A 52,872-nucleotide genomic window follows, 5' to 3' on the forward strand; every position below is an offset into this window, starting at 1 on the left:
GCAAAAATTACGATTCAGGCAGGACAAGCACTCTTTCGGGAGGGTGATGAAGGTAATCAGATGTACGTCCTCGAAACTGGCACCGCTGAGGTCATTGTCCAGAACCGTGTCGTCGAAACGCTGGAGCATGGCAGCATCGTCGGTGAGATGGGTTTGGTGTCGCCCGGACCGCATTCGGCCAGCGTCATTGCCAAGACAGATTGTCAGTTCGTCGCTGTCGACGAAAAGCGCTTTCAGTTCCTGGTACAACAAACGCCGTATTTCGCCATTCAGGTGATGCGACTGATGGCGGAGCGACTGCGGGCCACCAACAAGTTGCTGGCGGTTGCCGCAATCTAGGTGCCGTTATGCTGCAGGGAGCGCAAGAGAGATACTCCGCCACTTAGTGGCGGGCAGCTTTCTCGAGCAACCCCTTCTTGATGGCAATCGAGGTTGGTCCGTTAAACCTAGATGGTAGTTGCTTGGCCGTAAACCAACGGAAGTCGCTGTGTTCGCGATTGAGGCGCGGTGAAAACTCCCTGTCGGCTTTAATCACGAAGTAATGCATATCCCGCTCATCCTGCCCTGAGCGAAGCCTTCGGGTGAGTGTATGAAGTTTTGCTAGATGGTGCGGCTTGATACTCAATCCAGCCTCTTCACCCAACTCACGGACAAGCGCTTCTCTCGGGCGTTCGCCGTTGTCGATACGACCACCGAACAGGTTCCATGCCCCGCCTTTGTGAACCTTCGCGGAGCGTTTCCCCATCAGATATTTGCCAGTGGCTGCGCAGTAAATAACGGCCCAGGCTCCCGGTTGGCTGTATCCATTGTCCATGTCAGAAACTGGTGGCAGTAGTTGGAATTGAGTTGTTCTGAATAATGTAAACGGTTTATACCGTTACATTATTTCCGTTCAATGACAACATTTTGAATTTGGCACGACCACGCCGGCGGTCGTTCATTCCTGGCCGTACTACCCCCTACCTTCTCCGGCCAACGCGTACTTCGTGCCCGTTGTCGACAGTCACGTTCGTCGATCTAAGATACCCGAATGTAGTATGTTCGATCAGTCAGTTCCGAGGATTTTGATAGGATTCTTGAGCCTATCTCGTCTTGATTTCGAGGCGGCCGTACGTGGATTTTTCCCGACTATGAAATGGAAGGCACCGACAACATGCAGAGTATTCCTGAAGAAGCTTCCGATTTATTAGCCGAAAATCGCCGGCTTGCCACCGAGCTTGATTCCGTTCGGAAAGAGCTTCATCTATATCGGAGCGGTATTTCTACAGTCACTCTTTTGGGCTCTTATGTGACATATGGACCTAGCCTGACAAAAGCACTAGAACGATGGGACCAAGCTTACTCGGAGTCAACTAGGCGCCTCTTTTGGCATCGAATTCCTCACAACGAGACTCTTCAAGTAATAGCAGCTTACCTTAGACGTCGAACCTTTGCGGGTCTGTTCTTTATGGCGATGGCTACAATACCAAGTGCAATAACTTTATATCTCCTTTGGCTGCAGAATGGAAAGATTGATCAACAGATCTACTTGACCGCATCATCGCAAGCTGCACAACTTCAAGGAAGCCTTGCCGAATCACTCGCTGACCTCTATGCACATCCGAAACAACTCTGCCTAATCGAAACACCTTCGGTAAAGAGAGCTGCGAAGCTGTACTTTAAGGACGATGGCGGAATTGAGAAAAATCGCTGCTGGAATGAGGTCCGCAAGAAGGACAATTCCATCACAAACAATTGGCTAATGCTTTTCTATCGCTCGGGCGAGCCCTTCGAGTTACTGACCAGCCTTCCAGATCCAATCAAAATTACCAAAGAGAATGGCGGGCTACACGAAGATGAGTTCTCATTTAATAGCCTCCAACCAATGGATGATCTACTTGCAAAGGTCACAAGTCTTAGTAATGCACTGCGCCCATATCGAGCCCTTGTTGACAATGAAAATATAGATCGACCAAATGTCACTCCTGTCATATCAGGAAGTGCTGTTAGCCCTGAACGAGCCATGTTGATGAAAGCATTTGTCGACAGCAGGCTGTCCCCGAGCAAATTGAATTTCTCCAAGGCATGGGCACCAGATCTTGATCTAGCCGGCATCACTTGGGAGGGGGTAGACTTGAGCGGGGCTATGTTGGAATGTAGCGAACTGCAAGGAAACTATAAGAACGTTAATTTCGCCCAAGCTCGCGCGGCCGGAGCATCTTTCCATAGGAGCGATCTGAGAGGGGTAAAAACTCTTGATGGAGCAGACTTTCGATACGCCATGTTCAATGGCGCCGTGTTGCCAATTCCCGAGGTATTTAGCCGCGCCAATATAGAGAGGGCAGACTTTGACGAAGCAATCGTCCCAACAACTGATTGGCTAAGACTCGTCGTCGGCGATAGAAAACTTGAAATTGAAAAGTACAACTATGAACCTGTGATGTTTGAAGAGACACCTAAGGATCGTCCAGAAAGAAAGTATTGGAGAATGCGAGCTGCGAAATCTCGTAGTTCCATGCAGAGCATGGTTAGCGATGCTGCCAAAATATTCTGTTCAGAACGGCGAGTGAAAAATTTCCAGTAAGGTGAAGTGCAGTATTTCGAATCCCAAATGACCACCATCAGTCGCACAGGGTGAAGGTTTGCTGCTCTTCAAGTCTCCGGGCAGTTCGATAGCTGCGTGCCCAGTGCGGCCAGCCACGAGATCAGCCTCTTAACGGCTGGTATTGATGTCGGTACCGTAGTCGGGCGACTCTCCATGCATAATTAAAAGGCGGTTGCGCTTCGGCATATTGCTCCAGTGCAGTTGTCTGGCATATTGATGTTGTTATACTGATAGCCAACATTTCAAGTGACTGAAAATCATGGGCTTAAGGCAGCAACTCCAGCGTAAACAATATCAATTGTGATACGCCCCCCTGTGTCCGTATAAACACTGTTAGGACTCATGGACAAACCATGTGTAATTTGTTGAAGCGGTTCCGCCCGGAAGACCCTAGGCGACTTCAGGCATTCAAGGCACGGATTCAGGTCCTAGATTGGGGGGCGCAAGATGTCGTCAATTCACTGTCCGTTCTTTTCAATGCCGTCGACGATCTCGCGGAGGCAGAGGTTCAGTATTACTATAGAAGGCGGGGAACGAGGGCGTGGATATCTGGGCTAGCCCGATTTGCGGCTTGGCTGTTTGGTTCCGTAGGGCTACTACTTCCATTGCTTGCTGGAGCGGATTCGGCCTTGTTCAAAGGGTGGAGCCAGTACGGCTATTCGTTCCTCGCTGCCGCAGCGAGTTGCCTTGCGGCCAACTCGCTGTTCGGTGGAACCGATGGGCACATTAGGTTTGTCTCTACGCAACTCAATCTTGAAAAGCTGGTTACTGCGTCAAGAGTCCGGTGGTGTCAATACTTGAGCGAACCTCATACGACCCAAGAGGAAATCGACAAGGGATTCAACATTGTGCTTACATATGCCACCGAACTTCACACCACCACAATTGTAGAAACTGGGCGTTGGGGTGAAGGTTTGCTCGCTGAACTGGCCAAATATCGGCAATTAATCGAAGCACGCTCAGTATCTGGCGAAGGTGGGAAGTGACGATGTCGTGTCTGAACCCTATATTTCCTTCCAGCGGACTGCCTTCGTCAGCCCTGAAGTAAGGCGTTCCTGAACGTCCGCTTTCCCCAAGCGGCGATTTCCGCTTCGGGTCGGGGGCTGTCCTACGCCAATGACGAAAGCGGCCATTCAGGCCCGCACACAGCAGAGCGTCAGCTATCCGGTGCATTGTGGCCCAAGTCAGGCCGCAGGCTGAAAGTCGGCTTTGGCCGACGACCTTCCGTAGGGCGTCCGGCAGGTTACGGAGCGCAGCGGTCGGCCAAACGGCTCGTGTCGAAAATTGGCGAACGGCAGGAGTTGGCCGGAAGTGGCTGTCTGATTGCCTAGTGGGTCATTTCAAAGTTGTTGACCTAGGTCATTTTAACTGTGTTGCCAACAGGCTTCGATGGACTGCGATCCTGGCCCCCAAACGGATACCCCGCCTTAGCCTTAATGCACTCGCCTCTCCAGTTTCCATAAGGCTTACGGGGCTACGAGCACCGGCCGAAGCGTGGACTGAGACACTGGATGAACAGCCGGGCCCTGCGGGCCAGTGAGTCATTATTACCCTCGGACATCTAGTCATTGTCCCCGTGATTCATCCCCCTTGGGAGTCACTTATCCCCGGGAGTCACTGCCGAGACGGTAGGAGATACCCCTGGAGGCTGCCCATGTGTTTGGGGATGTGCCGAGCTATATCCGCAGCCTGCAGATGCCCGATCCAGCTATGATTAAGGCTACTTCCGACAATGCCGAACCATGCTAGATCAGATCTCTGACTTGCTCGCTACCCTGCTTGAGGGCCGCGCCCAACCTAGCCGCCGGGATGCGGCCTGGGAAGTCTCGGTGCGTCAGTTACGGACGGCTGTTCGGCATCAGGTGGCCCTCAATCCTGGGTTGGCAAACTTGCTCGACGATCCCGACTGGTGCGCAGAAATTTGGGCGGATGCCATCGCCCTGGCAGCTGATGAAACGGGATTAGGGACACTCCCGGATGCTTGCCCTTGGAGCATGCATCACGTGCTAAACGGGTAGGACTCCCCGCCCGACCCGGCACACCCTCCTCCACGCCCCGGCTCGGTACCCTAGGCGGCTACTTTTTCGTGGTCAAGCGCCTGTTCCACTTCCGGCCGCATCGGCCCGATGCAATCCAGATCTCTGTGACGTACAGCTGCTGGTATTACAGCGACGTTTGTACGCGGTGGATTTGAGGCGAGCGGAGCAACGCAGGGCGCCAAGATGGCGTCTTTTGCACTTCTTGCACCACGGTTCCGCCCGGAGCATCATCGCTCCATGTGCAACCGATACGTTTCCCCCGACCAAACCGCGATCGAGCGCGCCTGGACCATCGGCCGACGCACACCTAACCCCTGGCAGCGCGAACTTGTGCCCCGCAGGCAAGGCCCGTTTCTACGCGCGACCGAGCCAGGCCCGCTGGAGGTCGTGGTCGGTCAGTCGGCGCTGATTCCGCACTGGGCCGACTCGCCAATCCTAAAATACGCCACCAACAACGCACGGGGCGAGGAGCTTTCGGCCAAGCCGACCTATCGGGATGCCTGGCGAAACGGTCAGCGTTGCATCATCCCGGTGGCGTCGTTCGATGAGCTCAACTGGGAGACCGGGAAAAACGTGTGGTGGCGATTCGGGCGGGCTGATGGCGAGCTTTGGGGCTTGGCCGGATTGTGGAACGCATGGCCAGATCGAAAGACCGGCGAAATCCATGAGAGCTACACGATGCTGACATTCAACGCCGATGATCACCCGCTCATGAGCAGGATGCACAAGCCGGACCCCAAGCTGGGTCCAGATCAGCAAGACAAACGAAGTGTGGTGGCGATCGAGCGGGCGGACGTGGAGCAGTGGCTGCTCGGCAACGCGGTCGAGGCGAAACGGTTGATCTGGGCGCCGGCAATGGAGTTGATTGAGGCTGGGCCGGTTTGAGGCACCGGATCAGGTGCGTGCGTGGCACCATCCTTTCCAGGGTGGCTTGGTAATGTGAGCCGAATTGGTATAGTGGCCATTGCATCTTTCGTCTACGCAAAATCGACGATTAGCCCGCAGTAAGCACTTACATCAAGCTATTAAAGTGAGGCTTATTGGTACGGTCATGTGAGATAGTTTGGTAACGGCCACGTCAGCGCGGCCTGTGGATATCTGGCAATGTGAGCCCGATTGGTAAGCCAACTACCCTCACATCAACGGCCAAATTACCTCACAAGACTGGCCAAACAGGCTCACATCACTTGCTAACCTGTTGATTTTCCAACGTCGCTGTGCGCTCTGCTAATGCTGGTTCTTTGATTTTGTATTTAGATTCTAAAAACCAGCTAGCAAAAACGGATGTTAACGAGTGCCCGCTCTTAAATGTGAGCCTTTTTGGTACTACATGCTGCGCTAAGCCCCCTACCAAACATTCTCACATCGTCAAAGGGTGCGCCTTAACGTTAAATGTGAGCTGATTTGTTTTGACAACTCACGCAAAAAGGTGAAAATCCTCGCAAACACAGGATATCGAGGGCGCCATGCACCAAATCGTCTCACAACAACAAGACACGACACAGCAACAGCTGGCGTTCGATATCTTCGCGAGCCTGGATGCGACGGACACGAGTATCGTCGAGTCGGGAACGGATTTCCATCTTCGCAAATCCTCGCTCCTCGTTGATGTGTCCGAGCTTGGCTTGCTGGCCCGGCGTGTGATTAACGGTGTGTATTTCCTGGCCCAGGCCAACCCCGATGCCGAAGTACACACGTACGATCTCCGTTACGTCAAATGGCTGATCAACTACGCCAACTCCAACAACAATACGCACCTCAAAAAGGTGATCCGCGAAGCCCAAAAATCGAGCGTGCAAGTCAACGTTATCGATGCACTCAATCCCGACGACGATAACTGGATCAGTGTGCCGATGCTGGGCGCAGCCGGTATCCGCAAGGGGCAATTCGTATTCAAAATTCCGTCCGAGCTCCGGTCCCAGTTACGCGACCCCGCTCGGCACGCCCTCCTTTCAATGCGAATTCTCGCCGGGTTTTCATCGGTCTATGCCCTGGAGCTCTATGAGCGGCTATCGATCTACAAAGATGCAGGCCTATCCCCTGTTTGGACCCTCGACGAGTTTAGGTCAATGATCCGCGTGGACGGCCTCAAATCAGCCAATGATTTTCGCTACTTCCGGCGCGACATCCTGGATCCGGCTATTGAGCAGATCAATAAGGACTCGGACATCGAGTTGGAGCTCAAGTTACAACGTACTGGCCGCTCGTATTCGCATATCGCCTTTGCGATCAAACCCACGAAATCGCTCGACGGGACCTCGTCGATCGCGGCTGCGAAACAGCTGTACAGCACTCTGACGGACGAATTTGGATTGTCCGATGCGGAACTGGACGAAATCAGTGCAAACCGCGAAACATGGACTGACGACCGGCTCCAGGCCGCAATCGAATTTGTGCGGCACCGGTGCACTGTTTCGTCCGTCCAATACCCAGCTAAGTATCTGATGAGCGCATTGCGCGATGGCTACCGGGTCGGGTCCCTGGAAAAGCAAGCAACAGAGAAAAAGGTATCAAAGGCAAAGGCTACGGCTAAAACAGCCGCAGATTATGAGGCCAGGCTCAAAGAAACACCGCTTAAATCCGTAGAAATCCCAACTGGCGAGGCGCTCGCAGCAGCATGGGCCACGTTCCGGCAGAGTCCCCATGCAAAGCTGTTTAAGGTCCTCGCGGATAACTACGAAAGCGCCGAGATCCGCCAGCGCAAAGCCTTTGAGGGGTTTTTGCAGGCGCAGTAGTGCATAGCTCACTAATGCACTTGGCAATTTACAGAAATGTTGATAGTGTTTACTGGTTGTACTGTAAATTACTAAGGCCATGACTGCAAAAACCATCGCATTCTCGAATCACAAGGGCGGCGTAGCGAAGACCTCCTTGTCCGTAAACATCGCCGATGCCCTTGCACGCGACGGATACAGCGTTCTTTTTGTGGATCTCGATCCGCAAGGAAACGGCACCCAACTGGTCTATGGCTATGACGAGACGCCCGCCATCACGGTCGAGCAAGTCCTTGCCGGCAAAGAGTCCATCGCAGCAGCGATCGTGGACAAGACCCAGATCCCCGGCGTATCGCTGATCGGCGCAACACTCAAGCTCGCCCGCCTGGAGCGAGATCTCCAGCTGACCCCATTCGCTTCGACATCGATCCTGCTGACCAAATTGCAAAGCGTCCGGGATGTGTTCGATGTGATCATTCTGGATACCCCCCCTGCCCTCTCTTTCCTGACTGCCAATGCCTTGGCAGCGGCTGATTGTGTGTTTGTGCCGGTGGAGTCCGGTTCCAAGCTCGCCCTGGTCGGGACGGACGACATGCTGGAGTTCGTGTCGCAGGCCAAAACGGTTAATCCTCGCCTCAAACTCGGCGGCGCCGTACTCACGAAACACGATGGCCGCAAAAAGCTTTGTAAGATTACTCAAGCGGTCATCGGGGACTATTTTGACACCGTCCTGGGCCACGTTCTGCCGCAGTCAGCTGACATCGGCAAGAGCCAGGCAGTCGGGCAAACCGTACTGCAATACGACCGGGAGTGCACCGCATCCCGCGAAGTTGTTGAGATCGCGCGCGAAATTGCAACGATCGCCGGCTTGACTAAGGAGGCCGCTGAATGAGCTCGAAAGATAAATCGCTCGAATCCGGAATGGGCCGCCGCCGTCCGGCCTCTGTTGTGCAGGCCGAAGTGGCGGAGAGCATCATCGGGGAAATGGTGCCGCCCACTACCCTCGAAGTGCCACTGGATGTGCTCTATCGGTCGCCGTTCCAGTGCCGGGCACCCGCGAGCGAAGAGGACCTTAACTCGCTGGCCGAGAGCATGCAGGCCGAAAGCCTGATTTCGCCCATTGTGATCCGGCCCGTCACAAACCCGAATCCAGATTTACATTGTAAATCTTCGATTGGTGCCGCCCCGCTGGCTCAGTTGGAGGGACGCTGCTACGAACTGATTACCGGCCATCATCGAGTCCAAGCGTCGCTGTTGTTGGGCTGGACCGTAATCCCCGCTGTAATCAAGCATCTGACCGACGCTCAGGCCGCCCGCGCTTTGGCTGCCGACAATGGCGTTAAAACCGATCTCACGGATTACGACCGCTACCTGACGATCCAAGTCCTGGAGCAAACAGGCGCGTGCAAAACAGGCCGCGAACTCGCGGCGACACTTGGCGTATCAACTGCTCAGATCTCCAATTTGCGCGCTTTCGGCAAGCTGCCGGCGAACCTGATCGCAATTGTGGATCAGTCGCGCGAGGCCTTTGGCTATCGGATGATCTACGAGATCGCAAATGACGAAACGCTCCTGCGCCACCCTGCCCTACTCCAGGAGGCTTTCGCGAGTCTCGTATCAGGCAAGGTCAAGCAACAAAATCAGGTTATCCCGTGGGTTCGCCAGCAAATCGCAAAGACAAGCCTAGCGCCCCGTGCGCCGCGTCGGTCTTATGATTTTTCGGCCAAAGGCCAGGACATCAAAATCACAGTAACTGACAACAAAGCAACAATCGATGCCAGTGGACTGGATTGCGACAAGCTCGCGGCGCTGATCGAGGCCAATATCGGCAAGCTGTTGCGCTAGACATTTACAATGTAAATGTTGCTCGCTCGGACCAAGTGCCGGGCGAGCAAATTCCTTTGAGTTCAGAACCAAATCAGCTCACATCACGCTTGTGGCATGGATAGCGTGAGCGTAGCGTGGTAAAGTCATCACATCAATTCGGCCCCCCTGGCCCCCTCCCCTCCTCAGTTATCCCAACCCTGCACTCCAGTAACGGGTGCTCTTTACCCACTGAGGACAACTCCATGACTACACTTGATCAGGCGACTCTCGACTTTTTCGCCGACATCACGAACCAACTCAACCTGCTCGACGAACAACGAGCCCTACGCCAAACCGCCATCAACTGCCTTGAGCTCGGGGCAACCACCCTTGCCGAAGCGGCCTTAGAAACCGCGCTGGATCTCGGGATCTATCCGGATGACGGGCACACGACAACGAACGAACAGGCCCTGAGGCTGATCAACCAGGGCGAGATTGAAACGGCCAAGGCGCTCCTGGAAGCGGCAGTCGAAAGGCCGCGAGTGGCGCACTAACGGCAAGCACGGGCCACAGCATCGAGCGTGGCCTGGAAACCTCTCACATCCGGCGCTCGCCCCTGATACCCACCCGGCAACGTCAGTATCAAATGCGCAGGCACACTCTCGGCATACCCGGCACTCACCGCTAACAACCGATCAATCTCCCCTTCCGCAACCGCCGCATCAATCCCGGCATACACGCCAAGCTGCACCAAGCGATCGCGTAGGTCCGGCGGGGTATCCCCCGAGTCAGCATACGGCCGGTAGCCGCTGCTGGTTGTGCCACCGATGCCGGCGCAGGGGAGCGCGCTGAGTAGATCGTGATTGTCTCGGCCGCGATAGGCCCGCATCGGTGCGGGGTCATAGATCGGCGACAGCTGCACCTGGTCATCGCGTGCCAGCAGTGACACGTTTTCGGAGTGCATGTCCCCGTTGCCCGTCAGTATCGCCAACACGTACCGCCCGTACCACTCCAGCACCGGTAGCCCATACTCCCGAAACGTATCGGCCATCAGCTCCATGCTGCCATCGGTATTGCAGCGAATCTGGCTCGGGTACTCAGTGGCCCAAACCGAATACATGCTTTCGACCGCCACCGCGCGCCCATGCGCCAACCGGCGATCAAACCGGCGCGAGGCCAGCACCGGTACACCATCAATCGCCAGCAACCGTGTCTCCGGCACCTCAAACCCGGCACGGCTATGGATCTCGTACGCCAGGTCTTCAAGCGCCAGCAACCCCGGGTAAGCCGAGCTCTCAAACTTGTACAGCCACTCGCGACCCAACCACTTGGGCATCGCACCCGGCACACCGGCCACCGGGCCCTGCGCCAGGATCAGCTCGGTGTCGGCAGGCGAGGCTTGCCCGCGTTGCATCCGGATCAGCGCCGGCAGCAGTTCGCTCTCGGAGGGTTCGGGGCGGTCGGGCTCGCCGTAATAGCGCTCGGCCTCCGCGTCGCTCTCGAACACGTCCAGCGCCCCGATGCCGTCACGCCCGCAATACAGCAGCGTGAGCCAGTCCTGCTCAAGTGCAGGCCGGCCGCGCAGTTCGATACCGGCGCGATCCATCAGGGTCGATACGATCCGGCGCTGTGAGTTGCGCGGGTCTCGTGGTGGAATCAAGGCGGCCAGTTGAGGCGGCAGGCCGGGGGTTGGGGCAGGGGAGGGCGAGTCAGGGAGGGCGGTAAGCCCGAGGGAGCCGGACACATGCGCTTTGCCTGCGATCAGGGAGATCGTGGCGATGCGGTGCGGGTGCGGAGTGGGCGTCCAAACGACGGCGGTGGTGTCCATGCCACGGAGGTTAGCAACCGGGGCAGGGGGCCGCAAGGCTGCGCAGGGAATGCGGGGTTTGTCGAGCGGGAGGGGAGGGGAAAAGAAAGGAGCAACCTAGTTATAGGTTGCCCCTGGTGTGATCAGTAGGCGAGGTACCGGCCGATGCACTCAACGTGCTTGGCGCCGGCCATCGTGTAGTTGGTGCACGTTTGGCGCACATTGTGAGTGGAGGGCTTGACCTGGTGCTGGACGGTTGAGCAGCCGGTAACGGCGGTGGCGATGATCAGAGAGATGAGCAGAGAGGCGCGTTGCATGGTGAGGCTCCAGTGTGTTTTGGCATGCCTCCGTATATCGTCAGCAGTGCTCAAAAACCGGGCCGATTCCGACTCTCCCTCTGGGTGGCACCACTCGACAAAGTGGCCCTTTAATGTGCAGCCTTGCGCCGGCCCTCAGAGTTGATAGGCTTCCCCTATGCGCCGCCTAATCCCCAAACCCCTCCCGCTCTCTCCTCTCCCCGACACCGCCCCGGCGGATCTCGATTACATCATCAGGATCGCCACCGCAGCCGGCTACGCACTTACCCGCCTCGATGCCGAAACCATCTGGGGCAGGCACTGCGCTGACACCCTCTGCATCACGTGGATACGCCCGGCCACCGACACCGAAGTCATGACCGCCCTCGAGCAGCAGGGGCAGGTACTCGAGCTGCCGGATCCGCCGGAGGGCTACGCATCATGGTTGGATTACGCCGTGGCGACGATGGACACGCGGTCAGTGGATATAGCGCGGGTGTTGGACGACGTGGCGCCGGCAGTGACGCGCGAACAGATGCGTGAGGCGGTGCAGCTGGAGTACCAAAGTTTGCTCAAGCGCGCAGGGCAGGGGTGAGCACCATGGCGAGCAAAGTCTTGTACCTCGATTTTGACGGCGTACTGCATCCGGACGGCACCGAAGCCATCGACGACCGCGGCCGCTTGATCGCTAACCCGGCTCTTTTTTCCTGGCTCCCGGTCCTGGTCGAGCTGCTCAAACCATTCCCGGAAGTGCGGATTATCGTCAGTTCCGACTGGCGCCGGCTGTTCGACGATGCAGCGCTCATTCGCCTGCTCGGCCCGCTCGGTAATCGCTTCGCCGGCGTTGTCGAACGCATCGCTCCGCCGCGCGCGCAAGAGATCCTGCACGATGCTCAAACCCGTGGCCTATCGGACTGGATTGCACTGGACGATCACCGGAGCGTGCATCAAGCCGCGCGGATGGACCCCCGGTTTATTGCGTGTGAGCCGGTGCTGGGTGTAACCAGCGACCAGGTGCAACTGGCGGTGCGAATGTGGCTGGCGCGAGGGTAAATGCAAAGTGGCAACCAGTATTCGGCTGCCCCTTTGATTGCACCTGGCGTTAGCCGCCGATCTCCACATTCGCGCACCGCATTTCGGACACATTGATCATCTTTTTCGCCGCCATATCGAGCGCATCGTCAAAAAAGTGTTGTCGGGCCGGACACCTTGCTTGCCGAGCCCAAATGCCGGCCTTCTGGCCCTTAATCCGCACCCAGCTATCCCTTTCTAGTCCAACACCCTCCCGCGCCCATCCCGGTTCCCGTCGCCCGCATGCCCACTGCGCTGCGCGCCCGGCATACTCCCCTCCGGTATCCGCTGGGGCGCTGCCACCAGGGTAATCCATCCCCTCAGCACCCCGGAATAGCCCCCTCATCGGGGCAACCGCATCACCAGCACCAGGCAGAGCATGTTCCGGATAATGGCGAGCAGGTTGAGGCAGGGGGAGAGCGATCAACCAGGAGTGAACTGGAGCAGGGCAGGGTGATATCGGGGGCAGCCGGGGTGGAGGGGCATACGGGATCACCTGCTGCGGTGGCGGGATAGGAGCGGAATAGCCAGCAGAAGCGGGAGGGCAGCAGGTAATAGGGGTAGGGGCGTGTGAGGGGAGAGAAGGGGATCGTGGCGGAGCGAGGGCAGGTGAGAGTGATCGGTACGGTTCAGGGGGAGGAGGGGTGATAGTAGGGACGCAATAAGGACCGCAGCGATCCGTAAAAACGCCTTGGAATTACAGGCGCATGCGCTGATTTTGGCAGTTTTCGAAAGTGATAGCACTTTTGATAGCACAAATTCGAAAATCCCTGTGCTGAAAGGGTTTTCGCGTGATAGCACAGTGATAGCATCGGTGCGATTTTGAGGGGAAATGGCGCACCGGGGCGGGGATAGTAATGGCCATCCAGGGGAGAGGGCGGGAGATCGTTGGCGCTCCCAAATCGTCTCACATCAGAGCTTTGGGTTCGTGCCGACCCGGGCCGGTGATCCCATCCTCGGTTGCTTAGGCCGGGGCAGGCGAGGGCAGCGAAGGGGAGTGGAGCAAGGTCATCAGATGCGAGCCGGCTTGGAGAGGCCCATCGAGGCCGGGGAGCGATGTTTCTCGTGCATCGCCCTCTGGGTGGCCATGCCAGTTCGCACCCATGATTACTTTCGCGATACGCTAAGTTACGACTGGTCATCTTTATAACTTTGCGTATCCGAATAGTTACGCCGAGGTACAATTAGACCGTGATCACCCTGCAATCTGCCCCGGCTCACAACCCGGAAGGGCGCCCAAAATGAACCTCGCTGAACTCGGTTTAGCTTTCCGCACCGCGCGAATCGAGCGCCGCCTGACGCAGCAAGATCTGGTGTCAATGACCGGCATAAGTGTCACGCTCATCTCAAAACTTGAAGGCGGAATGCTTCCGGATGTCGGCATCGTCCGGCTTATTGCGCTGCTCGAATGTGTCGGCCTAGAACTCCAAGCACGATCCCGAATCCACCGCCGCACGTTGGATGACATTGCCGAGGAGCTCAACGCCGAAGCCCTGAAAGACCCCCGTGCCGTTCCGATCGAGCGGCAGCGCGTCCGCCGCACTCGCGCCGAAAAAGCACCCAAAACCTCGCATTAAGCACGCCGCCGCCGGGGCCCGAGCACGCACTCAACGCACCCTAGCAGGACTGTAAACCGGTGCCAAAATGTCCGATAATGGCCGCATGACAAACAGCGAAGGGCCAATCCAAATGCCTCAACAATTCGTCATTCGTCCGATCCTGTCAGGCCACATGCTCCGCCTCCCGATCCCGCTGCTGCGTAAGCTCGGCGTCCTCGAAAAACGTCAGATTGACATCGATATCGTGGGTAACAAGCTCGTGATTTCCCGCCCGAAGTCACCGCAGGAAAAGCGCATTGAGCGCCTCAAGTCGCGCATTACCGCGCGCCGACTACTCGCCAGCTGACCCCTCAGGCTGCCCCTGGACCTGGCACACATTCCGTACCTGCTCGCGTACTTTTCGCCACGCCAAAAAGTCGTCCCAGCCAGCGTGCCACCACCGCTCACCGCTCCCGGTTACGTGCAATCGCCCGGGCCATTGCGAGGCGATCCTGTTATCAGCCAGGCGCTTCAAAGTCCCCTTGAGGTCCTTTTTTCGGGCCGCATAGCTCAAGCCGCTGATGTCGTAACTGCCCGCCAGCAACCCCCGCTCACACCCTTTTGTCTTCGCGAATTCGTCACTGCCACGGGTATCGAAATAAACAAGATCCAGGGCAAGCGCAAACACCGTTTCCGGGTCAGGTGCCGCGCCTATATCCGCGGAGCTGTCATATTTTCGAGGGATTTGGCTCAAAAAGTGAGGCCACTCAGGAAAGGAGGATGGCATCGTACCGGTCAGCGCCGGAGTTTGTGCGCTTTGAGCGCCTCACTCATCTTGGCTTCGTGGTTATGCACGTACAAGCTGGTCGTTTTGAGATCGCTGTGCCGCATCTGGTCCCGCACGACCTCGAGCGGCACGCCCTCTTCGCACATCGCGCTGGCGGCTGTATGGCGCAGCCAGTGGGTTGAGGCCTGCTCCAGCACCCGGCGCACATGCGGCGCGGCCTCGGCAGCAGCACCCCGGAACAGCCCTTTGATCACGGCATGCAGCGACTTGACCGTGACCGGCCGCTTGCCGTGCACATCAAACACGATCGGCTCCTCCGTGATGCCCGGTGTGGGCATTTCACGCTTGCCCAGGCTGATCCGGTATTCGCGCAGGGCCGCCAGGGCGTCATCGATGAGCACCAGATCGGCCGACTTGTTGCGCTTGCCGACAACGTGGAGACACAGGATGCCGTGTTTGTAGATGATGTTATCCGTGGTGGCATCGGCCATCTCGCTGATTCGCAGGCCCAGCAGGTAGTACCAGGCAAGTAGAAACCGGATGCGGTAATACTGCGCCACCGCCATGTCGGTTTCACGCGGCAGGCGCTCCACATAGCCCTGCAGGTAATCCCAGATCGCCGGCTCCAGGTAGCGCGTGACCGTGGCCACTTGCTGGCTAGCGCCCGGCCCGCGCATGGCGAGGCGCATCAGGTTGGCCCGGACGTAGTTGGCACCCGCCAGATACTCAAACAGGCAGTTGAGACAGCGCCGGGTCATCGCAATGGAGGATGCGGAGAGGCCGCTTAGGAAGGGTCGCCATTCCGGGTTGAGTTGGGTTTTGGCTTTGTCGAGAAACCGGGCGGGCAGCTTGATTGAGCGGGGATCAGTGAGCTGCGGGTCTTGAACAACGCACCAGATGGCGCGGGGTTGCGGGTCGGCGAGCCATACGAGAAAGTCGTCCAGGTCTTCGATCATCAGCGTGTTGAGCGTCAGGCCTTCCTGCTCCATCCACAGGATCAGGCGCTCGGCTTCGCGCCGGTAGTTGTCCTGAGTCGTCTTGGCGTGGTTGCGATAGCGGTTGAGCCAGGCGGCGACGGCTTCACGGTCGTTCTGGGCGCGCAGCTGGTGAGGCCGGTGGCCGGGCGGCAGATCCCGGTCGGCGGGCGCCAGGGCGAATTCTGCGGGCCGGGGCACGTATTGCGGCGCGTAGGTCGTGATTTCGGTGGTCATTTGGGTGGATCTCCCTGTTGTATCAGTGTGATTTGTTGTTTTGTGCGAATGGTGCCGGAAATCGCCCGGTGTGCAACTGCGTTTTGGGGCTTGTTTGATGTTTCACGGAAAAAGAGAGGCCGGTGCGGCTGCGAGCAGAAAGCCTTGAGCGTGAACGGGTTTTATTGTTTTCCGAGGGGGCTTTGGCGTGAAACATTCGGGGATGCGGACCTGGGGCGAGTTTTGGGGCGCTGTTTGTAGTATATGACTGGATACAATAAGAATAATAACTAAACTAAAGAAATTTTGCAAGAAAAACGTATTAAATCGGACGGAATACGTCTAAAAACGGACGGTTTGTGTTATACTGGTTGCAGTGAGCACTGCACGGAAAGACGCGGAAAACGCGCACCGGACTTGCAACCACACGGAGATTTCGAGAATGGCACGAGAAGATTTGACGTACGAACTGATCGCTGAGACCTGTCAGCAGCTGTTTGCCGACGGAAAACACACCAGCTTTGACGCGGTGTATGACCTGATCGGCCGAAAAGGCAGCGCTGCGAAGGTGCGCGACTACATCAAGCAATGGCGCCAGAGTTTGGCGGAATTGCTCAATACCCCGCGGGCGTCGGCCGTGCTGCCGGATGCGTTGGTCGGGTTTGCGGATCAGCTGATCGAACAGATCTGGACGCAGGCGCTCAACCAGGCCGATAGCGCATATGTCGAAAGGCACCAGGCGCTGGAGGCCGAGCGGATTACGTGGGGTGCGCGTATTGATGCCGCTGAAACCTGCGCCGATGACATCAACCGGCAGCTGTTGATCGCACGGGGCGAGATCCAGGCCAAAGAAGCCACCATTGACGGCTTGGCTGTGCAACTGGGTGAGCTCAGGGATAAGCTGGCCACTGCTGTACAAGTGATTGCGAACAAAGAGGCGGACACGATGCGCCAGCATGGCGAGCTCCAGGCGCTGAAGACGACGTTGGCCAGTGAGCGCGAGCGCCATGCCGAGGTGCTGACGGCGGAGCAGGAGCGGCATGCCGCCGAACTGAAGGCTACTACAGAGGCCGCGGAGGGCCTGCGCAAGCACCTGATGACGCAAACTGATGAGGTACGGCAGGCCGCACGTCAGCGGGAACAGGCGCTACAGGCACAACTGGCTGAGCAGAAAGAGTTTGCGGACGGATTTAAACGCCGCGCCACGGCGGCGGAAGATCGCATTGCCGAGGCCCGTGGCGAAGCCAAGGCGCTGCAAAGCCAGATCAACGAGCAAAAGGCACATGCCGACCAACTTGTGGGCCTGCTGGCCGTGGCCAATGCCAACACTGCTGCCTTGCATGCTCAAGTAGCCGAGCTGCTGGGCAACCTGGCAACCGAGAAAGCCAACAACGCCGAGCAAGCGCGCGTCATCAACGTGCTGCAACTCCAGCTGACGGACTTGCAGGCAAGTGCCGGCAAGCGCCTGCAAGGCAGCGCAAGCTAAGATGGTGCCGCTATGAGCCGACTCGCAGAGATCATCCGCAAGCTGTACCACCTGCCCCAATCCCACCGGCAAGCCCTCGCGCTGTCACGGGCCCACGCTGAGCGGGTGCCTGTGTTGCCGGGTGTCGCCATGATTTCGATCACAGCTCCGGAACGATCGCCTGCTCAACTGGACGGCTACGAACATCTGCTGCGGCTCAGTTTTGCGGATGTGGACTTTGCGGAGAAAGGCATCTCGGATCGCGCTAAAGCCAAGCTGCCCGCGGCCATGAGCGTAGGCCAAGCGCAGCAGATTCTGGATTTCGTGTCCACTTTGCCCGCGGACGTCCACACCCTACTCGTCCACTGCGAAGGCGGCTTTTCACGCAGCTGTGGGGTCGTGGTCGCCCTGCGCGAGATCTATGGCTATGCCGTCGAGCCCGAGCGCTTGACTAAAGCCAACCCCAGCGTCACCGCCCTGCTCCACCAAGTTGCCGGCACTTGCCGGCGAGGTAAGGCAACGCGCGGGAAGGTACGGTAACGCATGGCGCAACTGGTCCAGGCATTTGCAGCGGGCTTCCGGCAAGGGGCCCGCTGTTTTTGGTTGCACCTTACCTGGCCGACCAAGATGCTCAGGCGCCTGCGCGCGGATTGAGGGGGCGCGCCATCCGGTGCCTGCAACTGCCGGCACTTGCCGGCAAGGCATGGTAAGGCAGCGCAAGGCGGCGCGAGGCTAGGCCTTTTCGAGCGCTCGATGCTCAGTCACCCGGGCGTTGTAGTCCTCTGCGGTTGGCATGACGACCGCATAAAAGAGCCCGTTGGCTTTGTCTTGGGTGTACAACACGAAACAGTTGTAGCTTGGCAGATAGCCGCGGGAGGCGTAGTAGTGCATCTCCTGCTGGCAAACGCGAACATCCATCTCTTTGCGCGTCCGGCCGAGGGCGCCATCGCCCCGCATGTCTTTTTCCGTCGCTTCGGTATATTGCTGCCGACGTTTGAGAATCTCGTCACCACTATCGGCATGCACAGCACCGGCAACAGCCAGGCTGGCAAGTAGCGCCAGCATCAGCGGGCGCAGTTTGTTGTGTTTGATCATCGATTATCTCCAGTTGTTTTGCGGGCACAGCGCCCCTGCTTCCGTATAGCGGCGGCGATACGAAAATGCCGGGAGGTGTATGTGGGTTTGGGCAACCGGGAGGGGTTGGGCCGGGAACCGGCGGCGTGATTGCACGGTTAATCCGGGAAGGTGCGGATCGAAGCGTCTTGACGGAGGTTGGGGCCGGTTGGCGGGGTGTGGGAGGGATTAACCAGGAGGGGTTTCGCTGCGCTCAACCCCTCCGAGAATTCGGCCGATGACCGCTTGCGGTCATGGCGCTCATTCGCCTCCGGCGTTGGTGCCGGTGTTGATTTATTTTTGGGTAGGTGCCATAGCCGAGCACATGTGCTTGGGTATGTGCCTATAGGGGCCGGGGTGCATAGCAGCACAGGTATGAGCCACCCAGGAAAGGAGAGGTCGGCGCTTGTTGATGCTGACGGGCGTTTTTCCAGGGCGGCCTGGCAGCTTCGGCGCCGCGCCTCACTGCCCAGGGGCGCTGGAGGATGCGAACCTCGACCCAGGCGGATCGAAAAGGCCCAACGAGGCCGAGGTGCCGATTTATCGCGATCCCTCCCTGGCTCGGCAGGACTGCGGCCGGTAGGCCGACTGTGCTGAGACCATGGCTCGTCAACAAACCCAGATATCAGATGTGTGCCAGCTTCGACGCCGGAGGCGAATGATGGCCGGGACGCGAAGCGGCCTGGTCTTCATTACACGGGCGGGTGAGCGTCAGCGAACCCGCCATGAGGGAGGCTAACCGGCTTCGACGCTGTTGAGTTGGCTTATAGAGTTATTAAATAGTAATTAACAAGTAATTAAGAACGCTTGAAACCCAGTAACCGCGCGGGTTGCGGGCTGGAGTTAAGTAGTCATACTACGAATGTTAAGTAGTCAGACTACGGCAGTTAAGTAGTCCTGCTACGCAAAATAAGTAGTCCTACTACGATAAAAGTTGGCAAACAGCATATTTGTTGCTATACTATGTATAACGTTGTTATACAGCGGCGTTATGCCCCAACCACTTCGGGAGACCGCTATGCCCGACACTGCTGATACACCCATCACAACCAAGCCCGCCACCGTACTGGTCGCTGCTCGCTTGCCCCTGCCCCTCCATGACCAACTCGTGGCTGTGAGCGCCGAAGAGGAGCGCAGCCAGTCCCAGATCATTCGTATGGCCTTGACTGCATTCTTCGCTGCGCGGGAGGCCCGCCATGGCTAATCAAGCTCCCACCCTGTCGCTGGCCGAGCTGGAAGCGCAAGCCGCCAAGCTGACCGCCGAGATTGATGCCATGGCTGCGGCTATTGCCGCCATTGGTGACGCCGCTGCACTGGCTTCCGTCAAAACCAAGCTTGAGCGGGACCGGGCCCGAGTGCAGAAGCAAATCAAAAGCAAAGCCGCCCTGCAGTTCCGGGATGTCATCGTACTGGCTGACAACGCATCGGAGGATCAGATTGTGGCCGCTCGCAAGATTGCTGCTACCCAAGTGTATGTCGCTGACGACATGCCGCCTATCGCATCTTTGCCCTTTGGCGATTGCATGCCGAACGCTGCTCTTGGTACGGGGATTTTTTCTGCTCAGGATCGCGCCAGCTTGGCTAAGCACAGCTCCTTTGATGTCGGCCATACAAACAAACTGTTTCCGATCGAGGGGCGCCCGAATGATTACGTACTTTATTCTGGCCCAGTGCTCACGATTGAGGATCGGGATGTGGCGCTGGCTGTAGTGGGCTTTGCCAGCAAAGCGGGCGCACTTGGTGCCGTACCCGATCAAGCCGGAACGGTATCCGGGGTAAATGCCTTGACCCTGAGTGCTCGCCAGATCGCCGAAGCAACCAAACGCAATTACTCCACATCGGCCCGGCGCTTGGTTATCGAGTGCCTGTTGCAGCTTAACTCCGTCAAACTGGCTATTGTTACCTTTGCGCCGGGCCAAGTGCCCCGCGTGGCGGACGCACTTCGAATTGCCAAGTTCACCAACCTCATCCACGTGATCGAGATTAACCAGGACCCCCAGGCGGGCAAGTCGGAGATCAAGCTTTCGGTGCCTCACTCAATTGTGGCCCTGTATGGCTATCAGGACTTCTCGAAAGTTGAGATGCACACGGGCCTGCCTCCGTTGGTGGGCTTCCTGCGGGACTATCTCCGGCCACACCAAGACGGCTACACGCTCAAAGCCAGCAAGATCTACAAGGCGAGCCAGAGTTTTGGCAAATTCGCGCACTTCCAGCGCCGCCTGCATGACGCTTTCGCCTGGTTTGTGGCGAACGGCTACGTGGTCGAAAAGCGTGCGCTGGCTGAGGACCTGGAGGCGCCTGACGAAGAGGCAATCCCAGGCTACCCGGTTGAGCACTTCCAGTTCCGGATTTCCAAGCCGACCGCTAAGCCTGCGGCACGGAATGTTTCGCAAAGCATCAAGCGCAGCGGTCAGTGGTATTCGTACTTCCCTCGGACGCGCCGGACAAAAGCGGAAATGCAGGCGCTGCACTAAGGGCAAGCAGGATAAGTGGTTCTACTACAGGCGCGGGCCGTTTAGGTAGTCCTACTACGCCTGCGCTTTGCCTGTCTGCCCATGTCGGCAACGCAAGGTACCGTAGCCGCCGGGTCAGTTTCCGCTACGCGTGCGCAATCGCGAAGCGGCGGGCGGCGCATTAGGCGCTCAATCATTGCTCTCGCCAACACGCCACCCAACAAGCGCGAGTATCGCGCCGGTTATCCTGCCTTGCCAATGCCCACCCGGGCACCCCCTCAGTCATTCGAGTCAGCTCCAAGCGTGAGTTTTATTCTGCGAGTTTGGCGGTGCGCGACAGCGTGCAAATTGCGCAGCCAAAACAAGTGCCGGTTGCCCCTGTTGCCGGCCGGGCCGGTAAATCGCCCCGCTACGCGCCGGATTCGCGAAGCGGGTGCCGCAACCTTAACGACGGGTTGCACGCAGTCGCCAACCCGTCACCCGAATAGCGCGATACCGCGCGCGACGTTGATTTAGAGGTCAAGATTTCCGGCCATCCCAGGAATCCAAGTAGGCGCCACACCAGGCCCCAGTGCAGCACCAAAGAGAATCAGGCCGCCCAGAGGGAATGTGTGATCGTAGCATCCAGTCAGCGTGTAGCCCGCCCACCAACCCGCACCGAGCCAGTCACCTGCAGCCGGCATCCGTAGGGCAGCTTCGGCGTCGTGCCTCGCTGCCACCAAGCCGGCGAGCCAAACCAGCACGCTCATGGCCATCCCGTCCACGCAAGAACTCAGCAGCCCACATGCACATTCATCCGGCTGCCCCGTACTACAGCAGCACAGATGCCAAACTGGATTCCGTTTTGGATTCCGATTTAGCTGCCGGGGCTATCAAAAAATAGGCCAACGGCACACCAGCAGCAATCGCCTCCTGGACCCAGGCCGGCTTGCGCCCTCGCCCGGACCACTCTGCACCAGTCTTCGGGCAGCGGTACTGTGGCGGCTTGCGTACTTCCATCTTGCGCTTGAGATACAGCTCGTAGGTGGCCAGTAGCTTGCGGGCTTTCTGCACTTCGACCAACTGCTCAGAGCATACGTGATCCGAAAATTGGACTGCATCGGCAACTTCGCGCAGGGCGCGGCGCAAGGGCATCCAGTCGTTTAATTGTTTCGTCATTGCAGCGCAGAAAACTCGGAGTGTCCCGCAACCCGGGGCTTCCTGCAAGTGGGTGCGGGCGGGGTATTTAGGCGGGATGGCCGAGGGAACCGGTGCCGGAAAGGGCCGGGAAGGGGTAGGCGGACGGCGCGGGGCAAAAAGCGAGGGTTGCTGTCGGAGAAGGGGGGCGGACCTCGAGGTGGAAAGCAGAGGTCAGGGGTGGTTCTCCGACGTAAGAGTCATAGTCATGCCGGCCCGGGTGAGGTCTCCGACAGCGGGTGTATCGGGCAAAGGGGGCTGACCTCGATTTTGGCTGGTGGCCTGTTGCCAAAAAAATAGGCAAAAAGAGGCCCGTTTAGGCCGGGAGCGGGGTCATTCAGCGCCGCTTCCTGGTTGGCGGCAGCTGCCGGCAAGTCAAGGCACATGCCTGCGCGGACGGTGCCGATCCGGGCTGGCAGATCGCGGCAGGGCGTAGCCCTCAAAACACCCTCACCCGCACGCTATACGGGGCATGGCGATATTGCCGACAACATCAATGGAGACTCAACCCATGTTTGACCTTATTCCCGCGCTTGCCCTTGCGCTTGTCGCATCCAGCGCGCCGGCGGCGGCACAGGCTGATGAGTACGGCGTCTATGCCGAATCCATCACCCTGGCCGCTGCAACCCATGACGATTTTGCGACGGCATTTGTCGCTTTTGCTACTGACGAGCAGCCGACTTTGGCCGCTCCCAGCTACAGCTTTATCCCCTGATTTCACCACCCTGGCCCTGGATTTGGGGCCTCAAACACCCAATTTTCGATAACAAAAAGAAGGAGATTTACCCATGAAGTTGACCCCGATTGCGGCCGGTTTGGTTGCGATTTTGAGCCTCACGGCGTGCGGAAAAGGCGGTGGAAGTGCCGGCGTAAATGCCTACACCGAGTCCAACTAGGGCCTCAAAATGGACGAAAAAGAGAGCATTGATCGCTCGAAAGACCTCACTGCTGGCCGCTCGGCCAAAGTGTCGTTTGATGCCGATTTTGCCCCCTGTTGAGCCGCGCGCTAACTGACGCGATGCCCGTTACGAGCATCAAGGCCGGTGGGTTTTTTGCTGCCACCTTCCACGGCAAGCACACGCGCCAGCACGTGCTGAGCGGAGTTGATCGCGCCTTGGCCCAACTCGGTTTTGAGGCCCCGGATGGGACGATTTCGGCCGATCAAAAGGCCTTGGCCGCGCGCGAACGTGAGCGCATTGACGCCTTGGTTGGCGCCAATGATGCCCGCGATGCGTGGGCAAAAGCCAAGCTGGCTTGTTTGGATGCGACCATCGCCGGCGACTACGCCAAGGCCCGTGCGTGCTATCAGGAGTACCTGCCGCACATGGCCACGCTGCACCTGTTGCAGGCTGCCCGCGTGCCGCAAAAGGGCCACGTGCTGGACGAGACCAACCTCAGATCGCAAGGCAATCGCCGCACATTCCCGAAGGCCGGCCAACTCGAAACCCTGACGTATGGCTTGGTCAACGTGGCCGAGTTTGCCGCTACGTTCACGCAAAACGACAAGGGCGTGATCGAGAAGGCAAATGGCGCAATCCGGTACGGCGATGGCTATATCAACAACGCCAAGGTCACTATGGATAAGAGCGTCGATGCCAAGATCAGCATCAAGACCAGCACTGGCGGCAGCACCACGGTGGATTCCGGTGTGTCGGACAAAGCCGACGTCAGCGTGGGCAGCAAGTAAGCCAGGTAGGCACAACAAAGTCCCTTCGGGGCTTTTTTCTATGGCTGCGCCTGGTAGTACGCTTCGAGCACGCGCTGGTGCTGTTCTGCCGGGGAATGCTGGGCAATGCGCTGCGCTAGTGTCGTCAACGCTGCCCGCAGCCGGTCCGTATCCTCGAGGCGAAACCACCAAACCCCTTTACTCGCATCGAACCGGCCACCCCACCTGGTCAGCCAGCCGGTCACAAGTGGATCGGCTACAAAGTCCGATGTCATTACGCGCGCCGCAAGCCACTTTTTTCCGGGACGTAAGCTCACGGCGGTTCGGCCAAAGTTGAATTCGTGCTGGCGCCGGACGGGTGGAGCTGGTGGAAGTTCTGCATTGGCGATCGCCTCTGCCGCCAGGCGCTCGACTTCCGGCAGTACGCGCCAGCGACGGTTCTCGTGTGCGTGTAGCACAGCCTGTCTCACGGCGCCCCAGGCATCGGGCCCAGGGTGCTTCGGGAGCCGCAGTGTGATTTCGAGAGTTGGTACACCCAGCTCAAGCAGTTTCGCGAATTTGTCACCGCTCACCGGATTGGTGACTGCGATTTCCACGAACATGGGCCCAAAGGACGCCGCAATCTGCACATCTGGCCGGACGACGACGTGATCAACCTCGGCTTCCGGATCCGTGTAATCCAGCATGCCGGGCGGTCGGATAGCTTTGCCATAGCGCATCGCCCCGTCCTCACCGCGGACCGATCGGCCGATAACAACCACCGGCACAAGGACAGCGCGCGCCTCAAGTAGCACTTGTTTAGCCGCTTGATGCAGCAGCGTCTCAGGCCCACCAGAGCACTCTGCGTTGCCTTGGTGCGCGAAGTACCAGGCGCGGATGTCGCCTTGCTTGGCGATGAGCGCATCCTTACAAATTTGGCATATGCAGCCGCAGGCCAGGCCATTGGCGACATCCGCCACGGCGACTAACTTGCCTTCCGGGTTGATCGCGAAGATTTGGTGCTCGGTGGCCATGACGGACGATTGTAGCTGTTCGGCAGCTACATCTAAGCGGGCGCCACGCTATACGGAGTTGTCCAAACACAAAGGAGATCGACTATGGATGGCAAAGGTGCAATCCTCGGTGTCAGCGTCGCAGTCACAGCTGGCATCATGTTTTACGTCTCGCGCACCGAGGCTTCGGCCTCCTTTTTGTTTGGCTCTGCGCTGGGTGCTGTGCTTGCAAGTGCCGGCATGTGCCGGCAAGGCATGGCACGTGCAGGCAAGTGGTGGCCACCCAGGAGGAGATGGTGGTTCGCGCGAGCCGTGTTCCAGCTAATTTTGGCGCCGGGCCCAGTCGGCGAGCGGTAGTGCTTCCTCAAGCACCCGATCCCGCCAGCCCGCCGGCAAGCCATTTGGCGTCACCAGGTCGATTGGGCAGCCCAGCAAATCCGCCAGGGCGTCATGCAGGGCGCCCTGCGTAAGTAGTGTCGTGCCTGGCACAGGGTCAACCAGTAGATCCAGGTCGCTTCGAATCGTGTCCGTTGCCGTCAGCACAGAGCCAAATACACGCGGATTTGCCGCATGGTGCTCAGCGCAAAGCTGTTCGACTCGATCAAAGTGCCGCAATAGCGCTATGCTTGGCCGAGGCAGGGTTTTGCCTTCCGGAACCGCTTCGCGCAAAATCTTGTTGATCAAAGATTGATAACCTTTGCCCTGCGCTGCCGCTTTGGCTCGTACTGCCGCGAGCACATCGGAATCAAGATAAATCGAAATTCGCTGTTTTTTGTTGTCGCGGCTTACGGCGCCTCGTTGGCCTTCGCTGAAATTGTGGCCGAGAGGGAAGTGCACTGCTTCGTAGTCCTCGATCCGTTGCGCCAGTACCTCAAACCGAACACTTTCTGGCGAGCCCAGCGCCGGTTCGTTCTCAAAGTACGGTGATATCTCCCGCAGCGCAGCCTTGTGCTCGTTCGCTGTTGCAATCGGGGCCGGGCGGAAGTTTCGGAATTCGGTCACAGTGCCGGCCTCGCCGCAGATGCCACAGGTTCCGCTCTGCCAGGCTACGTCGCTCCGTGCCGGCCCGCCGACTTTGATTCCGCAAGCGCAGCAAGCCCAAGCCGGCAGCACACCAGAAGCGGGCGTCTCGGCAGTTGGCAAGATGATCGGCGTCAACGTGCAACCCTTGGGCGCATCATCCGGCCCGGCTGGTACAAACTGGCTTGCCGGCGCTCCGCACGCGAAGCACTTGGAGATTGCGGGGCGATCAGCAGCCGGCACATCCGCAATCTGCTGCGCATTGAGTGCAACATGGACCCGGCCGCAGCGTGTGCATTTGTATTCCGGCAGCCTCATTATGATGCCTCCTTTGCCAGCATTTCGCGGGCGCGCAGAAGCACCCGCACAGCAGCACCGGGCGCCAAGTCCGGGTTCGCCACGAGGAAATCAGCGAGCGACCGCCCGGCGATCAGCGCGTCAAAAAGGCTTGCAACGGCCATGTCAGTGCCCTCGATCACGACGCCCTGCTCTGTGCCACGAACCACCGGCGAATCCGAGGCTCGGTCAGCTCGGGCCATGACTGGGCCAACCTCGGCGAGCAGGTCCAGGATCTCGGCGCGCTTTGTTGCGTGGAGCCGAGCCAGTAGCGCGGGTGTTGCGAAATCCGGGCGGGCATTGAGTATCGTCAGCCGCTCGATCCTAACCTGCGCCAGGCGGGCAAAATCGCACGCTGGGGTGTCGCGTCGGGCCGCGCACTCAGGACAGCGTACATGCCAGTAGCCATCCTTGTTGAGCGTGCCTGGCTGCCCACAAGATTCGCAGATCTGCGCGCTCTGTGCGGACAGGGCATCGAGCGCTGCGGCGAGATCCGATGTGGTGTTGGCCACGTGGATGCGCAGGAGGCCAAACTTTTCCTTTATTTGGCTGATCCGGGGCCAGGCGGTCGCCTCGGCTTCTGGATTAGCGGCGAGCAGCTGAGTTATCGCGGTTTCGATTGCGGTGGCGGCCTTGGCAATCAGCGTGTGCCAACCGTCGCCGGTTTCGATACCCCAAAAATCGAGCGGGCCGGTGTCGGCATCAATCGGGCGCCGGAACGCACGGGGGTACTGCGCGAAGAATTGCTGTTGTTTTGCGAGGTCCATGGTTGGTACGACAAGCGTTAAAAAGGGGTGTCCGGATTTCTATATGTGTAACGACTAGCGGTGCTCCGCCGAACAATTGCCAGCGTGGCGATTGATGGCCGCGATAGCCGCATCCATTTTCAGCCGGGCGGACGAGTTCGCCGAGTGCACGTGGATAATCGGAGGCAACATGCCATGGACTATCACCTGCTCTTCCTGCCACAACAAAACCGTGTAGCCTGTGCCGTGCGCATCGTCGCCCAGATCATGATCGAGCGACAACTCCGTTACCTGCCCAGTATTGAGCAGTGCAATGGCCTCTTCTGGCCAAAATGTCCGCACCCAACCTTCTGGAGTGGCGCGTTCGTCATCCAAAAAAACTTTCACGCTTACCCCTTTGTTTGTGCGTTGTAGCAGTCAAAGCCCACAACAATTTCCGGATACCCGTTAAAAGCAAACGGTATCACCGGGTTAGAGCGAAAAATAGTGGCGAACTAAATGGTGGTTTTGTCGAGTTGGGAGGTGGTTGGATGGCGAGAGGTGGGCCGGGTGTGCGATATGTGTCGTTCGAGGCTACTCTGCTTGGGACTTTCGGCGAGCATGGATGCCGCCGATCATCGCTAGTCCCAGCAGCATCAGGGCCGGCATTGGTGGTTCTGGCACCGGAGAGACTAGAGCCTGGAAATCATTGAGTTCGGACCAACTGGCCACCTGGCCGTACTGGTTGTGCACAAGGGGCAGTGTAGTAAACGTCAGGTGGCGCCCAATCACGGCATCGAATGTCCGTAGGTTACCTTCCTTGGGCAACCTCGGTGACGGGGATGGGCTCGATGGTTCTCCCAGAGCGCTCTGCCATCGAGTTCGTAAGTTCCACGAACCGCTCCAAAATGCGCGATTGGTGACCGTGATTACCATTGCAGTCCAGTATCCACGCCAGAATCTGACTATTCCGTAGCTCATCACGGCCAACGCGGGCTATCTGCCACACATTCGTGAGCAGGCCACGCTGACAGTAAGCCGGGTAGTGAGCTGCAAATGCGTGGGCGAATTCGCTTAAGGCTGTGCTGTCGATGGGAGCTGCGGATTCGACCGGAATTGACAGTCGGTGCCAGTCGGCGAAAAAGGCCTCGGCTTGGGGAAATGTGATTTGATAGTCAGCGGACAACGGCATTGATATGTGCGCTGCGACACCGCAGCAGGGCTCGCATTATGCGCATGTGCTTTGTTGGCCTGCAAGCGAAAAGCCGGCTGACACGAGAGGTGTGCCAGCCGGGAAAGTGCCAAGGGCACTGAGGACACGCATCCGCCGGAGAGGATGCAATCTGTATAGCGCCTTTCCTGCTTTTCCACAAAGTCTCTGGATAACGACGGGATTTCCGGGGATTGAGCTGGTCTCGCAGCGAGGTGTAGCAAGGCCTCGGGGTTGTTTGCCTAAATTTTCGGCGGGCGCGGAGAAGGTGAAGCGGAGGGAGCCGGCTCCATCACGCGTTTGGCCAGGTGTCACAGGCATCCAGCCAAGGCTGGCTAAGGAATAGTCCAAAGCCACTCAAACCCCTTGGTCGCTGAGGGCATCTGCGTAGCGCCTAGCTTGGCGAAGAATGCCGGGTAGCCAGGCAGCGTAGATTGCTTGTACTCCGTGAACAGGATCTCAGTTACGCCTGCATGCTGTTTAACTGCCTGCCCGAAGGAATGCGCAAGACGGCGGGCATAGCTGTAGCCGACGAACTCCGTGGCAACCGCGATATGGTTAATAGTGATGCGGGGGCCTTGCTGGCGCACATCTTCGAGCCAACCCAAAGGCGGTTTGGTTCCCCAAGTGATAGTCATGTGGCCGCCCGGTTCTGCCGGGTTCCAGCGTCCGTTTCGGGTGTAAAGATTCTCAGCGGGCCGAAGCCATGCTTGCGTAAACGCGAGGGCCTGCTGCTCCGCAGGGGTCAGCACAAGCTGCCGAAGATAGGATTTGAGTGACATAACTAGGTCCAAGATTGAGAGACGGTATAGCGATTATCACGGGTATCGGTGCGGGCGAACTTCGACCATCGCTCCCTGGGTGGCCTACTCCAGTCAGATTTCTTTGAAGAAAAATACATCTGTCGTTATGCTGATAGGATTGCTTGCCGATAAGACTCAATACTTAAACTGTGATTCCATTCCCCAACAGCGGGAACCACGATCTCTGCAGTTCTTCATCAATAATTTTGGACTCTATCCGACCCCCTCTGTTCGCTTACAGATTGTCAATGTCAGCCTTCCTGCTCCCCATACCAAATAGCACACGAATTGAAAATCAAACGCTGGACGATGCCGAACTAAATACTTGGCTCGCGATGCGCCTTCAAGATCATCGTACTGTTGCATATGCTCATGCCCATCACCGTTGTCTGGTCTTTGAAGTCGGGACAACAGATGCCTCAGTCCATCCCGCAAACCCTGGAAAAAGCTCGGTTGTACAGCTAAAGCGGATTGCCAGAGCCGGAAGACTGAAACGAATCGAACGATCTATCGAGTCTCTGGAAAGCAACGAATCCCCAGACGCCACTTGGCCGCTGCTCAATGCCACCGTTGAGGACGTCGCCGCCTGGTACAGGCAACGTGAAACGTTATTTGGACAAGGGCGGGGGCAGGCGATCTCTGTACCCACGGCCAATCAGGTCTGGCATGCAGCAGGGGGTCGTTGTATGTATCGAGGGTGTGGCAAGGATGTCGGACGCACTTCCCTGACAACGCAATCGGCCCGCGCAGCCTATCTCGCACACATCGTCGCATCCGATCCGGACGGTCCTCGGGGCAACGGTGATTCTCATGCCCTTTCGAATGATCCGGAAAACATCATGCTGATGTGTGACGAACACCATCGGCTGATCGATCGGATTGCAGAAAGCGAGCACCCGACGCATGTCTTGCTTGAAATGCGTACGGAACATGAGCAGCGCGTGAATCAACTGCTAGCAGGCCTTTCTTACCCACGAACTCAGTTGATAACCTTGCTCGCCAACTTGGCGAACGTACCTACCAATATCGCGACTAGCGAACTTCAAGGCAGCGTGCTCAGCCGCCGACTGGGGCCTTTACCGAATGTCTTGCATGCAATCCGTCGCCTACAGCGGGACGATCGAGCCCGCCCTAACTTCTGGTACCACCTGTTGCACGAACATGAGACCGATATTCTCGACCTCATGCTTAAAACCGGCAATCGGCCATCTACGATCCCGCAGGGGGAACCAGAGGTTCTGGCGATTTTTCCGCTGCATCTGGTTCCCGTTCTGGTACTTGCCGGTCGTATCCTGGGTGAGGCGCGGCCGATTGAGGTTTTTCAATACGACCGCGATCTCAAGTGCTGGCGCTGGAATCCAACGGCAAGGCCATCCCCGGTGGGAACGATTCGGTTGGAAAATACTTCCTCCGGCCCAGCTGACACGGTACTGCTCTCTCTGGAGTTGACTGCACAGATTGATCCACGCACTTTACCCAGCGCACTGGCTGCGGAGGTTGCAGAAAGTCGCATACCCTGGATTCGGATAACACATGCATCTCCGGGGCCGCAATGCATTCGCCACCCGGATGATCTGGCCCAGTTCACGGAATGCGCTCGGCAGGCAGTACGCTTGATCCACGACACGATTCGGCCGCAACGCGTTCATCTGATCGGCGTTTCACCGGCAAGCTCACTTTTCCGGTTCGGCCAGTTGTTGCAGCCGGGACATCACCCGGTTTATCAACTCTATGATCGGCCGGACGGGGCATCGACATTCCTGCCGGCCTTTAAGATTGAAGGGCAGCAAGTCAGTACGACCGGCGAAGACCCTGCCAAAACCATTCCCTTACGCTAAGGATTTTTCATGGCTATGACCAAATATGGTGCTCAGGTTGCGATTGCTCAAGCGAATCGGCAAAAACGTGTGCTGCGAGAGACGTTGGCAGTGCTGTCCGCCGACAGCGCCCTTGATACACAATCTTCCCTCGGCCTCGTGGTGCGCGAACTGGATGCAGTCAATCGACACATCACGGTAGATTCTGTCGAAATTGAAGGGGCCTCGGATGATTACCATAAGCTCGCCGACCACCTCGTCGAACAACTACACTGGCCAAGGGACGCCATTCAGGTCCATCCGCAAGGATCTGCTAGTACCCGCACCCTAATTCGTGCTCCGGATCGCTCAAAATTCGATATCGATGCAGTCTGCCAAGTTGATATTTCCCGCATCGAGGCACGTGACCCGATGCGCTTTTTCGAACAAATTGGTGAAGCTCTTGGGGATTGGGATGCTTGCGCCAAGAAACGTTGCTGGCGGATCGAGTTCGCGAATCGAAGCTACTACATTGAATTCACGCCTTCGGTGCCTCTCGATAAAATTCCGGCTCAGATCGCGAGCCATATCCGCTACCGGACTACCGATCGTTACCGCGAAAGTGCTCTGGCTGTTGTCGATACGCCATCCAAGCAATGGAAGACATCTAACCCCGCCGGCTTCACGCAGTGGGTCGCCGACCAGGCTAAACGACCGCTTCTCGTCTCTGTTCTTCTGGAAAAGCGTGCTGTCCTGGCATCCGACAGCATTATCCCAGTTCCAGAGCAGGAAGTGCCCCTGAGCGATACGCTCCGCGTGGCTATCCGCCTTCTCAAACGGCATCGGGACATGGCAGCTCGCAAGGGCCTGATTGACGGTGACCTGAAACCGATCTCTGTGATCATTGTCACCCTGCTCACCCAATGCTATGAAGGCCTCGCTGATAATGGAAGTCGCTATGCGCATCCAATCAAATTGCTGGCCGACCTCGCCGAATTGATGCCGGGAATGATCGAGATTCGTCAAGATGGCTATTGGATCGCCAACCCCACCGTCGAAGGGGAAAACTTCGCTGAACGCTGGAACGAAAATCCTGAGCGTAAGGCGACCTTTGATGCGTGGTGCGAGCTGTTAATTGACGATCTGAAGGAGATTCTCAACGAAACCGATGAGCGCCTTTTGACCGATAAAATCCGCGCCACCTTCGGAACTACCGGCGCTTCTACTTCGGGCACCAATTCTGGTCTCGGCCTGGCAGTGCAAGCACCGAAACGGGTCTATACCCCACCGGCCACTAAGGGACTTGCCTAGCACAAGGTCTTCGTATTGACAGCTTCTCTCGACAACTACCTTGCCACGCACCCGGCATTGCAGCCGGAAATCGCTGGCGGGCAGTACGGGGCGCGACGCTTTCCTTTAGTTCTGCCTTGCTTGCATAAGGATCGTTCGTTTAACGCGGCCTGGTTAGTACTTCCGCCTGAATTTCCGGTAACAGCGAACGCGCGTATCCAGTTCTCTCCGGACGCCATTCTCAGGATTCCTCATGTCGAATTTGATGGCAGGCTTTGCATCGAAGGAGACCCTGGGCCATTGAGTGGCGCGGAGGCCGCGGATCGAATCGAAGAATTGCTGCAGGCGTTTGACGAAAAATTCCTGCGCCCCTGGTGTACTGGGTTGCTGGACGGAGATTTTGCGAAGGAAGCACTGAATTACTGGTCTATCCAGTGCAAGCGTCATCGCTCCCCCAACGATGCGGTTAAATTCCTCTATACGCTGGATGAGCGCCAGTCCCATCCCCGTATTTACGATGCGCAGCATCTTTCTATCCGTCGTGTAGTGATCGCGGGGGTGAATGCGGCACTGACGCAACGGACGGTTACGGCGCTTCGTCAGGAGAAAGAGCAAGTAACGCGAGTCCTTGTCGCCGACATTCCCATTTCCCATGCGCTGACACCCCACACCTGGCCACAAACGCAACGACAGTTGGAGCGTCTACTTCAGTCACGCTTCGGTCGGCAACATGCCCTACAGTTTCTCTCCGCCACAGGCAGACGCGGCCGGAAGATGCATCGCATTGTATTGCTCCGTGCCCCAACCTGCAGTTTTGGCTTTCTACTCACCGGAGGCCCGCCCACCGTGGTACGCAGAGGAATTACGGTAAGAGCCTACCCGACGCAACGTATGGTGCCGTTGCCGGTTGAACGGATGGACCCTGCCTGGATTTGTGGACGTGACCAACATCCGGAGATCACTCTACGCCAGCGCAAGCGCGTGCTGATTTTAGGTGCCGGAGCCCTGGGCAGTCCGCTGGCAGAGCAGCTGACGAAGGCTGGAGTTGGAGAGCTAACGTTGGTTGATCCCGAGCAATTGGCCACAGCAAACATCGGACGACATGTCTTGGGAGCCAATGCCATTGATTACAGCAAGGCCGGAGCCCTAGGGAGACAGCTGGCTCGCGGTTGGCCTTCCACCGAAATCAAGGTTTTCCCCTATACGGCGCAGACGTGGTTCACAAAAAACCACCTAGACGATATCGATTTGGTCCTCGACCTGACTGGGGAGCCCGCTGTTCGCAGCAGTTGCGAAGCGGCCCGTCGTACTGCATCCTGTCCGCTCCTGGTCGGCTGGATGGAGCCGTATGCGGCAGCGGCCCATGCCTGCCTACTGCCGCTCGGTAGTTCCTGGCTACAGAGCACTATCGATCCGATGCGATCCCTCGAGGCAATCGACTGGCCGGACGCAGTGATTCAGCAGGAACCCGCGTGCAGCAGTACCTTCCAAAGTTACACACCTTCTGCTGCTGCATATGCGGTGGCATTGATTGCAGAAGGCGCGCTCGCGTTACTCGACGACAAAATCAATGTGCCAGTCATCCGCAGCTGGGTGCGTGGCCGTAAATTCCTGGATGACCACTACGTCAACCTTGCATACCGGCCGTGGGCCGAGAAAGCAGCACCTTTTGATGGGGTTTCTCTGCAGCGAGCATGGCATGGATGAGCGGCGATTCATATTGCCGGATAGCCGAGGAGAGATTCTGCTGGAGGCCACTGTGCTTGAACATATCTATCGCTACGCGCAGTGCGGACCTTGGCAGCGGGAGGCTGGCGGACAGTTGTTCAGCCCTACCCCCGAGCAGGCTACGGTTAGAATCTCTCTGGGAACCGGTCCTTACAAGGAAGATCGGAGTACACGCTGCGGTTTTGTACCCAACCTCCGCACGGCCACCCAGGACCGCCACACCCAATTTGCTCTGGGGCGACATGCTGTTGGCCTGTGGCACACCCATCCAGAAGCTTGCCCCATGCCTTCCGAGCAAGACCGAGAGACTGCACAAGCGTATCTCAAGGCCTTCGATGGAGCCATGGAAGGGTTCATTCTGCTCATTCTGGGAAATCGAGGAAATCCTCTGAACATGACACTCTGGATGGCTAGTATCAGGCTGGGACATTCCTGGGTTCAGCTTACCGAGGCATAACGTCCGACATTCAAGGCTCGGTGAATGATCGAGCCCAAATGATTTCCTATTGCGGATTTGGCGTGAGGATTGGATGCCACCGTAGATCGCTCATGAGCCACGGCCTCATATGCTGGCAGTACAATGCGTCCTTAGGACGCATTGTACTGCCAGCAGCAAACGAAATGCAAGATGGCGATTTCAATATTTATTGACTAGCTTATGAATTATAGATTACGATGCGTCCTAAGGACGCATCGTAATCTATAATGAAAATTTCAATATTATCAGAATCCGACATCGGCAAACTTATTGAAGCGCTTGCCGCGACTGGGCTGCCTGTCATTTCTGAGTACGAACTCGGCAAGGTCCTCTTTCTCAAGTTATCTGCGCACGCTGAAAAGCGTAGCGACCTTCTCGATCCTGTTATTGATCATTTGAAAAGACTGAGAATATTTGTTCCGCTTTCTCTGGGTGGAACGGCTACCGCCTATCAACTCATTGGACACTCAACTGCATCAGCTCAGCAAATCGCATGCGCCCTGGATCCATTCGCTTATGTTTCCCATTTGAGCGCGATGGAGTATCACGGTCTTACCGACCGTTTCCCCAAAATTCTATATCTCACGAAACCGCCTGCTGGGGAGTGGAGACGGCAGGCTGAGGAAAAAATGCGGCGCGATCTGGGTGCAAATTACGACGAATACCTGATCAGCCGCTTGCCTAAACTCGTACGCCCCAAGCTTTCGAAGATTGGAGCTATGAGCCTACATTTTCAAGAGCGATCACAACTAGGGGCGTTCAAGCATGTGAGCGGAAGCAACATGCGAGTTGCCACTATCGGGCGGGTATTTCTTGAAATGACTCGCGAGCCGCAGTTGTGCGGCGGGATTCAGCACGTTATCGACATCTTTTCCAATAATGCCAAGCAATATCTTCGTCTGATCACAGATGAATATGAACGACACGGCAAGGCTATTGACAAGGTACGAGCTGGCTATCTACTGACGGAAGTTTGTGGTGTTAAGGACTTGGTTGTAGAAAGCTGGACTAGATTTGCACAGAGGGGGGGATCTCGAAAGCTGGATCCCGAAGTGGAATACGCTCCCGAATATTCTGAACGCTGGAAGCTTTCGATCAACGTTCCTTCGTTAGCAGGCTACGATGAATGATCTGATACAGGAATTGAGCTTGGAGCAATGGGTCGCCACATCCCCGGACGAGCAGCGTGGGTTTCGCGAGGCGGTGCACATTATTCTAACGGCGATTGGCACGTCGTCCGATTTGAGTTCCAGAATGGTCATGAAGGGTGGGTTACTCATGGCTATTCGATATGACAGTACTCGCTTTACCCGGGACATCGATTTTTCAACCCTAGAAAAACATCGCCAAGCTGATGAGGATTCATTGCTGCAAGAGCTTGATGCGCAACTTGTCTGGGCAAATGACCACCTGGCTTATGACACCATGTGTTTACGCCAGAATGCAAAGCTCAATCCCAAGTCGCCCAATCCTAGCTTCCCTACTTTGCAGATCAGCATCGGGTATGCTCCACGAAGCAATGCATCCCATCTCAGGAGACTGCAGGCAAAGCAGTCGAGCACGAAGGTCCAGATCGACTACAGCTTCGACGAAGCTGTATTAGATGTCGAAATTCTGGCTCTTGAGGACGGCGAGCAATTGAAGGCCTACAGTCTCACCAACCTTCTGGCCGAGAAATACCGATCACTATTGCAGCAACCGGTACGTAACCGAACACGTCGTCAGGATGTCTTCGACATCCACATGCTGCTAACTCGCTGCGCCAAGCTTAGTGCCCATGAAAAGACACGTCTGCTTAGACAATTGATTGATTCCTGTAAGGCCCGAGAGATAGCTGCCATGCAAACGTCGATGGCCAACTCGCTAGTACGCGAGATGGCTATGGCGGATTATCACAGCCTTGCCAACGAAATAGATGACGAGTTGCCTGACTTTGATTCGGCATACGCGACGATTCAGGCGTTCTACGAAGGCTTACCTTGGGGTACCGGCATTGTCAGTGAGACAAAGTGATTCGGATCAGTATCGGGCCGATAGGTGAAGGCAAACCCGCCATCGCTTATCGGCGTGAGTTGGCCAACCAGGGTGTCGCAAACATAAACATCGAGACGCATCAAATCCCCTTCACTTTGCGCGCGCGGACTCGCTGGGGCTGTTTGACGGTGACTTGTCGAGGCTGGCCACTCACATCGGAGGCTGCCGATCCTGCATTGAGCTCTTGGGCGACATCGTCGAGCGTCCTGTGCTGCGTGCGGTGATGGGTGCTCAGTTCGAGCCCGACCTGTTCCAGTAGTGCCAGGAGCCGAACGCTCCCCAAATCTGTCAGCATGCCGTTTTCGAATTGGGAGATCGTGGTCACACTCGCGCCCGTTTTGGCCGAGACATCCTTTTATGGCTGGCGGCTTTGCAGTCGGGCTTCCCGAAAGGCTTGGCCCAATTCAACGAGATTCATAACTTTTAGTCCGGCGAAAGTTATCCATTTTCCTACCTCTAACTTATCCTATCAACAAAGTTATGGTTGTGCAATGTAAATATCAGTACGCTAAAAGTATCGTTAATATCACCATATTAATTTGTCTAAACTGAAAGTTTGGCGACAAACATGAATCCTCCTCTATACAATGTTGGGTTTCCCATACAACCGTGTTTCCCCTTGCCATACCCATCGTTATCGTTGTCTGGACGCTCGTTCTGACTCAGCGCCAAAACAACAACGATCACCTCAAGTGCCGCTAAGGACGCAGGGTTCTGTGATTGGTCGAGTAAAATCTCGACCATCGTAAGCTGCCGTTTACTCATGACCATCACCAAAGCTGACCTCGCCGAGACTTTGTCTGAAAAAGTTGGCCTCAATCAGCGTGAATCGAAGGAAATGGTCGAGGCGTTCTTCAAGGAAATCTCAGACTGCCTGGAGTGCGGGGAGGAAGTGAAGCTGGCTGGTTTCGGCGTATTCAACATGCGCAACAAGCCTGAGCGCCCGGGTCGCAACCCCAAGACGGGCGAAGAGATCCCGATTACGGCCCGCCGGGTCGTGACCTTTCATGCCAGTGGTTGTCTGAAAGACGCAGTGGGCTCCAGCCCGAATCTGACCCTGCCGGAATCAAAAGCTGCTTAATCGTCGGCATCTTTGAACCCGGCGGAGGTCGTCAGTACGTTCTTCAGCCGCATGAGCTCGCGGAATTTTGTCACGAAGGCCAGTTGCGCCTTCTCGTCGGCAGTGAGTCGACGCTGTTCACGGTCGGGGCGATCATCATGAGTTCGATCGAGGCCTTGTTGAACTTGGTCACGTACTCCTCGTACGGTTCGACCGGGACGAAAAATTAGATCAATCGGTCGAAAAGAGGAAGTTTTACTCCCAATGGCGTGAAGTAAATTGCCCACAGAAACTTCTGAACGACTTGAATTCGAGAACGCAACCTCTTCCTCTTATGCATAACGTTAATTGTCATATTGTTCTACATTCAGTTCGCCCGACTTCCAGATCGGTGACGAATTGACGGCTGCGCATATTTACACACAGTTTGTCAGTCGAGTGCTGCCTATCGGAGACATCGCTGTCTGAGTCAGCCAGAACACTGAATGACGGCAATGGCCGAGGAGCAAAATTTTCCTCGCTCCTCGGCCTGCATTTAATCGTTCAGCGTTTATGGTGATGACCGGGAAGACGATCGATTCGATAAAGCGACGTGGTATTGGATACCTCATTGGCGATGGCCAGATAGAACTCACCACGATAGTGGAACGCGCTCAATCCCTCGGGGGCGACGTCGCCATCGGTAACGATCATGTCAACGTAGGACGCCTTGTGCGGGACAGTGACGTCAAACACGGCAACCGCGCTTTTCGTCGTGCGCTCCAGACCGACAAACGCATAGGTACGGCCACCGATGTCAAGTAATGCGACACCTTCCGGTTCGACGCCCTTGTCGCGGCTGCGACCGTCATCGTAGATGCCGAGTTCGGCAGCCTTCTTGTCCAGAATGTCGCCACTGTCGTAGACCAGTCGGCCCGTTTCATCGCGAATCGAGAAGGAACGGGCGCCAGCCGCATAGAGTTCGCTGGCCGAGGAGTCGGCGTTGGAAACACGAAGTTTGTCGAGCGGGACAACAGCGCCAAAGGTGCTGGCAGCGGAGCGATCCTTGTCGTCTTCGCGGAAATCGCCTTCGTTGGCCATCACCAGATAGGTCTTGCCCTTCCACTCGTAGGCAGCGATGCCATCCGGCATATAGAGGCCCTTGACCTTGTGCGAACCGAAGGAAATCGTGCCTTCATTGAGCGGATCGATCTGATTGCCCGGCAGGCTGAAGTCCTTGGCGCCAAGCCCGATGACCTGGGTGAATTCATTGGTCCTCAGGTCGAGCACCGCCATGCCATTTGCTTCCTGCAGGGTAACGAAAGCCTTGGTGCCATCTTCATTGACAGCGATGTATTCAGGCTCGAAATCCATGCCGGTCGTTGTGCGCAGATTGGCGCCCGAGGTTGCCACGCCCTTGAAGCCAGCCGTCGCAACGACGCTGCGCGAGGCCACGTCAATGATGCTGACACTGCCCGCCGGGTCGTTGCCCGCAGTGCCATAGACATAGGGAATCGTCGTTCCGATGCGGGCACCATAGACGCTCGGCGTCGCTTCGTTCGCGACCAGCAGGCGCGAACCATCCGGGGTAAAGGTCAGCATGTCGGGCAAGGCGCCAACTTCGAGCGTATTGATGCCGGCGCTCGGCAGACGGGTCCTGGTATCGTAGAAGAGCACGACACCCGGGCTGGTACGGCTTGTCGATTCGACGGCGAAGGCAGCCAGGCCGTGCTTGAGGGCGACGCTGTTAACCGAACCGTGGGTGCTCGTATCGATATGTTCGAGCAGCCTGCCGGTCTTGGCATCAAGCACGTCGACGCCGACCACACCTGCAACCCAGAGCGTATTCGTACGCTTGTCGAAGGCGGGGATTTCCGAAACCTGGCCGGCGGTCACGCCATGCTTGTAAGTCCATTGCTTGCTGAAGCTGATATGCGGGTTATCGGCGAGAAGGGTGGTCGGCAGCAGCGCGGTAACCAAGGCCAGAACAAGTGTGCTTTTCTTCATGTGGAGGAGCCCTTGTAGTGATGGAATAGCGGAATGGGTCAGTCAGCGTACGAAACCTGGATGACATGACCATTGCAGAACAATGACCACATCGAGCCGATGACGCTGAAATTTCCGTGACATGCCGGCGCAATATTTCGCGGCTACGATGCTTCTTGCTAAAGCGACCAAGGCAATAAAAACCAGCCCAAGGTTGCAGCACCGACAGCCCCCAATCCCAACAAGGAGTCCCGTCAATGCACAAGCTTACTCGCAAGGCCATCGTTTCGGCCGTTGCCCTCGCCGTCTCCGCCGGCACCCTGCCCGCCTTCGCCGCCGAACCCGTCGTCCAGGGACCTGAATCGGTCCAGGACTGGTACAAGCAGGGGCATCACTTCATCCGCCACAGCGAGCGGATCGTCGACAACCATCGCCACGCCAAGAACGTCATCCTGTTCGTCGGTGACGGCATGGGCGTTTCGACCGTAACCGCCGCCCGCATTCTGGAAGGCCAGTTGAACGGCAAGCCGGGCGAGGAAAACCGCCTGTCCTTCGAAAACTTCCCGAATCTGGCTCTCTCCAAGACCTACTCCTGGGACCAGCAGACTTCCGACTCCGCCCCGACGATGACCGCCATGGTCACCGGCTACAAGGCGCGTGAAGGCATGCTCTCGGTCAACCACCTGACCGCCCGCGGCGAATGCGATGCCGCCAAGATCGCCGCCAACAGCCTGCCGACCATCCTCGAACAGGCCGCTGCCGCCGGCAAGGCGACCGGTGTCGTTTCCACCGCCCGCATCACGCATGCCACCCCTGCTGCCACCTACGCCCACACCGCCGTGCGCGACTGGGAACACAATGGCCAGGTTGCCGCTGCCTGTGCCGGCGTCGCCAAGCCGGTCAAGGACATTGCCCGTCAGTTGATCGAAGTATCGCCGACCGTTGCCAAGAGCCTGAAAGTCGCGCTGGGCGGTGGCCGTGAATATTTCCGCCCGAACACCCAGTTCGATCCGGAAGACACCACCAAGAAGGGCCTGCGGACCGATGGCCGCGACTTGACGGCCGAATGGGTGAGCACCCGTGGCGCCAACGCCAAGTTCGTCTTCGACCAGGCCGGCTTCGATGCCACCACCCCGGCCAATACCAGCCACCTGCTCGGCCTGTTCGAGCGTTCGCACATGGAGTACGAGGCCGACCGTGCCAACGACACCGCCAAGGAGCCGTCGCTGACCGAGATGACCGCCAAGGCCATCGACATGCTCGACAGCAACAAGCGCGGCTTCTTCCTGCACGTCGAGGCTGGCCGTATCGACCACGCCCACCACGCCGGAAATGCCAAGCGCGCCCTGCTCGACACCGTCGAGTTCGCCAAGGCAATCAAGAAGGCCTACGAGATGACCGATCCGCGCGAGACGCTGATCATCGTCACCGCCGACCACAGCCACGTGTTCACCATCGCCGGCTACCCGCATCGCGGCAACGACATCCTCGGCCTGAGCAAGGAAGTGCCGGCCGTCGATGGCAATGCCCCGACGCCGACCAAGGCTGGTGACGGCATGCCTTACACCACGTTGGGTTACCAGAATGGCCCGGGCGCTGCCGGCAATCCGCGCAGCAACGACCTGAGCAGCGTCGATACAACGGCCCTGAACTACCTGCAGCAAGCCGTCGTGCCGATGGGCTCGGAAACCCATGCCGGTGAAGATGTCGCCATCTACGCCACCGGTCCGAAGTCCTATCTGGTCCGCGGCAGCATGGAACAGAACTGGATCTACCACGTGATGAAGGAAGCCTTCGGCTTCTGATCACAACCCCGGGCGGCTGTCAGCCGGCTGCCCGGGGCTTGAAACATGAGCGCCCTGCGGGGCGCTCGCTGCATTTAAAGAGGAAGCTGCGGTGAACCTGAAAAAAACAGTGATTTTGGGCTGCCTGAGCCTTATGGCCAGCGCCCATGCCCACGAAGCGCATCACGAACATCAACCGGCGGTCAGCGCCTCATCCGCCGTCAGCCAGCCGCTCAAGCCGCTGGCCGCCCGCTTCGATCTGAGCAACAACAAGCTGCGTACCGAGTGGTATCTGTGGCGCGATGCCGATGCGGTCGAGACCGCCGACCTGGCCACCGGCCAGAACAATATCTGGGAGCGCCAGGGCAAGGACGATTACAGCTACCGTCGCGTCTTCCACCGCGATCAGCGTGTCGTCGAATACACACCGGGCGAGATTCGCACGCGCAATGCCCAGCCTGACTGGGTCAAGCTGGCTTCAGTCGTTTCGCCCGAATTGCTCGAATCGCTGAAGCGCGGCCCGAGCAAGGTGCAATTCGGCCAGAAGGCCGTGCGCTACAGCGGCACGCTGAATGGCCAGAAGATCGAATTGTGGTGGCTGGAACAGGCCCGCTTGCCGGCCCGCCTGCAGATCGTCGGGCCGCAGCAACGCATGGAACTCAGCCTGAAGGAAATCCACACCGAGGCCCCGGCCGCCTGGCCGCGTGCCACCGATGAACGCATCGCCAGCTACGGCAAGATCGATGCATCCGACTTTGGCGACATGGAAAGCGATCCCTTCGTCGCCCGTGTCATGCAACAAGATGGTCATCACCACGCGCACTGAGACGTCGATTCGGGTTGGCTGACCGCCACCAATGAAAACAGGCCCTGTGGCGATAACGCCCCAGGGCCTGTTGCTTTCCGGTGAACCAAATCAGGCGACCTGGTCGACCGACATCTCCGCCCTGGCCTTGCTGGCTTTGGCAGCCTTGACGGTGCTCTCGGACAAAGCGACCAGCTTTGCCTGGGTCGATTCGGCGGCTTGCTTGACGACATTCTGCACCGAATCCATCGCCTCGCTGGCGGTGCTCAGCGCGCTCTTGACCGCTTCCACGACCGGCTCGGCGCCCTGCGGCACGTTCTTCATCGTTGCTTCGACCGCGGCGACGAACTGCTTTTGCGCGTCAGCCATCTGCGTCTCGATCAGTTCGCCGAACTCGTTGCCCAGACCAACGGCGATTCCGAACAGGCCGTGGTTGTAGGCGGCCGCCTTTTCGGCCAGGTCCTGCAGGGCGTTGTTGTGCAGCTTCGACAACTCCTTGACGTCCTTGCTGCTGAGCAGCGAGTGGGCATGCTCGTGATGGTGCTCCAGGGAGTTCTTCGAGGTTTCCAGATTCAACAGGGCAATCTTCTCGACAGTGACCAGCGCTTTGCTGGTCATCTCGTGCAATGCAGACAGCTGGGCCTTGTGGGCCGCAATCACTTTTTCGGCATTCATCATGCTGGTTCTCCGCTAGGTGGGTTGATCCAGCAAACACCTTAGTCATCCTGCATTACACGGCTATTGCAAGATAACGCCGGGCCTAGAGCATGCCAGTCGGCAAGACCTGTTTTTCCCGAAGCGGCAGATAGATGAAGACAACCTGCCCGGCTGTCACCGTTTCCACCGCGTATATCCCGCCGATCAGATCGCCCGCCTTGATGACCAGATGCCGCCCCTGATGGTTGATGAAAACACGCTGCTCGCTATCCTCATGCAACTGCCCGAGGTACTGGAAAGGCAGTGGCGGTGCCGTGGGCTTGGGAGGCGGAGGTGGAGGCGGCGCGACATACCAGCTCTTGCGCCGGAAGGGATCGATGACAGCCTCTGTTTCCTCGCTGGCCATGCCCTCCGGTTTTGGTGCTTGGGCCAGGGGTTCAAGCGTTGGCGGGTACGCCACCGACGCCACTTCGAGCGGATGATGCTGGGCTGCCGCCTCGATGGCAGGAACGGCCCCTTCTTCGTCCTCAACCAGTAGTGCGGCCGCCACCGTCACGACGAGCAGAGCGCCGAGGATGGCCCAGCGCTGGCGCGGCTTCACAGCACTTCCGCCCGACGGATGAAGATGACCAGGCGCAGTTGTGCCTCAATTTCACCGGCACCAATGCTGTCGCGACGCAGGCTGACATCCTCGATGGCCAGGTTCGGAAACTCGTCCCGCAAGGTCAGCAGGAACTGGCGTATTTCCCGGTAGTCACCGAGCACCGGCAGGCTCACCACATAGCGGTCAAGCAGCTTTTCCTTGCCCGCAACCAGGCGATATTCGCCGGCGCTGAATTGCAAGCCGCCACTTTCGGCCAGATTGAGCAGCCGACCCAGTTCGCCCGGCAGGCGGCTCTCGTCGGGAAAGCGTTGGAGCAGCTGCGGACGCCCTTGCTCCGGGGCGGATTGATGCTCGATCTGCAGGCGCCGGGTGTTGCGCTCAAGCTGAGCCAAACGGCGTTCACCGGCGGCGATGGCGGCTTCCCGCCCGGGCAGCAGAAGCAGATGGGTCGTGGCGGCCAGCAGGACAAGCAGGCTGCCGGCCAGCAGCAGCCAATTCGGATTGACCAGGGCAAAGCGGGCACGGGCCAGGAGCGTATTCAAAGCGGAAGCTTCCATGTTGCGCTAATTTCGAAGACGACGGGGCGCTGCCCGTCTTCGGTCTTGATCTTGTGGGACAACAGCGTGGCCTGGGCCAGCGGTGGACGGCGCAGGGCTTCGACAAAGGCCAGGGTGGCCGGCAGGTTGCGCGCCTCGCCGGTAATCTGCAGCGATTTGCCAGCCGCATTGGGCACGATGGCGAGCAAGGCTACATCTTCCTGGGTGGCCTGGTCGATATGGCGATAGAGCGCTTCCCAGTCAATCGCGATGGCTGCTGCAGCTTGCCGTAGCGCCTTGTCCTGCTCGGCGTTCAGGGCCGGCCCATCAGCTGTCTTGCCATCGCGTGCCAAGCGGTCGGCCCGCCGCTGCGCCTGGCGCAACTGCGCCTCGATTTCTTCTTGCTGCTGGCTAAGACGATGGGCATCGAGCCACGCATCGGCAGCGAGCAAGGCACCAGCCAGCAGCAGGACTAGCGGCAACAATCCGGCGCGGCGCGGCTGAAAGTCCAGGCCCAGGTCACGCATGCGCCGCCCGATTGATCAGCGGCAGGCGACATTCGACCTGCCAGTCGCCCAGCGTCTGCGGCCATTGCTGCTGGCTGAAGACCTGCAGTTTTCTGACCTCAACGGCCGACGACTCGGCCGCCAGCAGGCCCGGCAGTTCATCGCTGGCTGGCCCGGCGGAGCGATGGTTGCGCAGCAGGCAGGGACTCCCCTGCCGGACGCCGAGCAGGGTCAGCCAGCCTTCATCCGGCAGCACGATATAGCCATCGTTCAGGGTCGCCCGACCGGCTGCCAGTTCGGCATTGAGGCGCGGCTGGATACTGCTCAGGCGCAATTTGGCGGCCTGGGCGGCCTGGCGCAAAGCCAGCAGCAATTCTTGCGGCAGCCCTGCCGCCACCCCGTTGCGGCCGAAGACGCCACGGTCGAGCGCGATGTCGAGGCGGTCGGCCGCTTCACTCAGCGTATGACGCAACAAGGCACGCGCCATCGCCAGCCGGGCACCTTGGCCCATGATCGTTTCGCTCCACGGCAACACCGCGTAGCGCACGAACTGGTCGGCAAGCACTACGCGCAGGCTGTTTCCCGGGCGAGCGTGGCTGGCCAGTAGCGCCTGTGCCCCGGCCACCGCCGGCTGCCATGAAGGCTGTTCGGCGCTCGGCAGCGGAACCGGCATCGCGTGCGTTTCGCTCGCCCCGCGCCAGGCCCGGCGCTCAAGCGTCACGCCGGCCGGATGGATGAACAGGGTCAGGTTTTCAAGCCACGAAGGTGACACGGTTCGCCTCCTCCAGGCTGGTCACCCCGGCCCTCACCAGATCCAGCGCCGATTCACGCAGCGAACGGGTGCCGCCGCGCCGGGCCGCTTCCTTCAACTGGCGGATCGGGGCCCGGGCGAGAATCAGTTCGCGGATTTCGTCATCGAGGGCCAGCAATTCGGCGATCGCCCGCCGTCCGCGATAGCCGGTGCCGCGACAGGCCCCGCAGCCAACGGACTTCCTGAACCGCCAGTCCTCCCCGGGCCGGATGTCGATTTCGGCATCGGCCAACTGCCCGGCTTCCGGTGTGCTCGGCACGGCACAGGCCGGGCACAACACGCGGATCAGGCGCTGCGCGACGACACCATTGAGGGCCGAGACCAGGTTGTAGGGATCGACCTGCATGTGCAGAAAGCGGCCGATCACATCGAAAACATTGTTGGCATGCACCGTGGTGAATACCAGGTGGCCGGTCAGTGCCGCCTGTACGGCGATCTGCGCCGTTTCCGGATCGCGGATTTCGCCGACCATGATCTTGTCCGGGTCGTGGCGCAGGATGGAACGCAGACCGCGCGCGAAACTGAGGCCCTTCTTCTCGTTCACCGGTATCTGTAGCACGCCGGACAACTGGTACTCGACCGGATCCTCGATGGTGATGATCTTGTCTTCGCCCCGGTTGATCTCCGACAACGCGGCATAGAGCGTCGTCGTCTTGCCGCTGCCGGTCGGCCCGGTGACCAGCAGCATGCCGTAGGGCTCGGCCGACAGGCGGCGGATACGGTGCATGGTTTCGCCGTCGAAACCCATGACGTCGAGGCGCAGGCCCTCCAGGCGGTCGCTCAGTGCCTGCTTGTCGAGCACGCGCAGCACGGCATCCTCGCCCCAGATACTGGGCATGATCGAGACCCGGATGTCGATCTCGCGCTCCTGCCAATTGACCTTGAAACGGCCGTCCTGCGGCACGCGACGTTCGGCGATGTCGAGTTCGGAGAGCACCTTGATCCGCGAAATCAGCTGTTCGGCGGTATCGCTGCCATCGATGGCGCTGGCAAAATTGAGCACGCCGTCGATGCGGTACTTGATGCTCAACCCACGCTGGCCGGCCTCGACATGAATGTCGCTGGCGCCCGATTTCAGGCCGTCGTGCAGCGTCGACCGCAGCAGGCGGACGATGGTGCTGCCCTCCTCGGCAATGCTCTGCAACGACAGCTTCTCGCCACCGCCTTCACTGGTCGCGACGACGGAAGCACTGGAGAAACCGGCGTCCAGGGTCCGGACCCTCGCCTCTTCGCGGGCCAGGTAGGCGGTGACGACCGAGTTCGGGGCGAGCCGCCAATCGACCCGACAGGCCAGCGGCAGCAGACCTTCCAGCCAGTCGCGCAGGCTGGCGTCAAAGGGGTTGGCGGTCACCGCAAGGCAGCCCTCACCGACCTCGAGGAGCAACACCTGGCGTCGCACGTAGTCGGCAAACGAGGCCAGTGAGAGCGCCAGCGCCTGCTCCGGCAAGTCGCCCAGGCGCACGGCCTGGATGCCAAAGGCGGCGGCGGCCAAATCGGCCGCTGTGCTTTCGTCCATACCATGGTCGGCCTGCAGCCCGCCAAGCACGGCCGGCAATCCTCCGCCCGCTGCCAGTTGCCGGGCCGTGGCGAGCAAGGCATCACGCCGTATCAGGTCGTTGGGCGAATTCATTGGAAATTCCCGGCCAGTTCGAAGATCGGCATGTAGAGCAGCAACACGATGCCGCCAATGACGGCGCCTATGCCAGTCATCAGCAGCGGCTCGAACAGGCGACTGAAGGTATCGACCAGACGACCGATCTCCTCGTCGTAGAAAGCCGCAATCGACTCCAGCATGCTGCCCAGTTGGCCGCTTTTTTCACCGACGGCGATCATCCGCCGGGCGATCGGCGTACTCAAGCCACCGCGTTGCGCCGCATCGGAAAACGCCAGGCCCTGCTCGATATCGCCGACTGTCTGCGTCAGCCCGGCGCGCAGCGCCCCGGGCAGGATGTCGCCGACCATCAACAGACTGGAGCGTAGCGGTATGCCGGCCCGCAACAGCATGCCGACCGTGCGGTAGAAACGGGCCAGGTAAACGATGCGCAGGCGTTCGCCGATGGCGGGCAAACGCCACAGCAAGCGCCCAAATCCGGCGCGAACGGCGGGCAGCGACAGCAGGCCGCTCATCGCCCCGGCCGCCAGCGCACAGCCCAGTAGCAGAGCGGCGGCATGCTGATTGACGAAGCCGCCCCAGATGAACAACAGCGCCGACAACCCTTCCGGTTGCCGGCCACTATCGGCAAAGACCAGCGCGAAGCGGGGCACGACAAAGCCGAGCAGGAAAAAGGTAACCAGGCCGCCGACGATCAGCAGCAGGATGGGATAGATCGCCGCGCCGAGCAGTTTCTTTTTCAGTTCGCGCAACTTTTCATCGAAGGCGATGTAGCGGCGCAAGGCCTCCGGCATGTCCCCCGTCCGTTCGCTGGCCTTGACGGTAGCGATGTAGAGTTCCGGGAAAATCGCTGGATAGTGCTGCAGCGCCTGCGAGAGCGACAAACCCTGGCGCAGCGAAGCGAGCAGGCCGTTCAGCACCTCGCCGAAGGTGCCGCCATGATCCTGTTCGGCCAGCGTTTCCAGCCCCTCGACGACATTCAGCCCGGCCTCAAGCAGGGAGAGCAACTGCCTGGTGAACATCGGCAACTGGAATTTTCCGGCGCGCTGGCCGGCGATCCGGCCAACCGCCACGGAAGAAACGATCACCGCTCCTTGCAGCGCCGGCGCCTGTGGCAAGGCTGCCGCACTGTCGGCCGCCACGCGCAGGCGGCTGAGCTTTTGCCCGGGCAGGACGGCGACCACATCGAATTCCATTCGGCCGCTGCTCACCAGTTGCCGATATCGGCAGCCTCGCCTTCGCCGCCGGGCTTGCCGTCCTTGCCCAGGGAAAAAAGGTCGAACTCGCCGTGCTCGCCGGGCTGCGCATACTGATAGGCGCCGCCCCACGGATCGGCCGGCACTTCCTTGCGCAGATAGGGGCCTTTCCAGCGGCTTTCGCTGGCCGGACGCTTGTTCAAGGCCGCCAGCCCCTGTTCACCGTTTGGATAGCGCCCGACATCGAGACGGTAGTGATCGAGGGCCTTTTCCAGCGCATCGATCTGGGCACGCGCCGCCTTCACTTCGGACTTGCCGATCTGGGCGAAATACTTCGGTCCGACATAGCCGGCCAGCAAGCCGATGATGACCATCACGACGAGCAGTTCGAGTAGCGTGAAACCACGCTGGATAGCAGGAAGTTGCGAACGGAAGGAAAACGCCACGGGTTGTGCTGGAGCATGGACAAGACAAGCGATGCTATGGCGGCCACGTTACAGGGAAGTGACAAAGGCATGTTCAAGAAGCTGTAACACAGCGGCATTAATCTGGCCTTTCCATGCCCACGCCCCATCAGATTCTCCTGCTGCTGTCCCTGCTCGCCCCGCTGTCGGCAACCGCCAACGGAAGCATCTACGGCTACCTGGGCGACGATGGCGTCGAGCGCTTCAGCAACGTACCGGATGATCCGCGCTATCGGCTGTTGCTACGGGATCGTCTGGCCCCGGCGACGGCTGCCCTGCGCGTCCCGCGCGGCGTCTTCGCCCTGCCCTTCGCGCAGCGCCCCTTTCATCAGGAGATCCATGCCGCCAGCCGCAGCAGCGGGGTCGATGCGGCCTTGCTGCATGCCGTCATTTCAGTCGAGTCCGGCTACCGGGAACGCATCGTTTCGCCTAAGGGGGCAACCGGCCTGATGCAGTTGATGCCGGCCACCGCCCGCCGCTACGGCCTGGCCCGGCCCGACGATCCGGCGGGCAACATCCGGGCCGGCGCCCACTACCTGCGTGACCTGCTGGCCATGTTCGACAACAATGTAGAGTTGGCGCTGGCCGCCTACAACGCTGGCGAAAATGCAGTCCTGCGCCACGGTCGCCGGATCCCGCCCTACGGCGAGACACAGCGCTACGTACCGCTCGTGCTCGCCCACTACGACAGGCTCAGCGATCGTTCTCGTCCGCGCTGATCCGGCGCCGGCTGGCCCCGCCCTTGTGCACGAACTGCCAGTCGGCATAGCGGCTGGCGCCCGCAAAATCCGCCTGCCCGGCGGGGAAATCGCCGATCTTGATCGGTGCCTGCAGCGAACGGCTGGCAATACCGACGATACGCCCCTGGCGACTGATCAACTGCCATTGCCCGTCGGAACTCAGCGGGTCGCTGTACAGCCGGCGCAAATGGCGCACCGGCATCGGAAAACGCGGATCGAGGACAAGATCGGCCAAGCGGGCCGGATACTGCGGGTCAGCGGGTGAATTGTCGTAATAGCTGGCGATGGCGCGCCGGTATTCCTCACCGATGAACAGCAATTCCTTCTCCTTGTCGCGCCGGCTTTCCATCTGCCACAAGGCGCCGGTCCCGGCCAGCGCGATGCTGCCGAGGGCAACGGCAAAGAGCAAGCCAAGGTAGGTGACGCCGATTTCATTTTTAGCCATTTTTTGGCGTTCACCCCGGGGCCAGCCCTTGCTTCTATGGTCGTAGCAATCAGCTACCACGTCCGGTACTCGCTGCCATCGCTGCCCTGCCCTTCTGCCCCGCTCTGCACGTCCCAGACCTTACGCTGTCCCGGTTCATCGGGCGGGCTGACGAGCACCCAGCTATCGCTGCGCTCGGTGATCGGGTCCGGCGGCACCCGCCGCAGGTAGCGCCGATTGACCAGATCATCGAGTGTTTCCGGATAGTGGCCGGTATCGGCGCGAAACTTGTCGATGGCGTCGCGCATCACGGCCAGCGACTGGCGCAGGGTCGCCTCCCTGGCCCGGTCGAGGTGCTGGAAATAGCGCGGCACGGCGATGGTCAGCAGGGTGGCGATCACCGCCATCACCACGAGCAGTTCGATCAAGGTGAAACCCCGCCGGCGCATGCTCACCATTCCCGGTAAGGCACGCCGTTGGCGCCGCGCACTTCGGACAAGGAATAGACATCGAAGACGTCCGCCCCTTCGCGCGGCGCTTCGGGCGGGCTGGCGTAACTGCGCTTGCCCCAGGTCTGGGCGGCACTCAGGCCGGCTTCCCGATTGAACGGATCGCGCGGCAGGCGACGCAGGAAGTAGAGTTTTCCCTTGCCGGGATCCTGGCGGTTGTCGACGCCCTGGTACAAGTCCTCCAGCCGGGCCGGATAGCCGCTTTCATCGGCTTTCCGGGCGATTTTTCCATCGTCGGCCGCCTGCCGATAGGCGTCGATGGCGCCGCGAATCTCGCGCAGCGCCGCGCGCAACTCGCTCTCCTGCTGACGCCGCACCGTTGTTTCCAGTAAGGGCGTTGCGGCCAGCGCAAGAACACCAACGATGGCCACGGTGACCACCAGTTCGATCAGGCTAAAGCCGCGCCTGGCCTGCGCGCCCATTACTCCCCTTTCGGCACGGCGTTCGGCTGGCCGACCTGCATGGGCGGATCATCGGCTTCCGGCGGTGCTTCGCTGTCGCTGCCATCCGCCTGCGCCTGGGCAAGCGGCGGAGCGGCTCCGCTACTGCTCCGCCCGCTCATGCTCAAGGCGCGACCGCCCTGGCTGCGCACGGTCAACGGCGGCGCCCCGACAGCCGCCTCGGTACCCGAGGCAATGGTCGGCTGAGCATAGTCCGGACGATGGATGTTGCGGACGATGCGCGGCGTGATGAGCAGGATGATTTCGGTCTTGACCGAGGTGTCCTTGTGGCTGCCGAAAGCACGGCCGAGCACCGGGATCTCGCCAAGGCCGGGCAGATGGTTGGTCGCCTTACGCTCCTCATCGCTGATCAGGCCGGCCAGCACCTGGGTTTCGCCATTCTTCAAGCGCAGGCTGGTGCTGGCGCTACGCGTACCGACCTGGTAGGCCAGCGAATTGGAGGGGCCGGTGATTTCCTTGACGACACTGCTCACTTCCAGCCCGACCTTGATCGACACCTCGTCATCGAGCGTCACATTCGGTTCGACATCGAGCTTGAGGCCGACATCGAGATAATTGACCGAGGCCGAGACGCCGACGTTGGCGGTGGCCGTCGTGGTAAACACCGGCAGTTTGTCGCCGATATGGATCTTGGCCTTTTCGCGGTTCTTGACCCGGATGCGCGGGTTGGCCAGCACGTTGGTGTCCGAGTTCTGCCCCTTCAGGTTCAGCGTCAAGGCAGGATTGGCGACAAAGCTGGTCAAGGCGGAGCGATTGCGCAGATTGACATAGCCGCTGGCCAAGGTACCGCCCGGCGTCACCGTCGTCGTATAGCCGGCGGCCGTCGCCGTGGTGGTGGTCAAAGTGTCCTGCAACAAGCCGTAGCCGACCGAATCCGGCCAATCGACGCCGAATTCGTTGAGCCGGCTGCGGCTGACCTCGAGCACCTCGACTTCCAGCATCACTTCCGGCTCGGCCAGGTCGAGCGAGTCGATCAGTCGTTCGATCAGGCGCATGGCTTCCGGCGTGTCCTTGACGATCAGCAGGTTCAGCTTCTCGTCGGCAAACACGTCCTTGCTTTTGGCGACCGTCTTGACCAGCGTCTGCGCCTGCTTGACGTCGGTATTGGCCAGATAGAAATTGCGCACAACCAGCTCCTGATATTCCCTGGCCTTGGCCGGCGTATTCGGGTAGATCAGGAAACTGTTGTCGTTGAGTTGGCGTTTTTCCAACTGGTTGGTGCCGAGAATCAGGCGCAGGATGTCTTCGAGCGGGCTGTTGCGGACGAAAATGGTGACCTTCAGATCGCCCCTGACGTCCTTGTCGAAAACGAAATTCAGCCCGGAAGAACGGGATAGCACCTCGAAGACCGATTTCAGCGAGGCATCGCGGAATTCCAGCGCGACTGGCTTGCTCAATGCCGCCCGCGTCGCGTCCGAGGCAACGCCGCCGGACTCGTCGGCGCGCCGTTGATCGATGGTTGTCTGCAAACGAATTGCCTCGCCATTGCGTGGGCTTTGCGCCCGCACGGTACGCACCAGGCGCTCGGCACCCAACAAGTCGTTCTTGGCCAGCATCTGTTCGGCCTGGGCCAATAACGAGGCATGGCGGCGGTCGACGGCGATTTGTTCAATGCCCTGAAGGGCGCGCGTATTGCGCCCATCGAGTGCCAGTACACGCCGGTAGATCGCGTCGGCCGTATCGAACTGGCCGCGCGCACGCTGCGCATCGGCCTCGGCCAGATGATCGTTGATGGCGGCCGACTTATTGTTGATCAGGGCTGCCTTGATCTCGGCATCTCGCGGCTTTTCGCGAGCGGCCTGTTCAAGGCGTGCCACCCCCTCATCTCGCCGCCCATCACCGATTGCGGCAATACCATCGAGAAACGATTGATTGGCGCAACCAGTGAACAGGAAAAGCGGTATTACAAGGCTAAAAACAGATGGCAAATAAGTAGCGGCTTGAGATCGCATTCGCGTTTCATGGAAGGCACCAAACAGCCGATACTATGAAAGATGGGTTACAGATCTATTACTTGAGAGCGCTGGCAAACCGCAGGTCATTCGCAGCGACAACGGCCCGGAATACATCAGCGGGACTTTCATCGCTTGGGCGGAACACAGAGGCATCCGGCTGGGTCACATCCAGCCCGGTAACCCGCAGCAGAATGCCTATATCGAACGCTACAGCCGGACGGTCCGCTACGACTGGCTCAGCCACTACCTGTTCGAGTCAATCGACGAGGTTCAGGAATATGCAACCCAGTGGATGTGGATCTACAATCACGAGCGCCCCAACATGGCGCTCGGTGGCATTACTCCGAAACAGAAGTCAGCACTTTTAACCCGCTCTACTTCTGACCGTTGCTCAAAAGGGGGGGGATTACCCGAGCGCTTGTGATAGTGATTTTCGGCCATCCCTAAAGCGGCATCCCACAACGCTGGTGCGCCACGTTCGATCGGCTGCCGGCAGCGCGCCTTGATCTGCTCAAGCGTCACCTCACACTCCACCCATGTGCCGCCGTCGGTCGCGGCGTTGTGCAGCATCGGTTGGAAACGGTCGAGGGCCTTCGCAAATTTTGCATCATCGCTTTTTGCAGCCTCGAACTCGAACCATAGTTCGCGGAACTCGGCTGCCTGCGC

58 protein-coding genes and 1 pseudogene are annotated in these 52,872 nt (G+C 58.8%); 29 read left to right on the plus strand and 30 right to left on the minus strand.

The features are described from left to right. Nucleotides 1-339 (plus strand): cyclic nucleotide-binding domain-containing protein (locus GH663_RS19870; protein ID WP_343029835.1); only part of this gene is annotated, 339 nt, incomplete at its 5' end. Between the two features lie 43 nt (nucleotides 340-382). Here the strand turns inward: GH663_RS19870 and GH663_RS19875 are convergent. Next, a complete protein-coding gene (locus tag GH663_RS19875; protein WP_153133327.1) occupies nucleotides 383-814 on the minus strand; it encodes an NUDIX hydrolase in 432 nt (143 codons plus the stop codon). 321 nt (nucleotides 815-1,135) lie between these two features. Here GH663_RS19875 and GH663_RS19880 point away from each other — a divergent pair, with 321 nt between their 5' ends. From GH663_RS19880 to GH663_RS19915, 8 genes are all read left to right on the plus strand, one after another. Continuing rightward, entirely contained in the window at nucleotides 1,136-2,563 is a 1,428-nt protein-coding gene (locus GH663_RS19880) for a pentapeptide repeat-containing protein (protein WP_153133328.1), read from the plus strand. Between the two features lie 374 nt (nucleotides 2,564-2,937). Then, nucleotides 2,938-3,570: an SLATT domain-containing protein gene (locus GH663_RS19885; RefSeq protein ID WP_153133329.1), complete on the plus strand. Its 633-nt coding sequence runs from the start codon at nucleotides 2,938-2,940 to the stop codon at nucleotides 3,568-3,570. 756 nt (nucleotides 3,571-4,326) lie between these two features. Beyond that, nucleotides 4,327-4,602, plus strand: a complete 276-nt coding sequence (locus GH663_RS21470; RefSeq protein ID WP_153133330.1) for a DUF29 family protein — start codon at nucleotides 4,327-4,329, stop codon at nucleotides 4,600-4,602. A 258-nt stretch (nucleotides 4,603-4,860) separates the two neighbouring features. Continuing rightward, on the plus strand, nucleotides 4,861-5,508 hold the full coding sequence (locus GH663_RS19895) for an SOS response-associated peptidase (protein WP_153133331.1): 648 nt from the start codon (nucleotides 4,861-4,863) through the stop codon (nucleotides 5,506-5,508). Nucleotides 5,509-6,089: 581 nt separating this feature from the next. Continuing rightward, the gene (locus tag GH663_RS19900) at nucleotides 6,090-7,358 is read left to right on the plus strand and encodes a replication initiation protein (protein WP_153133332.1); all 1,269 of its coding nucleotides are present in this window, start codon (nucleotides 6,090-6,092) and stop codon (nucleotides 7,356-7,358) included. 79 nt (nucleotides 7,359-7,437) lie between these two features. Further along, on the plus strand, nucleotides 7,438-8,229 hold the full coding sequence (locus GH663_RS19905; RefSeq protein ID WP_153133333.1) for a ParA family protein: 792 nt from the start codon (nucleotides 7,438-7,440) through the stop codon (nucleotides 8,227-8,229). Further along, nucleotides 8,226-9,182 (plus strand): ParB/RepB/Spo0J family partition protein, encoded by a 957-nt coding sequence (locus GH663_RS19910; protein ID WP_153133334.1) that lies wholly within the window; start codon nucleotides 8,226-8,228, stop codon nucleotides 9,180-9,182. The genes GH663_RS19905 and GH663_RS19910 overlap by 4 nt, the downstream gene beginning before the upstream one ends. A 224-nt stretch (nucleotides 9,183-9,406) precedes the next feature. Then, entirely contained in the window at nucleotides 9,407-9,697 is a 291-nt protein-coding gene (locus GH663_RS19915) for a hypothetical protein (protein ID WP_153133335.1), read from the plus strand. Here the strand turns inward: GH663_RS19915 and GH663_RS19920 are convergent. Both GH663_RS19920 and GH663_RS19925 read right to left on the minus strand, forming a co-directional pair. Continuing rightward, nucleotides 9,694-10,971, minus strand: a complete 1,278-nt coding sequence (locus GH663_RS19920) for a type II toxin-antitoxin system HipA family toxin (protein WP_153133336.1) — start codon at nucleotides 10,969-10,971, stop codon at nucleotides 9,694-9,696. The genes GH663_RS19915 and GH663_RS19920 overlap by 4 nt on opposite strands. Before the next feature lie 122 nt (nucleotides 10,972-11,093). Continuing rightward, nucleotides 11,094-11,267 (minus strand): hypothetical protein, encoded by a 174-nt coding sequence (locus GH663_RS19925; RefSeq protein WP_153133337.1) that lies wholly within the window; start codon nucleotides 11,265-11,267, stop codon nucleotides 11,094-11,096. A 157-nt stretch (nucleotides 11,268-11,424) separates the two neighbouring features. On the opposite strand from GH663_RS19925, the gene GH663_RS19930 reads away from it, so the two are divergent. The 4 genes from GH663_RS19930 to GH663_RS19945 all read left to right on the plus strand — a co-directional run bounded on the left by GH663_RS19930 (nucleotide 11,425) and on the right by GH663_RS19945 (nucleotide 14,222). Then, entirely contained in the window at nucleotides 11,425-11,841 is a 417-nt protein-coding gene (locus tag GH663_RS19930) for a hypothetical protein (RefSeq protein WP_153133338.1), read from the plus strand. Nucleotides 11,842-11,846: 5 nt separating this feature from the next. Then, complete coding sequence (locus GH663_RS19935) at nucleotides 11,847-12,299, plus strand: HAD domain-containing protein (RefSeq protein WP_170291464.1); 453 nt, start codon at nucleotides 11,847-11,849, stop codon at nucleotides 12,297-12,299. 1,259 nt (nucleotides 12,300-13,558) lie between these two features. Next, on the plus strand, nucleotides 13,559-13,894 hold the full coding sequence (locus GH663_RS19940; protein ID WP_153133339.1) for a helix-turn-helix domain-containing protein: 336 nt from the start codon (nucleotides 13,559-13,561) through the stop codon (nucleotides 13,892-13,894). Between the two features lie 67 nt (nucleotides 13,895-13,961). Next, nucleotides 13,962-14,222, plus strand: a complete 261-nt coding sequence (locus GH663_RS19945) for a hypothetical protein (RefSeq protein WP_153133340.1) — start codon at nucleotides 13,962-13,964, stop codon at nucleotides 14,220-14,222. A 428-nt stretch (nucleotides 14,223-14,650) separates the two neighbouring features. On the opposite strand, the gene GH663_RS19950 is transcribed toward GH663_RS19945, so the two are convergent. Continuing rightward, the gene (locus GH663_RS19950) at nucleotides 14,651-15,853 is read right to left on the minus strand and encodes a tyrosine-type recombinase/integrase (RefSeq protein ID WP_153133341.1); all 1,203 of its coding nucleotides are present in this window, start codon (nucleotides 15,851-15,853) and stop codon (nucleotides 14,651-14,653) included. Nucleotides 15,854-16,274: 421 nt separating this feature from the next. Between GH663_RS19950 and GH663_RS19955 the strand changes: the two genes are divergently transcribed. Continuing rightward, nucleotides 16,275-17,318: a DNA-binding protein gene (locus tag GH663_RS19955; protein ID WP_153133342.1), complete on the plus strand. Its 1,044-nt coding sequence runs from the start codon at nucleotides 16,275-16,277 to the stop codon at nucleotides 17,316-17,318. 12 nt (nucleotides 17,319-17,330) lie between these two features. Next, nucleotides 17,331-17,837: a hypothetical protein gene (locus GH663_RS19960; protein ID WP_153133343.1), complete on the plus strand. Its 507-nt coding sequence runs from the start codon at nucleotides 17,331-17,333 to the stop codon at nucleotides 17,835-17,837. Between the two features lie 192 nt (nucleotides 17,838-18,029). Here the strand turns inward: GH663_RS19960 and GH663_RS19965 are convergent, their stop codons facing one another. Beyond that, a complete protein-coding gene (locus GH663_RS19965; protein WP_153133344.1) occupies nucleotides 18,030-18,392 on the minus strand; it encodes a hypothetical protein in 363 nt (120 codons plus the stop codon). Nucleotides 18,393-19,606: 1,214 nt separating this feature from the next. Here GH663_RS19965 and GH663_RS19970 point away from each other — a divergent pair. After that, nucleotides 19,607-20,884, plus strand: coding sequence for a hypothetical protein (locus GH663_RS19970; protein ID WP_153133345.1), 1,278 nt, complete (start codon nucleotides 19,607-19,609; stop codon nucleotides 20,882-20,884). Between the two features lie 789 nt (nucleotides 20,885-21,673). On the opposite strand, the gene GH663_RS19975 is transcribed toward GH663_RS19970, so the two are convergent. Further along, nucleotides 21,674-22,021, minus strand: a complete 348-nt coding sequence (locus GH663_RS19975) for an H-NS histone family protein (protein WP_153133346.1) — start codon at nucleotides 22,019-22,021, stop codon at nucleotides 21,674-21,676. A gap of 529 nt (nucleotides 22,022-22,550) precedes the next feature. Between GH663_RS19975 and GH663_RS19980 the strand changes: the two genes are divergently transcribed. Together GH663_RS19980 and GH663_RS19985 are read left to right on the plus strand one after the other, a co-directional pair. Next, a complete protein-coding gene (locus GH663_RS19980; RefSeq protein WP_153133347.1) occupies nucleotides 22,551-22,754 on the plus strand; it encodes a hypothetical protein in 204 nt (67 codons plus the stop codon). Nucleotides 22,755-23,033: 279 nt separating this feature from the next. Next, entirely contained in the window at nucleotides 23,034-23,726 is a 693-nt protein-coding gene (locus tag GH663_RS19985) for a hypothetical protein (protein ID WP_153133348.1), read from the plus strand. Between the two features lie 38 nt (nucleotides 23,727-23,764). Here the strand turns inward: GH663_RS19985 and GH663_RS19990 are convergent, their stop codons facing one another. From GH663_RS19990 to GH663_RS20020, 7 genes are all read right to left on the minus strand, one after another. Continuing rightward, on the minus strand, nucleotides 23,765-24,718 hold the full coding sequence (locus tag GH663_RS19990; RefSeq protein ID WP_153133349.1) for a competence protein CoiA family protein: 954 nt from the start codon (nucleotides 24,716-24,718) through the stop codon (nucleotides 23,765-23,767). Nucleotides 24,719-25,018: 300 nt separating this feature from the next. Further along, complete coding sequence (locus GH663_RS19995; protein ID WP_153133350.1) at nucleotides 25,019-26,035, minus strand: BrnA antitoxin family protein; 1,017 nt, start codon at nucleotides 26,033-26,035, stop codon at nucleotides 25,019-25,021. Beyond that, complete coding sequence (locus GH663_RS20000) at nucleotides 26,035-26,820, minus strand: hypothetical protein (protein WP_153133351.1); 786 nt, start codon at nucleotides 26,818-26,820, stop codon at nucleotides 26,035-26,037. The genes GH663_RS19995 and GH663_RS20000 overlap by 1 nt, the downstream gene beginning before the upstream one ends. Nucleotides 26,821-26,874: 54 nt before the next feature. Beyond that, nucleotides 26,875-27,186 (minus strand): cyclic-phosphate processing receiver domain-containing protein, encoded by a 312-nt coding sequence (locus GH663_RS20005; RefSeq protein WP_153133352.1) that lies wholly within the window; start codon nucleotides 27,184-27,186, stop codon nucleotides 26,875-26,877. Nucleotides 27,187-27,372: 186 nt separating this feature from the next. Beyond that, nucleotides 27,373-27,570 (minus strand): PEP-CTERM sorting domain-containing protein, encoded by a 198-nt coding sequence (locus GH663_RS21475; RefSeq protein ID WP_369334275.1) that lies wholly within the window; start codon nucleotides 27,568-27,570, stop codon nucleotides 27,373-27,375. A gap of 19 nt (nucleotides 27,571-27,589) precedes the next feature. Beyond that, nucleotides 27,590-27,970, minus strand: coding sequence for a PD-(D/E)XK nuclease family protein (locus tag GH663_RS21480; protein ID WP_153133354.1), 381 nt, complete (start codon nucleotides 27,968-27,970; stop codon nucleotides 27,590-27,592). 353 nt (nucleotides 27,971-28,323) lie between these two features. Next, nucleotides 28,324-28,770, minus strand: coding sequence for a hypothetical protein (locus GH663_RS20020; RefSeq protein WP_153133355.1), 447 nt, complete (start codon nucleotides 28,768-28,770; stop codon nucleotides 28,324-28,326). Nucleotides 28,771-29,039: 269 nt separating this feature from the next. On the opposite strand from GH663_RS20020, the gene GH663_RS20025 reads away from it, so the two are divergent. From GH663_RS20025 to GH663_RS20050, 6 genes are all read left to right on the plus strand, one after another. After that, entirely contained in the window at nucleotides 29,040-30,629 is a 1,590-nt protein-coding gene (locus GH663_RS20025; protein ID WP_153133356.1) for an SAVED domain-containing protein, read from the plus strand. Between the two features lie 9 nt (nucleotides 30,630-30,638). Continuing rightward, entirely contained in the window at nucleotides 30,639-31,898 is a 1,260-nt protein-coding gene (locus GH663_RS20030; RefSeq protein WP_153133357.1) for a nucleotidyltransferase domain-containing protein, read from the plus strand. A gap of 15 nt (nucleotides 31,899-31,913) precedes the next feature. Beyond that, entirely contained in the window at nucleotides 31,914-33,584 is a 1,671-nt protein-coding gene (locus GH663_RS21300; RefSeq protein WP_246181660.1) for a ThiF family adenylyltransferase, read from the plus strand. Beyond that, the gene (locus GH663_RS21485; RefSeq protein ID WP_170291467.1) at nucleotides 33,577-34,062 is read left to right on the plus strand and encodes a Mov34/MPN/PAD-1 family protein; all 486 of its coding nucleotides are present in this window, start codon (nucleotides 33,577-33,579) and stop codon (nucleotides 34,060-34,062) included. Before GH663_RS21300 ends, GH663_RS21485 begins: the two co-directional genes overlap by 8 nt. 248 nt (nucleotides 34,063-34,310) lie before the next feature. Beyond that, nucleotides 34,311-35,213 carry a hypothetical protein gene (locus GH663_RS20045; protein ID WP_153133359.1) on the plus strand — a complete coding sequence of 301 codons (903 nt, stop codon included), beginning with the start codon at nucleotides 34,311-34,313 and terminating at the stop codon, nucleotides 35,211-35,213. Next, on the plus strand, nucleotides 35,206-36,096 hold the full coding sequence (locus GH663_RS20050; RefSeq protein ID WP_153133360.1) for a nucleotidyl transferase AbiEii/AbiGii toxin family protein: 891 nt from the start codon (nucleotides 35,206-35,208) through the stop codon (nucleotides 36,094-36,096). Before GH663_RS20045 ends, GH663_RS20050 begins: the two co-directional genes overlap by 8 nt. A 100-nt stretch (nucleotides 36,097-36,196) precedes the next feature. On the opposite strand, the gene GH663_RS20055 is transcribed toward GH663_RS20050, so the two are convergent. Then, on the minus strand, nucleotides 36,197-36,442 hold the full coding sequence (locus tag GH663_RS20055; RefSeq protein WP_153133361.1) for a hypothetical protein: 246 nt from the start codon (nucleotides 36,440-36,442) through the stop codon (nucleotides 36,197-36,199). A gap of 218 nt (nucleotides 36,443-36,660) precedes the next feature. Beyond that, nucleotides 36,661-36,882, minus strand: coding sequence for a hypothetical protein (locus tag GH663_RS20060; RefSeq protein WP_153133362.1), 222 nt, complete (start codon nucleotides 36,880-36,882; stop codon nucleotides 36,661-36,663). Between GH663_RS20060 and GH663_RS20065 the strand changes: the two genes are divergently transcribed. Continuing rightward, a complete protein-coding gene (locus GH663_RS20065; RefSeq protein ID WP_153133363.1) occupies nucleotides 36,881-37,198 on the plus strand; it encodes an integration host factor subunit alpha in 318 nt (105 codons plus the stop codon). The two genes, GH663_RS20060 and GH663_RS20065, sit on opposite strands and share 2 nt — an antisense overlap. 70 nt (nucleotides 37,199-37,268) lie before the next feature. Here GH663_RS20065 and GH663_RS21520 read toward each other — a convergent pair whose 3' ends face one another. Both GH663_RS21520 and GH663_RS20070 read right to left on the minus strand, forming a co-directional pair. Continuing rightward, a complete protein-coding gene (locus GH663_RS21520) occupies nucleotides 37,269-37,370 on the minus strand; it encodes a hypothetical protein (RefSeq protein WP_500683397.1) in 102 nt (33 codons plus the stop codon). Nucleotides 37,371-37,720: 350 nt separating this feature from the next. Further along, nucleotides 37,721-39,163, minus strand: coding sequence for a choice-of-anchor I family protein (locus GH663_RS20070; RefSeq protein WP_153133364.1), 1,443 nt, complete (start codon nucleotides 39,161-39,163; stop codon nucleotides 37,721-37,723). Nucleotides 39,164-39,399: 236 nt separating this feature from the next. Between GH663_RS20070 and GH663_RS20075 the strand changes: the two genes are divergently transcribed. Both GH663_RS20075 and GH663_RS20080 read left to right on the plus strand, forming a co-directional pair. Beyond that, nucleotides 39,400-40,947, plus strand: a complete 1,548-nt coding sequence (locus GH663_RS20075) for an alkaline phosphatase family protein (protein ID WP_153133365.1) — start codon at nucleotides 39,400-39,402, stop codon at nucleotides 40,945-40,947. 91 nt (nucleotides 40,948-41,038) lie between these two features. After that, nucleotides 41,039-41,752 carry a hypothetical protein gene (locus GH663_RS20080; RefSeq protein ID WP_153133366.1) on the plus strand — a complete coding sequence of 238 codons (714 nt, stop codon included), beginning with the start codon at nucleotides 41,039-41,041 and terminating at the stop codon, nucleotides 41,750-41,752. Between the two features lie 90 nt (nucleotides 41,753-41,842). Here GH663_RS20080 and GH663_RS20085 read toward each other — a convergent pair whose 3' ends face one another. The 8 genes from GH663_RS20085 to gspG all read right to left on the minus strand — a co-directional run bounded on the left by GH663_RS20085 (nucleotide 41,843) and on the right by gspG (nucleotide 48,099). Continuing rightward, nucleotides 41,843-42,409 (minus strand): phasin family protein, encoded by a 567-nt coding sequence (locus GH663_RS20085; protein WP_153133367.1) that lies wholly within the window; start codon nucleotides 42,407-42,409, stop codon nucleotides 41,843-41,845. An 82-nt stretch (nucleotides 42,410-42,491) separates the two neighbouring features. Next, nucleotides 42,492-42,989 carry a hypothetical protein gene (locus GH663_RS20090; RefSeq protein ID WP_153133368.1) on the minus strand — a complete coding sequence of 166 codons (498 nt, stop codon included), beginning with the start codon at nucleotides 42,987-42,989 and terminating at the stop codon, nucleotides 42,492-42,494. Then, nucleotides 42,986-43,534 carry a hypothetical protein gene (locus GH663_RS20095; protein WP_153133369.1) on the minus strand — a complete coding sequence of 183 codons (549 nt, stop codon included), beginning with the start codon at nucleotides 43,532-43,534 and terminating at the stop codon, nucleotides 42,986-42,988. Before GH663_RS20095 ends, GH663_RS20090 begins: the two co-directional genes overlap by 4 nt. After that, nucleotides 43,531-44,055 (minus strand): hypothetical protein, encoded by a 525-nt coding sequence (locus GH663_RS20100; protein ID WP_153133370.1) that lies wholly within the window; start codon nucleotides 44,053-44,055, stop codon nucleotides 43,531-43,533. Before GH663_RS20100 ends, GH663_RS20095 begins: the two co-directional genes overlap by 4 nt. Then, nucleotides 44,048-44,806, minus strand: coding sequence for a hypothetical protein (locus GH663_RS20105; protein WP_153133371.1), 759 nt, complete (start codon nucleotides 44,804-44,806; stop codon nucleotides 44,048-44,050). The genes GH663_RS20100 and GH663_RS20105 overlap by 8 nt, the downstream gene beginning before the upstream one ends. Beyond that, complete coding sequence (locus GH663_RS20110; RefSeq protein ID WP_153133372.1) at nucleotides 44,787-46,475, minus strand: GspE/PulE family protein; 1,689 nt, start codon at nucleotides 46,473-46,475, stop codon at nucleotides 44,787-44,789. The genes GH663_RS20105 and GH663_RS20110 overlap by 20 nt, the downstream gene beginning before the upstream one ends. Next, the gene (locus GH663_RS20115; RefSeq protein WP_153133373.1) at nucleotides 46,472-47,653 is read right to left on the minus strand and encodes a type II secretion system F family protein; all 1,182 of its coding nucleotides are present in this window, start codon (nucleotides 47,651-47,653) and stop codon (nucleotides 46,472-46,474) included. Before GH663_RS20115 ends, GH663_RS20110 begins: the two co-directional genes overlap by 4 nt. Nucleotides 47,654-47,664: 11 nt before the next feature. Continuing rightward, entirely contained in the window at nucleotides 47,665-48,099 is a 435-nt protein-coding gene (gene gspG, locus GH663_RS20120; protein ID WP_153133374.1) for a type II secretion system major pseudopilin GspG, read from the minus strand. Between the two features lie 113 nt (nucleotides 48,100-48,212). On the opposite strand from gspG, the gene GH663_RS20125 reads away from it, so the two are divergent. Further along, nucleotides 48,213-48,836: a lytic transglycosylase domain-containing protein gene (locus GH663_RS20125; RefSeq protein WP_153133375.1), complete on the plus strand. Its 624-nt coding sequence runs from the start codon at nucleotides 48,213-48,215 to the stop codon at nucleotides 48,834-48,836. On the opposite strand, the gene GH663_RS20130 is transcribed toward GH663_RS20125, so the two are convergent. Genes GH663_RS20130 through GH663_RS20145 form a run of 4 tightly spaced genes read right to left on the minus strand, consistent with a single transcriptional unit; the run spans nucleotide 48,811 to nucleotide 52,068 of the window. After that, a complete protein-coding gene (locus GH663_RS20130; RefSeq protein ID WP_153133376.1) occupies nucleotides 48,811-49,302 on the minus strand; it encodes a type II secretion system protein in 492 nt (163 codons plus the stop codon). The two genes, GH663_RS20125 and GH663_RS20130, sit on opposite strands and share 26 nt — an antisense overlap. A gap of 53 nt (nucleotides 49,303-49,355) precedes the next feature. Continuing rightward, entirely contained in the window at nucleotides 49,356-49,730 is a 375-nt protein-coding gene (locus tag GH663_RS20135; RefSeq protein ID WP_153133377.1) for a type II secretion system protein, read from the minus strand. A 2-nt stretch (nucleotides 49,731-49,732) separates the two neighbouring features. Further along, nucleotides 49,733-50,212, minus strand: a complete 480-nt coding sequence (locus GH663_RS20140) for a type II secretion system protein (RefSeq protein ID WP_153133378.1) — start codon at nucleotides 50,210-50,212, stop codon at nucleotides 49,733-49,735. Then, entirely contained in the window at nucleotides 50,212-52,068 is a 1,857-nt protein-coding gene (locus tag GH663_RS20145; protein ID WP_246181661.1) for a secretin GspD/PilQ domain-containing protein, read from the minus strand. The genes GH663_RS20140 and GH663_RS20145 overlap by 1 nt, the downstream gene beginning before the upstream one ends. Nucleotides 52,069-52,201: 133 nt before the next feature. On the opposite strand from GH663_RS20145, the pseudogene GH663_RS20150 reads away from it, so the two are divergent. Further along, a pseudogene (locus GH663_RS20150) lies at nucleotides 52,202-52,630 on the plus strand (integrase core domain-containing protein); the annotation flags it as partial. Here GH663_RS20150 and GH663_RS21305 read toward each other — a convergent pair. Further along, on the minus strand, nucleotides 52,513-52,872 hold a 360-nt coding region (locus tag GH663_RS21305; protein ID WP_246181662.1), incomplete at its 5' end, for an HD domain-containing protein. The pseudogene GH663_RS20150 and the gene GH663_RS21305 sit on opposite strands and share 118 nt — an antisense overlap.

This window comes from Dechloromonas hortensis (genome assembly GCF_009469765.1).
Taxonomy (GTDB): Bacteria; Pseudomonadota; Gammaproteobacteria; order Burkholderiales; family Rhodocyclaceae; genus Azonexus; species Azonexus hortensis.

What these genes read in the sequence shown, in the direction of transcription:
- GH663_RS21480 (WP_153133354.1), bottom strand. Translation starts at nt 27,970, where the DNA reads ATGCCGTTGTCCGCTGACTATCAAATCACATTTCCCCAAGCCGAGGCC.
- GH663_RS19980 (WP_153133347.1), top strand. Translation starts at nt 22,551, where the DNA reads ATGTTTGACCTTATTCCCGCGCTTGCCCTTGCGCTTGTCGCATCCAGC.
- GH663_RS20070 (WP_153133364.1), bottom strand. Translation starts at nt 39,163, where the DNA reads ATGAAGAAAAGCACACTTGTTCTGGCCTTGGTTACCGCGCTGCTGCCG.
- GH663_RS19960 (WP_153133343.1), top strand. Translation starts at nt 17,331, where the DNA reads ATGAGCCGACTCGCAGAGATCATCCGCAAGCTGTACCACCTGCCCCAA.
- GH663_RS20130 (WP_153133376.1), bottom strand. Translation starts at nt 49,302, where the DNA reads ATGGCTAAAAATGAAATCGGCGTCACCTACCTTGGCTTGCTCTTTGCC.
- GH663_RS19915 (WP_153133335.1), top strand. Translation starts at nt 9,407, where the DNA reads ATGACTACACTTGATCAGGCGACTCTCGACTTTTTCGCCGACATCACG.
- GH663_RS20140 (WP_153133378.1), bottom strand. Translation starts at nt 50,212, where the DNA reads ATGGGCGCGCAGGCCAGGCGCGGCTTTAGCCTGATCGAACTGGTGGTC.
- GH663_RS20125 (WP_153133375.1), top strand. Translation starts at nt 48,213, where the DNA reads ATGCCCACGCCCCATCAGATTCTCCTGCTGCTGTCCCTGCTCGCCCCG.
- GH663_RS20060 (WP_153133362.1), bottom strand. Translation starts at nt 36,882, where the DNA reads ATGAGTAAACGGCAGCTTACGATGGTCGAGATTTTACTCGACCAATCA.
- GH663_RS20100 (WP_153133370.1), bottom strand. Translation starts at nt 44,055, where the DNA reads ATGCGTGACCTGGGCCTGGACTTTCAGCCGCGCCGCGCCGGATTGTTG.
- GH663_RS19940 (WP_153133339.1), top strand. Translation starts at nt 13,559, where the DNA reads ATGAACCTCGCTGAACTCGGTTTAGCTTTCCGCACCGCGCGAATCGAG.
- GH663_RS20030 (WP_153133357.1), top strand. Translation starts at nt 30,639, where the DNA reads ATGGCTATGACCAAATATGGTGCTCAGGTTGCGATTGCTCAAGCGAAT.
- GH663_RS19925 (WP_153133337.1), bottom strand. Translation starts at nt 11,267, where the DNA reads ATGCAACGCGCCTCTCTGCTCATCTCTCTGATCATCGCCACCGCCGTT.
- GH663_RS19880 (WP_153133328.1), top strand. Translation starts at nt 1,136, where the DNA reads ATGGAAGGCACCGACAACATGCAGAGTATTCCTGAAGAAGCTTCCGAT.
- GH663_RS19970 (WP_153133345.1), top strand. Translation starts at nt 19,607, where the DNA reads ATGGCTAATCAAGCTCCCACCCTGTCGCTGGCCGAGCTGGAAGCGCAA.
- GH663_RS19930 (WP_153133338.1), top strand. Translation starts at nt 11,425, where the DNA reads ATGCGCCGCCTAATCCCCAAACCCCTCCCGCTCTCTCCTCTCCCCGAC.
- GH663_RS20110 (WP_153133372.1), bottom strand. Translation starts at nt 46,475, where the DNA reads ATGAATTCGCCCAACGACCTGATACGGCGTGATGCCTTGCTCGCCACG.
- GH663_RS20075 (WP_153133365.1), top strand. Translation starts at nt 39,400, where the DNA reads ATGCACAAGCTTACTCGCAAGGCCATCGTTTCGGCCGTTGCCCTCGCC.
- GH663_RS19950 (WP_153133341.1), bottom strand. Translation starts at nt 15,853, where the DNA reads ATGACCACCGAAATCACGACCTACGCGCCGCAATACGTGCCCCGGCCC.
- GH663_RS20085 (WP_153133367.1), bottom strand. Translation starts at nt 42,409, where the DNA reads ATGATGAATGCCGAAAAAGTGATTGCGGCCCACAAGGCCCAGCTGTCT.
- GH663_RS19885 (WP_153133329.1), top strand. Translation starts at nt 2,938, where the DNA reads ATGTGTAATTTGTTGAAGCGGTTCCGCCCGGAAGACCCTAGGCGACTT.
- GH663_RS20115 (WP_153133373.1), bottom strand. Translation starts at nt 47,653, where the DNA reads ATGGAATTCGATGTGGTCGCCGTCCTGCCCGGGCAAAAGCTCAGCCGC.
- GH663_RS19875 (WP_153133327.1), bottom strand. Translation starts at nt 814, where the DNA reads ATGGACAATGGATACAGCCAACCGGGAGCCTGGGCCGTTATTTACTGC.
- GH663_RS19910 (WP_153133334.1), top strand. Translation starts at nt 8,226, where the DNA reads ATGAGCTCGAAAGATAAATCGCTCGAATCCGGAATGGGCCGCCGCCGT.
- GH663_RS20025 (WP_153133356.1), top strand. Translation starts at nt 29,040, where the DNA reads ATGTCAGCCTTCCTGCTCCCCATACCAAATAGCACACGAATTGAAAAT.
- GH663_RS19995 (WP_153133350.1), bottom strand. Translation starts at nt 26,035, where the DNA reads ATGAGGCTGCCGGAATACAAATGCACACGCTGCGGCCGGGTCCATGTT.
- GH663_RS20135 (WP_153133377.1), bottom strand. Translation starts at nt 49,730, where the DNA reads ATGCGCCGGCGGGGTTTCACCTTGATCGAACTGCTCGTGGTGATGGCG.
- GH663_RS19955 (WP_153133342.1), top strand. Translation starts at nt 16,275, where the DNA reads ATGGCACGAGAAGATTTGACGTACGAACTGATCGCTGAGACCTGTCAG.
- GH663_RS20020 (WP_153133355.1), bottom strand. Translation starts at nt 28,770, where the DNA reads ATGTCACTCAAATCCTATCTTCGGCAGCTTGTGCTGACCCCTGCGGAG.
- GH663_RS19920 (WP_153133336.1), bottom strand. Translation starts at nt 10,971, where the DNA reads ATGGACACCACCGCCGTCGTTTGGACGCCCACTCCGCACCCGCACCGC.
- GH663_RS19900 (WP_153133332.1), top strand. Translation starts at nt 6,090, where the DNA reads ATGCACCAAATCGTCTCACAACAACAAGACACGACACAGCAACAGCTG.
- GH663_RS20045 (WP_153133359.1), top strand. Translation starts at nt 34,311, where the DNA reads ATGAAAATTTCAATATTATCAGAATCCGACATCGGCAAACTTATTGAA.
- GH663_RS19905 (WP_153133333.1), top strand. Translation starts at nt 7,438, where the DNA reads ATGACTGCAAAAACCATCGCATTCTCGAATCACAAGGGCGGCGTAGCG.
- GH663_RS19935 (WP_170291464.1), top strand. Translation starts at nt 11,847, where the DNA reads ATGGCGAGCAAAGTCTTGTACCTCGATTTTGACGGCGTACTGCATCCG.
- GH663_RS19990 (WP_153133349.1), bottom strand. Translation starts at nt 24,718, where the DNA reads ATGGCCACCGAGCACCAAATCTTCGCGATCAACCCGGAAGGCAAGTTA.
- GH663_RS21485 (WP_170291467.1), top strand. Translation starts at nt 33,577, where the DNA reads ATGGATGAGCGGCGATTCATATTGCCGGATAGCCGAGGAGAGATTCTG.
- GH663_RS20050 (WP_153133360.1), top strand. Translation starts at nt 35,206, where the DNA reads ATGAATGATCTGATACAGGAATTGAGCTTGGAGCAATGGGTCGCCACA.
- GH663_RS19895 (WP_153133331.1), top strand. Translation starts at nt 4,861, where the DNA reads ATGTGCAACCGATACGTTTCCCCCGACCAAACCGCGATCGAGCGCGCC.
- GH663_RS19945 (WP_153133340.1), top strand. Translation starts at nt 13,962, where the DNA reads ATGTCCGATAATGGCCGCATGACAAACAGCGAAGGGCCAATCCAAATG.
- GH663_RS21470 (WP_153133330.1), top strand. Translation starts at nt 4,327, where the DNA reads ATGCTAGATCAGATCTCTGACTTGCTCGCTACCCTGCTTGAGGGCCGC.
- GH663_RS19975 (WP_153133346.1), bottom strand. Translation starts at nt 22,021, where the DNA reads ATGACGAAACAATTAAACGACTGGATGCCCTTGCGCCGCGCCCTGCGC.
- GH663_RS19965 (WP_153133344.1), bottom strand. Translation starts at nt 18,392, where the DNA reads ATGATCAAACACAACAAACTGCGCCCGCTGATGCTGGCGCTACTTGCC.
- GH663_RS20065 (WP_153133363.1), top strand. Translation starts at nt 36,881, where the DNA reads ATGACCATCACCAAAGCTGACCTCGCCGAGACTTTGTCTGAAAAAGTT.
- GH663_RS20000 (WP_153133351.1), bottom strand. Translation starts at nt 26,820, where the DNA reads ATGGACCTCGCAAAACAACAGCAATTCTTCGCGCAGTACCCCCGTGCG.